Source organism: Streptomyces sp. NPDC019531 (assembly GCF_044903305.1).
Classification (GTDB): domain Bacteria; phylum Actinomycetota; class Actinomycetes; order Streptomycetales; family Streptomycetaceae; genus Streptomyces.
Window position 1 is genome coordinate 1 of record NZ_JBJDQL010000024.1, and the last position, 56,357, is coordinate 56,357.

Annotated in this window: 53 protein-coding genes and 4 pseudogenes; 19 read left to right on the forward strand and 38 right to left on the reverse strand. The window is 68.0% G+C overall.

Going from position 1 to position 56,357, the window contains the following annotated elements:
* Positions 1–168: 168 nt before the first annotated feature.
* The 5 genes and pseudogenes from ACI2L1_RS25565 to ACI2L1_RS25585 form a co-directional block, all read right to left on the reverse strand.
* Positions 169–1,854, reverse strand: a complete 1,686-nt coding sequence (locus tag ACI2L1_RS25565) for a ribonuclease J (RefSeq protein ID WP_404741687.1) — start codon at positions 1,852–1,854, stop codon at positions 169–171.
* A 152-nt stretch (positions 1,855–2,006) separates the two neighbouring features.
* Positions 2,007–2,906 (reverse strand): 4-hydroxy-tetrahydrodipicolinate synthase, encoded by a 900-nt coding sequence (dapA, locus tag ACI2L1_RS25570; RefSeq protein WP_404741688.1) that lies wholly within the window; start codon positions 2,904–2,906, stop codon positions 2,007–2,009.
* A 211-nt stretch (positions 2,907–3,117) separates the two neighbouring features.
* Positions 3,118–3,567, reverse strand: a pseudogene (gene thyX, locus ACI2L1_RS25575) (FAD-dependent thymidylate synthase); the annotation flags it as partial.
* A gap of 3 nt (positions 3,568–3,570) precedes the next feature.
* A pseudogene (locus tag ACI2L1_RS25580) lies at positions 3,571–4,497 on the reverse strand (HNH endonuclease); the annotation flags it as partial.
* A pseudogene (locus tag ACI2L1_RS25585) lies at positions 4,477–4,767 on the reverse strand (FAD-dependent thymidylate synthase); the annotation flags it as partial. The pseudogenes ACI2L1_RS25580 and ACI2L1_RS25585, both read right to left, overlap by 21 nt.
* 207 nt (positions 4,768–4,974) lie before the next feature.
* On the opposite strand from ACI2L1_RS25585, the gene ACI2L1_RS25590 reads away from it, so the two are divergent.
* Both ACI2L1_RS25590 and ACI2L1_RS25595 read left to right on the forward strand, forming a co-directional pair.
* Positions 4,975–5,214: a hypothetical protein gene (locus tag ACI2L1_RS25590; RefSeq protein ID WP_404741799.1), complete on the forward strand. Its 240-nt coding sequence runs from the start codon at positions 4,975–4,977 to the stop codon at positions 5,212–5,214.
* Positions 5,215–5,303: 89 nt separating this feature from the next.
* Complete coding sequence (locus ACI2L1_RS25595) at positions 5,304–5,858, forward strand: phage holin family protein (RefSeq protein WP_404741689.1); 555 nt, start codon at positions 5,304–5,306, stop codon at positions 5,856–5,858.
* Positions 5,859–5,940: 82 nt separating this feature from the next.
* Here the strand turns inward: ACI2L1_RS25595 and ACI2L1_RS25600 are convergent, their stop codons facing one another.
* The 6 genes from ACI2L1_RS25600 to eccD all read right to left on the reverse strand — a co-directional run bounded on the left by ACI2L1_RS25600 (position 5,941) and on the right by eccD (position 13,138).
* A complete protein-coding gene (locus ACI2L1_RS25600) occupies positions 5,941–6,393 on the reverse strand; it encodes a hypothetical protein (RefSeq protein WP_404741690.1) in 453 nt (150 codons plus the stop codon).
* Positions 6,394–6,400: 7 nt separating this feature from the next.
* Positions 6,401–7,153 carry a 4-hydroxy-tetrahydrodipicolinate reductase gene (dapB, locus tag ACI2L1_RS25605; protein ID WP_404741691.1) on the reverse strand — a complete coding sequence of 251 codons (753 nt, stop codon included), beginning with the start codon at positions 7,151–7,153 and terminating at the stop codon, positions 6,401–6,403.
* A gap of 53 nt (positions 7,154–7,206) precedes the next feature.
* Positions 7,207–8,586, reverse strand: coding sequence for a M16 family metallopeptidase (locus ACI2L1_RS25610; RefSeq protein WP_404741692.1), 1,380 nt, complete (start codon positions 8,584–8,586; stop codon positions 7,207–7,209).
* Positions 8,583–10,829 (reverse strand): polyribonucleotide nucleotidyltransferase, encoded by a 2,247-nt coding sequence (locus ACI2L1_RS25615; RefSeq protein WP_404741693.1) that lies wholly within the window; start codon positions 10,827–10,829, stop codon positions 8,583–8,585. Before ACI2L1_RS25615 ends, ACI2L1_RS25610 begins: the two co-directional genes overlap by 4 nt.
* A 299-nt stretch (positions 10,830–11,128) precedes the next feature.
* Positions 11,129–11,416 (reverse strand): 30S ribosomal protein S15, encoded by a 288-nt coding sequence (gene rpsO / locus ACI2L1_RS25620; protein WP_005479656.1) that lies wholly within the window; start codon positions 11,414–11,416, stop codon positions 11,129–11,131.
* 258 nt (positions 11,417–11,674) lie between these two features.
* On the reverse strand, positions 11,675–13,138 hold the full coding sequence (gene eccD, locus ACI2L1_RS25625; protein ID WP_404741694.1) for a type VII secretion integral membrane protein EccD: 1,464 nt from the start codon (positions 13,136–13,138) through the stop codon (positions 11,675–11,677).
* Between the two features lie 260 nt (positions 13,139–13,398).
* Here eccD and eccCa point away from each other — a divergent pair, with 260 nt between their 5' ends.
* From eccCa to ACI2L1_RS25650, 5 genes are all read left to right on the forward strand, one after another.
* The gene (eccCa, locus tag ACI2L1_RS25630; RefSeq protein ID WP_404741695.1) at positions 13,399–17,337 is read left to right on the forward strand and encodes a type VII secretion protein EccCa; all 3,939 of its coding nucleotides are present in this window, start codon (positions 13,399–13,401) and stop codon (positions 17,335–17,337) included.
* Positions 17,338–17,424: 87 nt separating this feature from the next.
* Complete coding sequence (locus ACI2L1_RS25635) at positions 17,425–17,736, forward strand: hypothetical protein (RefSeq protein ID WP_404741696.1); 312 nt, start codon at positions 17,425–17,427, stop codon at positions 17,734–17,736.
* Positions 17,733–19,031 carry a hypothetical protein gene (locus ACI2L1_RS25640; RefSeq protein ID WP_404741697.1) on the forward strand — a complete coding sequence of 433 codons (1,299 nt, stop codon included), beginning with the start codon at positions 17,733–17,735 and terminating at the stop codon, positions 19,029–19,031. The genes ACI2L1_RS25635 and ACI2L1_RS25640 overlap by 4 nt, the downstream gene beginning before the upstream one ends.
* Positions 19,032–19,044: 13 nt before the next feature.
* On the forward strand, positions 19,045–19,761 hold the full coding sequence (locus tag ACI2L1_RS25645; RefSeq protein ID WP_404741698.1) for a hypothetical protein: 717 nt from the start codon (positions 19,045–19,047) through the stop codon (positions 19,759–19,761).
* A gap of 20 nt (positions 19,762–19,781) precedes the next feature.
* Positions 19,782–20,384: a hypothetical protein gene (locus ACI2L1_RS25650; RefSeq protein WP_404741699.1), complete on the forward strand. Its 603-nt coding sequence runs from the start codon at positions 19,782–19,784 to the stop codon at positions 20,382–20,384.
* Positions 20,385–20,459: 75 nt separating this feature from the next.
* On the opposite strand, the gene ACI2L1_RS25655 is transcribed toward ACI2L1_RS25650, so the two are convergent.
* From ACI2L1_RS25655 to ACI2L1_RS25680, 6 genes are all read right to left on the reverse strand, one after another.
* The gene (locus ACI2L1_RS25655; RefSeq protein WP_404741700.1) at positions 20,460–21,329 is read right to left on the reverse strand and encodes a hypothetical protein; all 870 of its coding nucleotides are present in this window, start codon (positions 21,327–21,329) and stop codon (positions 20,460–20,462) included.
* Positions 21,330–21,356: 27 nt separating this feature from the next.
* The gene (locus ACI2L1_RS25660; protein WP_404741701.1) at positions 21,357–22,478 is read right to left on the reverse strand and encodes a hypothetical protein; all 1,122 of its coding nucleotides are present in this window, start codon (positions 22,476–22,478) and stop codon (positions 21,357–21,359) included.
* 5 nt (positions 22,479–22,483) lie between these two features.
* Positions 22,484–23,737 carry a putative T7SS-secreted protein gene (locus tag ACI2L1_RS25665; RefSeq protein WP_404741702.1) on the reverse strand — a complete coding sequence of 418 codons (1,254 nt, stop codon included), beginning with the start codon at positions 23,735–23,737 and terminating at the stop codon, positions 22,484–22,486.
* 51 nt (positions 23,738–23,788) lie between these two features.
* On the reverse strand, positions 23,789–24,076 hold the full coding sequence (locus ACI2L1_RS25670) for a hypothetical protein (RefSeq protein WP_404741703.1): 288 nt from the start codon (positions 24,074–24,076) through the stop codon (positions 23,789–23,791).
* A 111-nt stretch (positions 24,077–24,187) separates the two neighbouring features.
* Entirely contained in the window at positions 24,188–24,964 is a 777-nt protein-coding gene (locus tag ACI2L1_RS25675) for a hypothetical protein (RefSeq protein ID WP_404741704.1), read from the reverse strand.
* Between the two features lie 232 nt (positions 24,965–25,196).
* The gene (locus ACI2L1_RS25680; protein WP_404741705.1) at positions 25,197–25,919 is read right to left on the reverse strand and encodes a DinB family protein; all 723 of its coding nucleotides are present in this window, start codon (positions 25,917–25,919) and stop codon (positions 25,197–25,199) included.
* A gap of 217 nt (positions 25,920–26,136) precedes the next feature.
* Here ACI2L1_RS25680 and ACI2L1_RS25685 point away from each other — a divergent pair, with 217 nt between their 5' ends.
* The 5 genes from ACI2L1_RS25685 to ACI2L1_RS25705 are packed head-to-tail and all read left to right on the forward strand — an operon-like array spanning position 26,137 to position 31,654.
* Positions 26,137–27,855: a nucleic acid/nucleotide deaminase domain-containing protein gene (locus ACI2L1_RS25685; RefSeq protein WP_404741706.1), complete on the forward strand. Its 1,719-nt coding sequence runs from the start codon at positions 26,137–26,139 to the stop codon at positions 27,853–27,855.
* Positions 27,856–27,864: 9 nt separating this feature from the next.
* Positions 27,865–28,497, forward strand: a complete 633-nt coding sequence (locus tag ACI2L1_RS25690; protein WP_404741707.1) for an SUKH-4 family immunity protein — start codon at positions 27,865–27,867, stop codon at positions 28,495–28,497.
* A 12-nt stretch (positions 28,498–28,509) separates the two neighbouring features.
* Complete coding sequence (locus ACI2L1_RS25695; protein WP_404741708.1) at positions 28,510–29,073, forward strand: SUKH-4 family immunity protein; 564 nt, start codon at positions 28,510–28,512, stop codon at positions 29,071–29,073.
* A 5-nt stretch (positions 29,074–29,078) separates the two neighbouring features.
* The gene (locus tag ACI2L1_RS25700) at positions 29,079–29,855 is read left to right on the forward strand and encodes a nucleic acid/nucleotide deaminase domain-containing protein (protein WP_404741709.1); all 777 of its coding nucleotides are present in this window, start codon (positions 29,079–29,081) and stop codon (positions 29,853–29,855) included.
* Between the two features lie 17 nt (positions 29,856–29,872).
* Positions 29,873–31,654 carry a WD40 repeat domain-containing protein gene (locus tag ACI2L1_RS25705; protein ID WP_404741710.1) on the forward strand — a complete coding sequence of 594 codons (1,782 nt, stop codon included), beginning with the start codon at positions 29,873–29,875 and terminating at the stop codon, positions 31,652–31,654.
* A 13-nt stretch (positions 31,655–31,667) separates the two neighbouring features.
* Here the strand turns inward: ACI2L1_RS25705 and ACI2L1_RS25710 are convergent, their stop codons facing one another.
* The 3 genes from ACI2L1_RS25710 to ACI2L1_RS25720 all read right to left on the reverse strand — a co-directional run bounded on the left by ACI2L1_RS25710 (position 31,668) and on the right by ACI2L1_RS25720 (position 33,460).
* Entirely contained in the window at positions 31,668–32,177 is a 510-nt protein-coding gene (locus ACI2L1_RS25710) for a hypothetical protein (RefSeq protein WP_404741711.1), read from the reverse strand.
* A 190-nt stretch (positions 32,178–32,367) separates the two neighbouring features.
* Positions 32,368–32,724, reverse strand: a complete 357-nt coding sequence (locus tag ACI2L1_RS25715) for a hypothetical protein (protein WP_404741712.1) — start codon at positions 32,722–32,724, stop codon at positions 32,368–32,370.
* 385 nt (positions 32,725–33,109) lie between these two features.
* Positions 33,110–33,460, reverse strand: a complete 351-nt coding sequence (locus ACI2L1_RS25720) for a hypothetical protein (RefSeq protein WP_404741713.1) — start codon at positions 33,458–33,460, stop codon at positions 33,110–33,112.
* Positions 33,461–33,856: 396 nt separating this feature from the next.
* Here ACI2L1_RS25720 and ACI2L1_RS25725 point away from each other — a divergent pair, with 396 nt between their 5' ends.
* Together ACI2L1_RS25725 and ACI2L1_RS25730 are read left to right on the forward strand one after the other, a co-directional pair.
* Positions 33,857–35,449: a hypothetical protein gene (locus tag ACI2L1_RS25725; RefSeq protein ID WP_404741714.1), complete on the forward strand. Its 1,593-nt coding sequence runs from the start codon at positions 33,857–33,859 to the stop codon at positions 35,447–35,449.
* A gap of 407 nt (positions 35,450–35,856) precedes the next feature.
* On the forward strand, positions 35,857–37,161 hold the full coding sequence (locus ACI2L1_RS25730) for a PQQ-binding-like beta-propeller repeat protein (RefSeq protein WP_404741715.1): 1,305 nt from the start codon (positions 35,857–35,859) through the stop codon (positions 37,159–37,161).
* 88 nt (positions 37,162–37,249) lie between these two features.
* Here the strand turns inward: ACI2L1_RS25730 and ACI2L1_RS25735 are convergent, their stop codons facing one another.
* The 4 genes from ACI2L1_RS25735 to ACI2L1_RS25750 all read right to left on the reverse strand — a co-directional run bounded on the left by ACI2L1_RS25735 (position 37,250) and on the right by ACI2L1_RS25750 (position 39,604).
* Entirely contained in the window at positions 37,250–37,612 is a 363-nt protein-coding gene (locus ACI2L1_RS25735) for a hypothetical protein (RefSeq protein ID WP_404741716.1), read from the reverse strand.
* Positions 37,612–38,871: an amidase domain-containing protein gene (locus ACI2L1_RS25740; protein WP_404741717.1), complete on the reverse strand. Its 1,260-nt coding sequence runs from the start codon at positions 38,869–38,871 to the stop codon at positions 37,612–37,614. The genes ACI2L1_RS25735 and ACI2L1_RS25740 overlap by 1 nt, the downstream gene beginning before the upstream one ends.
* Before the next feature lie 2 nt (positions 38,872–38,873).
* Positions 38,874–39,197, reverse strand: coding sequence for a hypothetical protein (locus ACI2L1_RS25745; protein ID WP_404741718.1), 324 nt, complete (start codon positions 39,195–39,197; stop codon positions 38,874–38,876).
* Between the two features lie 101 nt (positions 39,198–39,298).
* Entirely contained in the window at positions 39,299–39,604 is a 306-nt protein-coding gene (locus ACI2L1_RS25750) for a hypothetical protein (protein ID WP_404741719.1), read from the reverse strand.
* A 151-nt stretch (positions 39,605–39,755) separates the two neighbouring features.
* Here ACI2L1_RS25750 and ACI2L1_RS25755 point away from each other — a divergent pair, with 151 nt between their 5' ends.
* Together ACI2L1_RS25755 and ACI2L1_RS25760 are read left to right on the forward strand one after the other, a co-directional pair.
* The gene (locus ACI2L1_RS25755; protein WP_404741720.1) at positions 39,756–40,118 is read left to right on the forward strand and encodes a hypothetical protein; all 363 of its coding nucleotides are present in this window, start codon (positions 39,756–39,758) and stop codon (positions 40,116–40,118) included.
* A 61-nt stretch (positions 40,119–40,179) separates the two neighbouring features.
* Positions 40,180–41,345, forward strand: a pseudogene (locus tag ACI2L1_RS25760) (IS3 family transposase).
* Positions 41,346–41,629: 284 nt separating this feature from the next.
* Here ACI2L1_RS25760 and ACI2L1_RS25765 read toward each other — a convergent pair.
* The 9 genes from ACI2L1_RS25765 to ACI2L1_RS25805 form a co-directional block, all read right to left on the reverse strand.
* Positions 41,630–41,932, reverse strand: coding sequence for a hypothetical protein (locus ACI2L1_RS25765; protein WP_404741721.1), 303 nt, complete (start codon positions 41,930–41,932; stop codon positions 41,630–41,632).
* Between the two features lie 47 nt (positions 41,933–41,979).
* Positions 41,980–42,486, reverse strand: coding sequence for a hypothetical protein (locus tag ACI2L1_RS25770; RefSeq protein ID WP_404741722.1), 507 nt, complete (start codon positions 42,484–42,486; stop codon positions 41,980–41,982).
* Positions 42,487–43,513: 1,027 nt separating this feature from the next.
* Positions 43,514–44,152, reverse strand: coding sequence for a hypothetical protein (locus ACI2L1_RS25775; RefSeq protein WP_404741723.1), 639 nt, complete (start codon positions 44,150–44,152; stop codon positions 43,514–43,516).
* A complete protein-coding gene (locus ACI2L1_RS25780) occupies positions 44,149–44,337 on the reverse strand; it encodes a hypothetical protein (RefSeq protein ID WP_404741724.1) in 189 nt (62 codons plus the stop codon). The genes ACI2L1_RS25775 and ACI2L1_RS25780 overlap by 4 nt, the downstream gene beginning before the upstream one ends.
* Positions 44,338–44,376: 39 nt before the next feature.
* Entirely contained in the window at positions 44,377–44,568 is a 192-nt protein-coding gene (locus ACI2L1_RS25785) for a hypothetical protein (RefSeq protein ID WP_404741725.1), read from the reverse strand.
* Positions 44,569–45,193: 625 nt separating this feature from the next.
* Positions 45,194–45,790 (reverse strand): hypothetical protein, encoded by a 597-nt coding sequence (locus tag ACI2L1_RS25790; protein ID WP_404741726.1) that lies wholly within the window; start codon positions 45,788–45,790, stop codon positions 45,194–45,196.
* Between the two features lie 62 nt (positions 45,791–45,852).
* Positions 45,853–48,048, reverse strand: a complete 2,196-nt coding sequence (locus ACI2L1_RS25795; protein WP_404741727.1) for a DUF6571 family protein — start codon at positions 48,046–48,048, stop codon at positions 45,853–45,855.
* 83 nt (positions 48,049–48,131) lie between these two features.
* Positions 48,132–48,518, reverse strand: a complete 387-nt coding sequence (locus ACI2L1_RS25800; protein WP_404741728.1) for a hypothetical protein — start codon at positions 48,516–48,518, stop codon at positions 48,132–48,134.
* Positions 48,519–48,824: 306 nt separating this feature from the next.
* Positions 48,825–49,589: a hypothetical protein gene (locus tag ACI2L1_RS25805; protein WP_404741729.1), complete on the reverse strand. Its 765-nt coding sequence runs from the start codon at positions 49,587–49,589 to the stop codon at positions 48,825–48,827.
* An 890-nt stretch (positions 49,590–50,479) separates the two neighbouring features.
* Between ACI2L1_RS25805 and ACI2L1_RS25810 the strand changes: the two genes are divergently transcribed.
* Entirely contained in the window at positions 50,480–50,986 is a 507-nt protein-coding gene (locus ACI2L1_RS25810) for a hypothetical protein (protein ID WP_404741730.1), read from the forward strand.
* A gap of 218 nt (positions 50,987–51,204) precedes the next feature.
* Here the strand turns inward: ACI2L1_RS25810 and ACI2L1_RS25815 are convergent, their stop codons facing one another.
* Complete coding sequence (locus ACI2L1_RS25815; protein WP_404741731.1) at positions 51,205–51,612, reverse strand: ATP-binding protein; 408 nt, start codon at positions 51,610–51,612, stop codon at positions 51,205–51,207.
* A 233-nt stretch (positions 51,613–51,845) separates the two neighbouring features.
* Between ACI2L1_RS25815 and ACI2L1_RS25820 the strand changes: the two genes are divergently transcribed.
* Entirely contained in the window at positions 51,846–52,697 is an 852-nt protein-coding gene (locus ACI2L1_RS25820) for a helix-turn-helix domain-containing protein (RefSeq protein WP_404741732.1), read from the forward strand.
* A gap of 8 nt (positions 52,698–52,705) precedes the next feature.
* Positions 52,706–52,915: a DUF397 domain-containing protein gene (locus ACI2L1_RS25825; protein ID WP_404741733.1), complete on the forward strand. Its 210-nt coding sequence runs from the start codon at positions 52,706–52,708 to the stop codon at positions 52,913–52,915.
* 179 nt (positions 52,916–53,094) lie between these two features.
* On the opposite strand, the gene ACI2L1_RS25830 is transcribed toward ACI2L1_RS25825, so the two are convergent.
* The 4 genes from ACI2L1_RS25830 to ACI2L1_RS25845 form a co-directional block, all read right to left on the reverse strand.
* Positions 53,095–53,385 carry a hypothetical protein gene (locus tag ACI2L1_RS25830; protein ID WP_404741734.1) on the reverse strand — a complete coding sequence of 97 codons (291 nt, stop codon included), beginning with the start codon at positions 53,383–53,385 and terminating at the stop codon, positions 53,095–53,097.
* Between the two features lie 215 nt (positions 53,386–53,600).
* On the reverse strand, positions 53,601–55,040 hold the full coding sequence (locus ACI2L1_RS25835) for a putative T7SS-secreted protein (protein WP_404741735.1): 1,440 nt from the start codon (positions 55,038–55,040) through the stop codon (positions 53,601–53,603).
* 24 nt (positions 55,041–55,064) lie between these two features.
* A complete protein-coding gene (locus ACI2L1_RS25840; RefSeq protein ID WP_404741736.1) occupies positions 55,065–55,802 on the reverse strand; it encodes a hypothetical protein in 738 nt (245 codons plus the stop codon).
* Positions 55,799–56,107, reverse strand: coding sequence for a hypothetical protein (locus ACI2L1_RS25845; RefSeq protein WP_404741737.1), 309 nt, complete (start codon positions 56,105–56,107; stop codon positions 55,799–55,801). The genes ACI2L1_RS25840 and ACI2L1_RS25845 overlap by 4 nt, the downstream gene beginning before the upstream one ends.
* Positions 56,108–56,357: the final 250 nt, after the last annotated feature.

Below are 56,357 nucleotides of genomic sequence, written 5' to 3' on the forward strand. Positions count from 1 at the left end.
ATACCCACTTCTCCGGCCCCCCTCCCCCCCCCCCCGCCCCCCCGCCCCGTCCAACACCCCGCCGGGTACCCCCCGCGGGCGCCCCTTAAACTTCCGGGGCGCGGGCCCCCTCTACAAAACGCGCCCCCCCCCGCTCCTGGTTCACTCGGACGCGCGTCCGACGGTCCGTCAGACCTCCACCACCACCGGGAGGATCATCGGCCTGCGGCGATACGTGTCGGAGACCCACTTGCCCAGGGTCCGCCGCACCAGCTGTTGCAGCTGGTGGGGTTCGACCACGCCGTCCTGCGCCGAGCGCTCCAGGACCTCGGTGATCCTGGGGATCACGTCGCCGAACGCCGAGTCCTCGATGCCCGACCCGCGCGCCTGGATGTGCGGACCGCCCGTGATCTTGCCGGTGGACGAGTCGACGACCAGGAAGACCGAGATGATGCCCTCGTCGCCGAGGATCTTGCGGTCCTTGAGCGCCGGCTCGCCCACATCTCCGACCGAGAGGCCGTCGACGTAGACGTACCCTGCCTGGACCTTGCCCGAGATCTTCGCCTTGCCCTCGACGAGGTCGACGACAACGCCGTCCTCCGCGATGACGATCCGGTCGTGCGGGACGCCGGTCAGGGCGCCCAGCTCGGCGTTGGCGCGCAGGTGGCGCCATTCGCCGTGGACCGGCATCAGGTTCTTCGGTCGGCAGATGTTGTAGAAGTACAGGAGCTCGCCGGCGGACGCGTGGCCCGAGACATGCACCTTGGCGTTGCCCTTGTGGACCACGTTGGCGCCCCAGCGGGTCAGGCCGTTGATCACGCGGTAGACCGCGTTCTCGTTCCCCGGGATCAGCGAGGACGCGAGGATGACCGTGTCGCCCTGGACGATCCGGATCTGGTGGTCACGGTTGGCCATGCGGGACAGGGCCGCCATCGGTTCGCCCTGGGAGCCCGTGCAGACCAGGACCACCTCGTGATCCGGGAGGTCGTCGAGCGTCTTGACGTCGACCACCAGGCCCGGGGGGACCTTCAGATAGCCGAGGTCCCTCGCGATGCCCATGTTGCGGACCATGGAGCGGCCGACGAAGGCGACCCGGCGGCCGTACTCGTGGGCCGCGTCCAGGATCTGCTGGATGCGGTGGATGTGGCTGGCGAAGCTCGCCACGATGATCCGCTTGCGGGCGTTGCCGAAGACCTGCCGCAGGACGTTCGAGATGTCCTTCTCGGGCGGGACGAAGCCCGGGACCTCGGCGTTCGTCGAGTCGGAGAGGAGAAGGTCGATGCCCTCCTCGCTCAGCCGCGCGAACGCGTGCAGGTCCGTGAGCCGGCCGTCCAGCGGGAGCTGGTCCATCTTGAAGTCGCCGGTGTGCACCACCATGCCCGCGGGAGTGCGGATGGCCACGGCCAAGGCGTCGGGGATGGAGTGGTTGACCGCGACGAACTCGCAGTCGAAGGGGCCGATGCGCTCGCGGTGTCCCTCCGCCACCTCGAGGGTGTACGGACGGATGCGGTGCTCCTGGAGCTTGGCCTCGATGAGCGCGAGGGTCAGCTTGGAGCCGATCAGCGGGATGTCCGGCTTCTCGCGGAGGAGGAACGGGACGCCGCCGATGTGGTCCTCGTGGCCGTGCGTGAGGACGATGCCCTCGATGTCGTCGAGGCGGTCCCGGACGGACGAGAAGTCCGGCAGGATCAGGTCGATTCCGGGCTGTTCCTCCTCCGGGAAGAGCACGCCGCAGTCGACGATCAGCAGGCGGCCGCCGTACTCGAAGACCGTCATGTTTCGGCCGATCTCGCCGAGACCGCCTAGTGGGGTGACCCGCAGACCGCCTTCGGGAAGCGGCGGGGGCGGGGCCAGTTCAGGATGCGGATGACTCAAAAGACTCTCCTCACCACGCACGCCACGTACCGGTGGGCACGTGGCGTGCGTGACGTTCGTGCGTGTAGCAGTTGTCGTTGTGGTGCGGGCACCGGTGGCCCGCCTATTCAGTTGTTGAGTCTGGTTGCGCGCCGGGCGCGCGAAGTCTGGTGCTAGAGCTGTACCCCGCCGGCGGCAAGATCGATCTTGAGCTGCTCGATCTCCTCGGCGGAAAGCTCGACCATGGGGGCGCGCAGCGGTCCGGAGGGCAGGCCCTGGAGGGTGAGCGCCGCCTTCGTCGTCATCACGCCCTGGGTGCGGAACATGCCCGTGTAGACGGGGAGCAGCTTCTGGTGGATCTCGGTGGCCTTCTGGACGTCGCCGGAGATGAACGCCTCGACCAGGGCGCGCAGGTCCGGGGTGACCACATGGCCGACGACCGAGACGAAGCCGACCGCGCCCACGGAGAGCAGCGGGAGGTTCAGCATGTCGTCGCCGGAGTACCAGGCGAGGCCGGAGCGGGCGATGGCCCAGCTGGCGCGGCCGAGGTCGCCCTTGGCGTCCTTGTTGGCGACGATCCGCGGGTGCTCGGCGAGGCGGACCAGCGTCTCGGTGTTGATCGGGACGCCGCTGCGGCCGGGAATGTCGTAGAGCATGACGGGCAGCTCGGCGGCGTCCGCGACGGCCTTGAAGTGCCGGTACAGGCCCTCCTGCGGGGGCTTGTTGTAGTACGGCGTCACGATCAGCAGGCCGTGCGCCCCGGTCTTCTCGGCGGCGCGGGCCAGTTCGATGCTGTGGTGGGTGTCGTTGGTGCCGACGCCGGCGACGACGTGGGCGCGGTCGCCCACTGCCTCCAGTACGGCTCGTACGAGGTCCGCTTTCTCCGCGTCGCTGGTCGTGGGGGACTCGCCGGTGGTGCCGTTGATGACCAGGCCGTCGTTGCCTGCGTCCACCAGATGGGCGGCGAGCCGCTGTGCGCCGTCGAGGTCAAGTGCGCCGTCCGCCGTGAAGGGCGTGACCATGGCGGTGAGGACCCGCCCGAAGGGGGTCTGCGGAGTGGAGGTCGGAGCCATGGGTAACACGCTACTCGTTGCTCAAGGCGGGGTCTGCCCTAGGGGGGCGGGGAAAGTCAGGACAAATGCGGAGCCCGGCACTGCCTGCTCGGGGGTTCAAGCAGTGCCGGGTCCGTTTGATCAGGCTAGATGAACTTCTCCAAATGCCGCAATACGGACACTTCGCGGGGTGGGCCCGCACATCTGTGCCCTGCGGGGACACAGATGTCCGTTACGGCGCCACACGGCCGTTCGCATTGAATGCCGCGTAGGTGAGCGGCATGAGCTTCGCCCACTCCGCCTCCATCTTCTCGCCGACCATCTCGATCTCCCGCTGCGGGAAGGACGGCACCGTCGCCTGCTCGTGCTGGGTGCGCAGGCCCAGGAAGTGCATGAGCGAGCGGGCGTTGCAGGTGGCGTACATCGAGGAGAACAGGCCGACGGGCAGAACCGAGCGGGCGACCTCGCGGGCGACGCCGGCCGAGAGCATCTCCTGGTAGCGCTCGTACGCCTGGATGTACGACTCCTGCATCGAACGCTCCACGAGCTCTTGCTGGGCTTCGCTGCCCGATACGAACTCGTACCTGCCAGGACGCCCCTGTTGCACGAGCTTGCGGTCCTCTCCGGGCACGTAGAAGACCGGCTGGAGTTCCCGGTAGCGGCCGGATTCCTCGTTGTAGGAGTTGTGGACGACGATGCCGTTCGCCAGGAAGTTGTGCCAGGGGCCTTCCACGGTGAGGTCGTACGTCATCTCCTCACCGTCGTCCTCGATCGAAACGACCGGGTCCGGCACCGCCACGCCGATGTTTCCGCTGCGGCGCGCGAGCTCCTGTTCCGCCGCGCTCTTGGTCGTGTGGCAGGGCTCGCAGGCAGGCGCCAGGTTTCGCTCGTCAAGCGCCCGGGTCAGGTCCTCGGCCACGGGAACGACGTGATCGAGCGCAAGCTGTTCGCGGGGGAAGGACCCTCCGCAGAGGTGGCAGAGGTCGGTCTCGCCGATCAGGCGGTCGCGCTGCATCGAGGTCCAGACCCCCACGCCACGGCCGAGGCTCGGAGGAACGAGCCTCTCCGAGGGCCTGGCCACGGTGTCTGCTGCCATCACCGCATCCCCGACCTCAAGTTCACCGGCCTTCCGCCAGCCGCCCGGGGTGAGCACCGCATGGTCGACGGTGGAGCGCAGGATCTTGCCGCCGGCAGTGGTGATCTTGATCAGCGGCTTGATCCCCGACTGGATGACGTCGAGAATCTGAGCTCGCTGCGCGGTCAGTGTCTCCTCGTCGTAGCAGCGAACGTGGTTGCGTCGCACTGATTCGAGCTTGCGCAGACGTGTCGACGGGTGCTGCTCGCGGAATTCCGCGACGGCGGAGTCGGCCGCCTCGCGGTTGTCGTACAGCCCGAGGTAGTGGCTGGTCTCCCCATGTCGGACCTGCGCCATCCACTTCTGTGCACGGGGATGCCAGGTCACGCCCCCCGCCGAATGCGGCAACCGGTCCTCGACCCCGAGGTGCCAAAGCTTGTAGAGGTCCTCGATCGAGCGGCGCCGGAGGTCGCCTGCCTCGCTCACCAGCGTGATCTCCGTGTCGCCCGCGACGCACCATCCCACACGGTGCCTCATGAACTCACGGAAGACGAAGATCGGGGCGCTGATGAAGAACGTCATCGAGTTGTGTTCGAACGGGCTGCCGTGCCGGTCCCGCATCAGGTAGTTGATCAGGCCCTTGGAGCGCTCGGGATCCTTGCCCAACTCGTCCAGGGACTGCTCACCGATGGTCGAGACGCGAGCGGCGAAGAGCACATCGGCGTCGGACGCGGTGTGCTTGACCAGCTCGACGGTCACATCGCTACGGAAACTGGGCTTGAGGTCGCCGGCGGGGGTGTCGGTCACGGCTCGGAGGGTCCTTCCATCACGTCTCTCGGGCGGCGCCCACTCTACGGCTCGGCACTGACAACGGGGCTTTCGGTGTCGGGTCGCGACATACGGCGGCGAAATTCTGTGAATTCGGCGAAACCGGGCACCTTTTGGGGCACTCGACCGTCTGTATGTACAGACAGCACCGTTTCGTTCGACCCCGAAGGGAGAAGTGCCCCCATGCTGTTGCGTCGGCGCGAACCCGTTCCGTTCGCCTTTCTCGCCGAAGCCGACAGGTTCCGCAGCAATGTCACTCCCCCACCCCGTCAGCGGGCGTCCGCCAGTGAGATAGCCGGGCGCTGGCTGGTGGGAGTCTCCATCGTCGCCGGACTCGTGGGCTCCCTGGTCCTCGGGATGCCGGCGCTGTCGCAGGATCAGGCGCCTTCTCAGGCACAGCAGTCGCAGGCCTCCCAAGGGCACTGACTGATCCGGGCCCCCTGAGGTGGCTCGCGGGGACACCGGCGGATAGCCTCACCGGCACAGCCCACGCATGGACCGAGTGAGGACCCGCCGTGCCCCTGCCCTTCCTGACGGCCGACCGCGCATTCGAGACGACGTACGACGTCGCGCTGCCGTTCGACGACCGTGACCGCTGGCGGCGCCCCTACCGGCCCGGTCCGTGGCGGGTGGGCGTGGCCGCGATCCTTCTGCTGCTCGCGTCGTACGTGCTGTTCGCCGCGGTGATCATCGCGCTCACCGACTCACCGTCCGAGGCCGGCGTGGTGCTCGGCATCGCGGTGCTCGTCATCGTCGGCGCGCTGCGGCTGCTGCGCGTCGGTGTGTGGGTGAGCGCCCGCGGGGTGCGTCGGGTGGGCTTCCTCTTCACCCGTACGGTGTCCTGGGAGCAGGTTGTCGGTGTGCGGACGGCTCAGCAGCCGGTGCGCTGGCTCGGACTGCCCCGCACGGTCCAGGGGCAGGCCCTGACCCTCGTACGACGGGGCCGCTCGCCGGAGGCCGTGCCGCCACTGCTGACCACGCACAACGCGGACTTCCTGGCGCGCGGCCAGGCGTTCGACCGGGCCGCGGACGCGGTGGAGGCGTGGGCGGCGGAGTACGGGCGGGGCTGACCAGGACAGTTCGCCGCAGGGGCCGGTCCGCGACAGCTGCGGACCGGCCCCTGCGGCGTACGCGAGACTTCGGCGTGCGGAACTAGGCCTCGATCGTCCTGCCGTCGTGCAGGGCGATCGCACGCTGCATCGCCTTGCGGGCGCGTGGGGTGTCGCGGGCGTCGTGGTAGGCGACGGCGAGGCGGAACCAGCTGCGCCAGTCGTCGGGGGCCGCCTCGGTCTCGGCCCTGCGCTTGGCGAAGACCTCGTCGGCCGAGTCACGGTCGATACGGCCGGCGGGTGTGCGCTTCAGTTCGTCGACGGGCAGGCCGCCCTCGGCGTCGAGCTCGGCGGCCAGGGCGTTGGCCCGGTGGACGAACTGGGTGTTCTTCCACAGGAACCACAGGCCGATCACCGGCAGGATCAGCACCGCCACGCCGAAGGTGACCGTCAGGAGCGTGCCGGACTGGATGAGCATGACGCCACGGCTGCCGACGAGCACGAAGTAGACGAGCAGGACGGCGGCCGTGACGGCGTAGGACAGCTTGGCTCGCATGACGGTGTCAGCCCAGGTCCAGGAAGTGTTCCAGGCCGAAGGTCAGGCCCGGGGTGGTCACCACGCGACGCGCGCCGAGCAGGACGCCCGGCATGAAGCTGCTGTGGTGGAGGGAGTCGTGGCGGATGGTCAGCGTCTCTCCCTCGCCGCCCAGCAGGACCTCCTGGTGGGCCAGTAGACCGCGCAGCCGGACGGAGTGCACGGGAACGCCGTCGACGTCCGCGCCGCGCGCGCCGTCCAGCGCTGTCTCCGTGGCGTCCGGTGCCGGGGCCGTGCCCGCCTCGGCGCGGGCCGAGGCGATGAGCTGGGCCGTGCGTGTGGCGGTGCCCGAGGGGGCGTCGACCTTCCTCGGGTGGTGCAGCTCGATGACCTCCACCGACTCGAAGTACGGCGCGGCGATCTGCGCGAACTTCATGTTCAGTACGGCCCCGATGGAGAAGTTGGGCGCGATGAGCACGCCGGTCTCCGGGGACTTGGACAGCCAGCCGTTCAGCTGCGCGAGGCGTTCGTCGGTCCAGCCCGTCGTACCGACGACGGCGTGGATGCCGTGGCGGAGGCAGTACTCCAGGTTGTCCATCACCGAGGCGGGCGTGGTCAGTTCGACGGCGACCTGGGCGCCGGTCTCGGCCAGGGTCTCCAGCTGGTCGCCCCGGCCCAGGGCGGCGACCAGCTCCATGTCCTCGGCGGCCTCGACGGCCTTGACCGCCTCGGCGCCGATGCGGCCCTTGGCTCCGAGGACGGCCACGCGCAGCTTGCTCATCTTCTTGCTTCCTTAACCGACTTGACCGGCTTGACCGGCTTGACCGAGGTGGATTAGGCGACGGCCTCGTGCAGCCGGGCCGCCTGCTTGTCCTTGAGCGGGCCGATGACCGACAAGGACGGGCGATGTCCCAGGATCTCGCGGGCGACCTCGCGGACGTCCTCCGGGGTGACCGACGCAATCCGGGTCAGCATCTCGTCGACGGACATCTGCTCGCCCCAGCACAGCTCGCTCTTGCCTATGCGGTTCATCAGCGCGCCGGTGTCCTCCAGGCCCAGGACCGTGGAGCCCCGGACCTGGCCGATTGCGCGGCCGATCTCGTCGTCCGACAGGCCGTGTTCGGCGACCTGGTCGAGTTCGTCGCGGCAGATCTTCAGCACGTCGTGGACCTGCGAGGGCCGGCAGCCGGCGTACACGCCGAAGAGGCCGCAGTCGGCGAAGCCGGAGGTGTACGAGTAGACGCTGTACGCCAGTCCGCGCTTCTCCCTGACCTCCTGGAAGAGCCGGGAGGACATACCGCCGCCCAGCGCGGTGTTCAGGACGCCCAAAGCCCAGCGGCGCTCGTCCGTGCGGGCGAGGCCCGGCATGCCGAGGACGACGTGGGCCTGTTCGGTCTTGCGGCCGATCAGGTCGACGCGGCCCGCGGTGCGCAGGGCCCGCCTGCCGTCGCGGGGCGCGATGGGGGCGGCGTCGGGGTTCTTGAAGGCGTCGGCCTTCTCGAAGGCGGCGCGGACCTGTCGTACGACCTTGTTGTGGTCGACGTTGCCCGCGGCCGCGACCACCAGGTGCGTGGGGTCGTAGTGCTTCTTGTAGAAGCGGCGGATGCGGTCGGCCGTGAGGGCGTTGACGGTGTCGACGGTGCCGAGGACGGGGCGGCCGAGGGGGTTGTCGCCGAACATGGTGCGCGCGAACAGGTCGTGCACACCGTCGCCCGGGTCGTCCTCGGTCATGGCGATCTCTTCGAGGATGGCACCGCGCTCGACGTTGACGTCCTCTTCGAGGATCAGCGAGCCGGTCAGCATGTCGCAGACGACGTCGATGGCGAGCGGCAGGTCGGTGTCGAGCACGCGTGCGTAGTAGCACGTGTACTCCTTCGCCGTGAACGCGTTCATCTCGCCGCCGACCGCGTCGATGGCGGAGGAGATGTCGAGCGCGCTGCGCTTCGAGGTGCCCTTGAAGAGGAGGTGCTCCAGGTAGTGCGTGGCGCCGTTCAGAGACGGTGTCTCGTCGCGGGAGCCTACGTGCGCCCAGATGCCGAAGGTCGCGGAGCGGACCGAGGGGAGGGTCTCGGTGACGATGCGCAGGCCACCGGGAAGGGTGGTCTTGCGGACCGTGCCGATGCCGTTCTCGCCCTTGATCAGGGTTTGGGTACGGGCGACGGCCCGCGCCTCCGAGGAGGTGCGGGCCGTCGCCGTCGAGCTGCTCGACGTCACTTGTCGGTGTCGTCCTTCTTGCCCGCGGCGGAGCCGCTGTCGGATGCAGCCTCGGAGCCCTCTTCGCCCTCGATGACCGGGATCAGGGAGAGCTTGCCGCGGGAGTCGATCTCGGCGATCTCGACCTGGACCTTGGCGCCCACGCCGAGCACGTCCTCGACGTTCTCGACGCGCTTGCCGCCGGCCAGCTTGCGGATCTGCGAGATGTGCAGCAGGCCGTCCTTGCCCGGGAGCAGCGACACGAACGCACCGAAGGTGGTGGTCTTGACGACCGTACCCAGGTAGCGCTCGCCGACCTCCGGCATGGTCGGGTTGGCGATCGAGTTGATCGTGGTGCGGGCCGCCTCGGCGGAGGGACCGTCGACCGCACCGATGTAGATGGTGCCGTCGTCCTCGATCGTGATGTCGGCGCCGGTGTCCTCCTGGATCTGGTTGATCATCTTGCCCTTCGGGCCGATGACCTCACCGATCTTGTCCACCGGGATCTTCACGGTGATGATCCGCGGGGCGTTCGGGGACATCTCGTCCGGCGTGTCGATCGCTTCCATCATCACGTCGAGGATGTGGAGGCGGGCGTCACGGGCCTGCTTGAGAGCGGCGGCCAGGACGGAGGCGGGGATGCCGTCCAGCTTGGTGTCGAGCTGGAGGGCGGTCACGAACTCCTTGGTGCCGGCGACCTTGAAGTCCATGTCACCGAAGGCGTCCTCCGCACCGAGGATGTCGGTGAGCGTGACGTAGTGCGTCTCGCCCTCGATGTCCTGGGAGATCAGGCCCATGGCGATACCGGCGACGGGGGCCTTCAGCGGCACACCGGCGTTCAGCAGCGACATGGTGGAGGCGCAGACCGAGCCCATGGAAGTCGAGCCGTTGGAGCTCAGCGCCTCGGAGACCTGGCGGATCGCGTAGGGGAACTCCTCGCGGGTCGGCAGGACCGGGACCAGGGCGCGCTCGGCGAGGGCGCCGTGGCCGATCTCGCGGCGCTTCGGGGAGCCGACGCGGCCGGTCTCGCCGGTGGAGTACGGCGGGAAGTTGTAGTTGTGCATGTAGCGCTTGCGGGTCACCGGGGAGAGGGTGTCCAGCTGCTGCTCCATGCGGAGCATGTTGAGGGTGGTGACGCCCAGGATCTGGGTCTCGCCACGCTCGAACACCGCGGAGCCGTGCACGCGCGGGATGGCCTCGACCTCGGCGGCGAGCGTACGGATGTCCGTGACGCCACGGCCGTCGATGCGCTTCTTCTCCTTGATCACGCGCTCGCGGACCAGCTGCTTGGTGAGCGAGCGGTAAGCGGCGGAGATCTCCTTCTCGCGGCCCTCGAACTCCGGGAGCAGCTTCTCGGCGGCCAGACCCTTGACGCGGTCCAGCTCGGCCTCGCGCTCCTGCTTGCCCGCGATGGTCAGCGCGGAGGCGAGCTCCGGGCGGACGGCGGCGGACAGCGCCTCCAGGACGTCGTCCTGGTAGTCGAGGAAGATCGGGAACTCGCCGGTCGGCTTGGCGGCCTTGGAGGCGAGGTCGGCCTGGGCCTTGCAGAGCACCTTGATGAAGGGCTTCGCGGCTTCCAGACCTGCGGCGACGACCTCTTCGGTCGGGGCCTCGGCGCCGCCCTTGACCAGCTGGATGGTCTTCTCGGTGGCCTCGGCCTCGACCATCATGATCGCGACGTCGCCGTCCTCCAGGGTGCGGCCCGCGACGACCATGTCGAAGACGGCGTCCTCGAGCTCGGAGTGCGTCGGGAAGGCCACCCACTGGCCGTTGATCAGCGCGACGCGGACGCCGCCGATCGGGCCGGAGAAGGGCAGACCGGCCAGCTGGGTGGACGCGGAGGCGGCGTTGATCGCCACGACGTCGTACAGGTGGTCGGGGTTGAGCGCCATGATGGTGGCGACGACCTGGATCTCGTTGCGCAGGCCCTTCTTGAAGGACGGGCGCAGCGGGCGGTCGATCAGGCGGCAGGTGAGGATGGCGTCCTCGGAGGGGCGGCCCTCACGGCGGAAGAAGCTGCCGGGGATCTTGCCGGCGGCGTACATCCGCTCCTCGACGTCCACCGTCAGGGGGAAGAAGTCGAGCTGGTCCTTGGGGTTCTTGGAGGCGGTGGTGGCCGACAGCACCATGGTGTCGTCGTCCAGGTACGCCACGGCGGAGCCGGCGGCCTGCTTGGCGAGGCGGCCCGTCTCGAAGCGGATGGTGCGGGTGCCGAAGGAGCCGTTGTCAATGACGGCCTCGGCGTAGTGGGTCTCGTTCTCCACTAGCGTGTTCTCCGTTACTTTTCGTCTGCGTTTCGTCTTTGTCCCGGTCCGCCCGTGTGGCGGGGGGACGTGAGCGGAGAAGCGCTCCATCTGGTGCGGGCCGGTCTTCGATCGAAGCACCCGGGGTCTTTGCCCGGGGGCCACTACCGAGGACCGGCGGCGGCGAGGTGCACTTCTCTCCTCGTGGTACTGCGTTGTGCTACCACACTACAAAGCGGGTGTGACACCGCGCACGTTTCCGTACGTACGGCAAAGGGAGCGGTCCCGATCGTTTCGGGAACCGCTCCCTTCACGGCGTCCTACTTGGCGCCCGCCGCACCGCGGCGGATGCCGAGGCGGTCGACCAGCGCACGGAAGCGCTGGATGTCCTTCTTCGCCAGGTACTGGAGAAGGCGACGGCGCTGACCGACCAGGATCAGCAGACCACGACGGGAGTGGTGGTCGTGCTTGTGGGTCTTGAGGTGCTCGGTCAGGTCCGAGATACGGCGCGAGAGCATCGCGACCTGGACCTCGGGGGAGCCGGTGTCGCCCTCCTTGGTACCGAACTCGGTGATGATCTGCTTCTTCGTAGCGGCGTCGAGCGACACGCGTACTCCTCGTAGTCTCTTTGGGTAGCCACCGAGTGCCCCTGGTCCACTTCTCAGGGGAGCTTCCGTTACTCGGGAGGCGGGGATCCGCTGGGCGCGGCCTCCAGAGCGGTGGGCTCCGGGGGTGCGTACACAAACGGCCGTCAGCCAGGGTATCAGCCCGGCGGCAGTGCCCCGGGCCACGCCGACGTCGTACGGATGACGCAGCGGCTGCCACCCATGTGGGTGACAGCCGCTGTCAACTGCTCGCGACTGGCGTCAGCTGGTCATGCCGCGGGCCGCCGCATACAGGTCGAGCACCGCGAGGCAGAGCGGGACGAGCGAGAGGAGCACCGCGCCCTCGCTCAGGTCGAGCATGCGGCCCCAGAACGGGGTCACGCCCTTGCGCGGCACGATCAGGGCGACGGCCACCAGGAGCATCGCGCCGAACGCGACCGCGGCGGAGAGCCAGACGGTGCGGATGTCCAGCGGGGCGTGGTTGTGGTTGTAGATGAGCTCTTCCATGATGTCGGCCGGCGGGTTCAGGGCGAGGCCGAGGACCAGCAGGCTGACGGTGATGATGCCCGAGATCATCAGGGTCACGACCTGGGAGGTGTACAGGAAGAGACGGGCCCGCATCAGCATGGCGAGGCCGGCCGCCAGCGAGAGCAGCTGGGCCCAGCCGCTGGCCGAGAAGCCGAGCACCACACCGCCGGAGGCGACACCGGTGACCGCGCAGCCGCCGACGAGACCGAGCAGCAGTTCGTGGCCGCGGCGGGCCTGGTCGGTGATGAGCTGGTAGTCGACCGGCTCCTGCTCCTGCTGGTCCTCGGAGCGCCCGCGCTTGGCGATCTGGTCGGGCGAGCGGAAGCCGATGGGCAGCCGGGAGAAGCGGGCGGACCAGCCGGGCAGGAAGCCGATGACGGCGACCATGACCACGGCGGTGACGGCGGCGGTCTCGCGCGGCTCGGCCTCGGAGACGATCGCCGCGAAGGTGGCGAGGACGCCGATGCCGGCGCCGAACGCGGCGGCGATGAAGGCCGCGTCGTTCTGCGGCAGCATCAGGACGAGCAGCACCGCGGCGACGAGGACGGCGGCGAAGCCGACGAGGAGGTTCAGCCGTCCGGGGCCCTCGCCCGCGTCGAGGCCCATGATGCCGGAGCCGCCCACCATCAGGTGCGGCAGCGAGGCGATGCCGAGGGCCACGGCCGCGTGGTGGTCGTCGTAGACCCGGGCCCGTACGGAGGCGAGCGCGACGAGGACGACGCCGCTGACGCCCGCGATGACGCCGGGCAGGCCGTGCATGTCGTGGCGGAGCGGCTCCGAGAACCACAGCGCCAGCGCCATCATGGTCAGCAGCAGTGCGCCGGCGGTCAGGCCGACCACCCGCATCATGCCGTCGTTCCAGCTGCGCCGGTCTGCCTCGACGACGGCGGCCACCGCGTCCACGACGTCGTCGAAGACGGCGGGCGGCAGCGAGTCCGCGAACGGCCGCAGGAGCAGCAATTCGCCATCGCGTATCTGCTGTTCGGCGAGCGAGCGGCCGTCGTCGAGGACGGAGCCGTCCCTGCGCACGAGGTTGTACCCGGTGGGCGCGGCCTCTTCGGGCGTCTGTCCCGACAGCCGCAGAATCTCCGGGTATACGTCAGAGAGCGGCACGTCCTCGGGAAGTGCCACATCGATCCGGCTGTTCGGTGCCGCCACCGTGACCCTGCAGAATCCGGTTGCTGAAACCGTACTCACCTGACGGTTCCCCCTAGTCCAGTACTCGGTGATTCGTCGCGGTTTGCCAGGGCGAAACCCGCTCCGCGCTTTGTTTGGAGCGTCACCCTACCGTCCTCTTGCGGCATCTCCTCATCCCCTCCCGGCCCAACGGGCCCGCAGAACAGTAGGATCAACGCCCGACTCATGCGTTGGCCGAGCCCCATGAGTCGACGAACGTACGGGGGCCGTCACGACGGGGGCGGTTCGACATTGCGATTGCGTGAAGGACTGGTGGATCGGTGAGCGTTGTCATCGTCAAGCGCCCGCCGCGGGTTTACCCGCCGGAGGTGCCGAGTGAGGAGGTCAAGCTCGAGTCCCCTCCCGAACTTCCTCGCACCGAGGACGACAGCCTGCTGATGAACCTGCTGCCCATGCTGGGCATGGGTTCGTCGGCGGCGTTCTTCTTCATGCCCGGGGCTCAGGGCTTCATGAAGATCATGGGCGGGCTCATGATGGTCTCCACGGTCGCGATGCTGGTCGCGCAGATAGTGCGGGCCAGGAAGGGCCCGTCCGGCCAGATGGCCGAGGCCCGGCGCGACTACCTCAAGTACCTGGCGCAGAAGCGGCGCGAGGTGCGGCGCACGGTGCACAAGCAGCGGGACGCGCAGTACTACCTGCACCCCGCGCCGGAGCAGCTGTGGGCGCTGATCGCCGAGGGTTCCCGGCTGTGGGAACGGCGTTCGACGGACCAGGACTTCGTGCAGGTGCGCATCGGCCTCGGCCCGCAGCAGCTGGCGACGCCGCTGGTCGCACCCGACACCGCCCCGGTCGACGAACTGGAGCCGCTGACCGCGCACTCGATGCAGCAGTTCATCGCGAGCTACGGCACGCTCGGTGAGCTCCCGCTGGCCATCGGGATGCGCTCCTTCTACCACGTGACGATCTCCGGCGACCCCGAGACGGTCTACGGCCAGACCCGCGCCGTGGTCGGCCAGTTGGCCTCGCTGCACTCGCCCGACGACGTGGTGATCGCGGTCGTGGCCGCGCCCGGTGCCGCGGTGGACTGGGAGTGGACCAAGTGGCTGCCGCACATGCAGCACAAGGAGTCCGACGGCGCGGGCAGCCGCCGACTGCTCTGCTACGACCTCGGCGAGCTGGAGGAGATGATCGCCCACCAGCTGGAGGGCCGCCCCCGCTGGAGCCGGGACGGTTCGCCGGTGCTCGACCAGCCGCACGTGGTCGTCGTCCTGGACGGCGGCGGAGTGCCGGCGGACTCGGTCCTCGCCTCGGCGGAGGGCCTGCAGGGCGTGACCATCGTCGAGGTGGTGCCCGGCGACCTCGACGAGGCGCGCGGCTCGCTGTCGGTGCGGGTGTGGCCCGACGCCATGGAGCTGGAGGCGGGCACGGGTGTGTTCACCGGTGTCCCGGACGTGCTGTCGCAGGCGCAGGCCGAGTCGCTGGCCCGTCAGCTGGCGCCGCTCCGGCTCGGTGCCGCCGACGCGGACGAACCGCTGCTGGCGAACCTGGACTTCACCGACCTGATGCAGATCGGTGACGCGGCGGGCGTGGACGTCTCGCGCACCTGGCGGCCGCGCACGCTGCACGAGCGGCTGCGGGTGCCGATCGGTCTCGGCGAGAACGGCGAGCCGGTCATGCTGGACCTCAAGGAGGCCTCGCAGGAGGGCATGGGCCCGCACGGCCTGTGCGTCGGCGCCACCGGTTCCGGAAAGTCGGAGCTGCTGCGCACCCTGGTCCTCGGTCTCGCGGTGACGCACTCCTCCGAGACGCTCAACTTCGTCCTCGCGGACTTCAAGGGTGGTGCCACCTTCACCGGCATGGGCTCCATGCCGCACGTCTCCGCGGTCATCACCAACCTGGCCGACGAGCTCACGCTCGTGGACCGCATGCGCGACTCCATCACGGGTGAGCTGACCCGCCGCCAGGAACTCCTGCGGACGGCCGGCAACTACGCCAACATCACCGACTACGAGAAGGCCCGCGCCGCCGGTGCCGCGCTCGACCCGCTGCCCTCGCTCGTCCTGATCATCGACGAGTTCAGCGAACTGCTCGCCGCCAAGCCCGACTTCATCGAGATGTTCATCCAGATCGGCCGTATCGGCCGTTCACTGGGTGTGCACATGCTGCTCGCCTCGCAGCGACTGGAGGAGGGCAAGCTGCGCGGTCTGGACACCTTCCTGTCGTACCGCATCGGTCTGCGGACCTTCTCCGCCGCCGAGTCCCGTACGGCGATCGGTGTGCCCGACGCCTACCACCTGCCGAACGTCCCCGGCGCGGGCATCCTCAAGTACGACACCGAGACGATGGTGCAGTTCAAGGCCGCGTACGTGTCGGGCACCTACCGGGCGAACGGGCCGATGGCCCAGGGCGGCGGCCGTATCGACCGCTCCCCCGTGCTGTTCACCGCCTCGCCGGTGCCGGTGCGGATCCTCGCCGAACCGGAGCCGGAGACCCGCACCAACCAGGTCGACGACGCGCTCGCCGACACCGTCCTCGACGTCATCGTCAGCCGCCTGGACGGTCAGGGTCCGCCCGCCCACCAGGTGTGGCTGCCGCCGCTGGACGAGCCGTTCAGCCTCGACCAGGTGCTGCCGGTGCTCAACATCAGCGCGGAGCGGGGTCTGCACGCCGAGGGCTACCACGCCCAGAGCAAGCTGATCGTCCCGGTCGGCCTGGTCGACAAGCCGTTCGAGCAGCGCCGTGACGTGATGTACGCGGACCTGTCGGGGTCCGCCGGTCACGCGTTGATCGTGGGTGGCCCGCAGTCCGGCAAGTCGACGCTGGTGCGCACGATGATCACGTCGTTCGCGCTCACCCACACCCCGGCCGAAGTGCAGTTCTACGCCCTCGACTTCGGCGGCGGCGGCATGCTCGCGCTGGAGAACCTGGCCCACATGGGCGGCGCGGCCTCCCGTCTGGACCAGGAGAAGGTCCGCCGTACGGTCGCGGAGGTGCACGGGATCCTCAACGCCCGTGAGGAGTTCTTCCGCTCCAAGAGCATCGACTCCATGAACACCTTCCGCTCCCGGCGGGCGCAGGGGCACTACCCCGACCAGCAGTGGGGCGATGTCTTCCTGATCATCGACGGCTGGGCGACGTTCAAGAACGACTACGAGATGCTCGACCCGGTCATCGCGGACATCGCTCAGCGTGGTCTCGGTTTCGGTGTCCACCTGGTCATCACCGCGACCCGGTATACCGAGATGCGGCCCGCGCTGCGCGACCAGATCCTGAGCCGCCTCGAACTGCGGCTCGGTGACGCGATGGAGTCGGAGTTCGACCGCAAGCGGGCCGAGAACGTGCCGATGGGCAAGCCCGGCCGCGGTCTGTCCCCGGACAAGCTGGACTACCTCGCCGCGACGCCCAGGATCGACGGGTCGACGCTGGTGGAGGACCTGGCCGACGGCATGGCGAACCTCGTGCAGAGCGTCAACAACGCCTGGCAGGGTCCCACAGCCCCGAAGGTGCGGATGCTGCCGACCATGCTGCACGCGTCCGAACTGCCCGGCGGCGGCGACTTCGGCAGCCGCGGCATCGCGATCGGCGTCGACGAGCTCACCCTCTCGCCGGTCTTCGTGGACTTCGAGACCGACCCGCTGTTCGTCGTCTACGGCGAGAGCGAGTCCGGCAAGTCCTCGCTGCTGCGGTTCATGGCCAAGCAGATCGCGGAGCGGTACCAGCCGGGCAAGGCGCTGTTCGTGGTCTCGGACTTCCGGCGCGCGCTGCTCGGCCAGGTGCCCGAGAGCCACATGTACAAGTACTGCGCCTCGGGTCCGCAGCTCCAGGAGGTCATGGAGTCGCTGGCCGGTTCGATGAGCCGCCGTATGCCGGGGCCTGACGTGACGCCGGACCAGCTGCGCAACCGGTCCTGGTACAACGAGCCCGACGCGTTCATCTTCATCGACGACTACGACCTCGTCGCCACGTCGATGGGCAACCCGATGTCGGTGCTGATGGAGTACCTGCCGTTCGCGCGTGACCTGGGTCTGCGCATCATCCTGGCCCGCACCACCTCCGGTGCCTCGCGTTCCTCCTTCGAGCCGGTCCTCACCCGGATCAAGGAGCTCGGCGCGCAGGGCATCGTGCTGTCCGGCGACCCGTCGGAGGGCCCGGTGTTCAACAACATCAAGGCCACTCCGCAGCCGCAGGGCCGTGGCCAGTTCATCTCACGCCGGACGAGCGGCCAGCTCGTCCAGACGGGATACCTGCCGGAGAGCTGAGTCCGCTCCGGCGCAGGGGCGGGCCGTGTCTGCGGTCCGCCCCTCTTTGTTCTTGTGAGGGAAAGCTGTGGAACGGGGAGAGAGCCTGTGACGGACTACTTCAAGACCGACACCGCCGAACTGGGGCGCTTCAGAAAGACGTTGGAGGACGCGAAGGCCGAGCTGGACAACGTCCGCAAGTGGATGCAGGACGTGTCCGCGGAGGGCATCGGCACCAAGGAACTGGACGACGCCTGTGCCGAGTTCCACGAGCACTGGAAGTACGGCTCCGAGCAGATCGCCGAGCTGACCGGGAAGTTCGCGGACAGCATCGGGCAGAGCAAGGCCAACTACGACGAGGTCGACCACGCCCTCGAAGAGGGCTTCCGCAAGGCGGCGGCGCAGGGAGGCGGCAAGTGAACTCCTATCCGTCCCTGGGCTTCGACCCCACGCCGGGCAGCGTCTCCGTCGTATCGGAGCTGACGACACGGCTCCAGAAGTCGGCACAGACCATCTCCGACGCCCACAAGATGATCGAGAACCTGCGGTCGGGCGGCGACTGGGAGGGGGACGCGGCGGTCGCCTTCCGTGAGCAACTCGACGGGGCGCTGCCGACGAATCTGAAGAACGCCCACTCCTCCATCACCAAGGCGGCCACCGCGCTGGCCGACTGGCACAAGGCGCTCGACGGCTACCAGCAGCGGGCGCGGGCTCTCGACGGCGACGCGAAGGACGCGAAGGGGAAGATCGAGACCGCGGAGGGCCAGGAGAGGACGGCCTCCACGAACCCCGATCTCAAGCTCGCGGGCAAGACGTTCACGGACGACGCCGAGCTGAAGAACGCGCAGGCGCGGCTGGACCGGGCGACCGAGGAGCTCACCAAGGCGCGCGAGGCGGTGACCAACGCCAGGACCGCCTACAACGACGTCATCAGGAGGGCGCAGGAGCTCCAGGAGGAGCACGGCACCGACGCCCGCGGCAAGGCGCGCGTGCTGCGGGACTCCACGGACAAACTGGCGCCCGAGGAGCCGAACTGGTTCGAGAAGGCCATGGACTGGGTGGGCGACAACCTCACCGACATCCTCGGCACGATCGCGGCCATCGCGGGCCTCGCGGCGCTCTTCTTCGCCGTACCGGTCGGCCCCATCCTCCTGCTGGTCGCGGCGGCGGCGAGCGCGGCGACGCTGATCAGCCGGTTGTCGAACCCGGTGGTGCGGGCCTCGCTCAAGGACGGCTTCACCAAGGGGGAGTTCGACGCGGACTTCTGGAGCAACGCGGTGGGCGTGGTCGGTGACACGCTCGGCATGGTGCCCGGCATCGGTGCCGTCGCACGCGGGGTCAACGGTGCCGCGCGGTCGGCGAGCGCCGGTGCGGAGGCACTCACGCTGGGCGAGAAGCTGAGCAGCGCGGGCGGCAAGACCTGGCTGGCCGCGCAGCGCATCCACGCCGCCGAGAACCCGCTGACCACCTGGCTGGTGAAGGGCGCCACCGACCCGTCCTCGGCGGCCAGGGTCATCGACGTCTCGGTCTCCGGTGCGGGAGCGCTCACCGGGACGTACGGCGTGGCCAAGAACCTGTGGGACGAGATCAAGAACCCCGTCGCGGAGAACGCGGCGACCGGGGCGGACGGAGTCCGGGCCGGCAGCTTCGACGGGGCCGGTCATGGTGCCACCGCCCTGAAGACGCTGAAGATCCTGTTCGGCGCGACGCACTGAAGGAGTGGAACTCATGACCGACGACGCGGACGAGTTCGAGTACGCCATCGACGAGTCGGCCATGGAGCGTGGCTGCGACCTGTGGTTCGCGCTCGCGCCCGGCTATGTGGAGGTGCCCTTCCGCGACCTCTTCGCCGATCCGGAATCCCCTGAGGGCGCAAGGGTGGTCGAGGCGGTCGAGTCGCTCCTCGAACTGGTCCCTCAGGAGCAGCAGGCCGGCTTCCTGGAGCAGCTTGCCCAGGCCAGGTCCCTGACCTCGGAGATGCGGCGGGAGGGCGTGGTGAGCTTCGCCATCGGCGCTCACGAGGGGGACGACGGCGCCATGCTGGAGTCGGTCGTGATGCTCGCCCGGCGTGAGATCCCGTGGACTCCGCCGAAGCTGGCGGCGGCGCAGGCCGCGACCGCGCGCAGGAACGCGCTGCCGGTCGCCGTGACGGACCTGCCCTGCGGGCCCGGCGCGTTCACCGAGTCCCTGGTGGAGCTGCCGACGGAGGCCGACTCCCGGCAGCGTTCCCTGTACGAGGCGACCGCGTACCTGCCCTTCCCGGACGGGCGGAATCTCGCGGTCCTCACGCTGACGACGACGGCCGTCGACGCTCGCGAGAACTACCGTGACATCCACCGCGCCATGGCGGAGATGGTGAGCTTCGACAATCCGCTCCCCGAGGAGTTCAAGACCCAGATTCCCGAGTCCGAGGTCGAGGCGTCCGTACGCGCGGTCTTCGGCTGACCCCGATGGAGTGAAACGCAGTGGACGTTCCCCTGACGAAGACGGCCTACGAGGACCCGGCCACCCGGCGGGCCTGGTGCCGCACGGCCGTGTTCCGGCTCAGTGCCTTCCTGCTCTCCCTCGGTTCCTTCGTGGCCTGGCTGTACGCGGTGCTCCTGACACCGGTGTGGACTCTCTGGGTCCTTTTCCCCGCCCTGTTCGTGCTGACCTACCTGGCCATGCTGAACACGGCGAGGGTCCTGGGCATCCGGTCGCTGCGCCGGATCCTGAAGGTCTACCCCTGGCAGTCCGTGCCGGGAGCCGCCTCCCTCGCGAAGAACGGCACCACCCGGTTCTCCTTCACCGATCCCGAGCGTCCGGACAAGACCGTCTCGCTCGGCTACGGCAGCTTCCTGGGCAGCGGATACACCTTCTGGATCCGGCAGGTGAAGGCCGGCGAGGTCGACCAGGTCTGGTTCGCGGGCGACCCGCGCTTCCTCGGTGTCGTCGCCGTACCGGGCCCGCGCCGGCTGCTCGGGGTCGCTCAGCGTACGGCCGTGGACGACCGGACATCGGCCCGCAGACGCGGCGTCAGCCCCGAGGCGCGGGAGCAGGCCAAGGCGGCGGGGGCGCGGGTCGGTTGAAGGGCTGAGCAGTCATGGATACGGCGGTGGCGGCGCCCACAGAGGGTGCCGCCACCGCCGTATGCGTGCTGCCCGTCAGAGCCGTGTGTCCAGGAGCTTGCGCAGGGGTGGCGAGAGCTCGTACACGGGTGCTCCGGCGGCCTGGGACGTGGTCAGCTCGTCGAGGTAACGGAGGGCCTCGCCGGACAGTTCCCTCTGGCGTCTGCCGAGGCGGTGTCCCGCCAGCCAGGTCCAGATGCCGAGGGCGATGAGCAGGACCGACGCGTACGCCGCGGGCAGGTCCTTGACCACGGCGTAGCCCACGCCGACGGCTCCCGCGACGACGAGGATCCAGCCCGCCTCGTCGTGCCAGCCGCCATGGTCGGCGATCCGCTCGTACTCCTCGACCTCGGCCGGCTTGGGCGGCGGGGCCACCGGGGCGGCTCGTACGCCGGTGGCCGGACCCCCGGCCGGTGTGGCGTACGACGGCAGCGGGGCCACGTCCAGTGCCGCGCCGCCCCGGCCGGTCAGCCAGGCGGGCACGAAGGTCACGGGGGCGCCGTGCGCGAGCGCCGCCGCAAGAACGTGCCGGTATCCCTCCAGGAAGGGGTGCCGGAGCTTACGTCTGCCCTGGAGGTTGACCTGGACGAAGGCGGCGAGCGCCAGGGCCAGGAGAGCTGCCGGGGGTGCTGCCGCTACCGCCATGTTGTCCGGCTTGCCGGCCGCGGCCCATACCAGCCAGACGATGCCGACGGCGGTGGCCAGGGATCCGGCCCAGACGAGTCCTCCGCGTCCGAGCCGTCGTAGGGCGGCCTCATGTTCGGCGAGGGTCTTTCTGACCGCTCCGTCGTCGAAGTAGTCGTAGCCGTACGCGTTGCCGAACTGCCGTACGGCATCGGCGAGTCGCGGGTCCGCGGACAGTGCGTGCGCGCCGACCGGCAGGAGATCACTGGGGTTGTTGTTCATGATGCGGCCGCCTCCTCGGGTCGGCCCCTATCCGAAGGCGGAGTCGACCGGCCCCCGCACGATACGTGTGCAGGGAGCGATCACCTCGATGACGAGCCGTTGGCGGCCGGAGATCAGCGTGACGTTGACACGGTGCCCCGAGTCACCGTCTGCGGCCAGGGACACACTCTGGCCCGATGTCCCCGACACCTTGAGCCAGCCCTGCCCCTGGAAGGTCTCTTGGAGCCGCCCGACGGCCACGGCCAGCTCCGCGTCCTCGACACCGTCGATCTGCCATTGGTGGCGTGCCGTGCACACCGATCTGAGGCCCTTGGACCAGCAGTCGACGCAGGTGACCGCAGACACCGCGTTGCCCTCGTCCATCCGTCCGCGCACGCCGAGGGCGTCCAGGATCCGGCTGGAGTGAGCGTAGAGCTCCTGGACCACGGCCGGGTCGGGCGCCACGTCCGGGACCGGCTGGGCCTGGGAGAGGGCGGCGGCCATCTCGGCCTCCTCCTCGGTGGCCCAGTCCAGCGTCCGGACGATCGTCGCGAACAGTTCGGAGTAGAGGTCCCAGTCCTCCATGGAGGGCGTGGAGAGCTCGAACACCAGCATGTCGGCGTCGTTGGGCAGGGGGACGTAGACCTGGATCTGGCCGCGCGGCACTTCCAGCGGTTCCCCGGTCGGGGACGCCTCGGCGGTGATCGTGAACGGTGCGCCGCCGATCCTCACGACGGCCTGGCTGTCCCCCTTGCCCGAGGGCAGGGTGCTGATCTGGACGTCGTCGTCGGGATAGGCCCGGCGAAGCGCGGAGTAGGCCTCCGACAGCGCCTCGCCGGGCGTGATCTTCTCCAGCGACATGCGGTAGACCGCGACGGTGGCGGTGCTCCGGCGCCCGTCCATGTCCATGAGGCAGAAGCCGGCGTACTCGGCGCCGGCCTCCGCCAGTTGAGCGGTGATCTGGAGGTAGAGGGCGAACATCGTGATCTGGTCGTCCTCGCTGCCCTCCGCGAGGATCGTCCTGACCAGTTCGCCGAGCCGTTCCCCGGCCTCGTCGACGTTCTCCGCGTCCACGGGAAGCTCGTGGAAGAACGGCGGCATGACCCAGCCGACGTGGAGATCGCCTCGTCGGCCCTCGGGGTCTGCCGTGACGGTGGTGACTTCGGTCATCGCGCTCAGGCCGCCAGGGTCTGGAGGAACTTGTCACCCGTGGCGGGGTACGGCATCGTCCGTACCGGCGAGGGCTGGCTCGGGTTCGCCGGGGTCGGGTGAGTCGACACCGCGGGCTGGCTGCCACCGTCGTCGCCGCCGAAGATGAGCTTGCCGGTGCCGAAGAGGGCGCTGCCCGCCTTCGTGGGAAGCGAGATCTTCCAGACCTCCGACTCGGGCAGGGCCTTGCCGAGCGGGCCCAGGATCCGCTTGTTGATCTGGGTCGACATGACACCGTTCTTGATGCCCTGCATCAGGCCCTTGCCGCCCTGGGTGAGTCCGGCGGCGAGCTTGGCGCCCTTCGCTCCCGCCTTGACGCCGGTGAACAGGCCCTTGGCCGCGCCGATGCCGGGAAGCATGCCGAACGCGTCCATGCCGATCTTGAAGGGCGAGGCTCCGCCCATCCAGTGCCCGGCCATGGCGGCGCCGGAGAAGGCGATGGCGCCCGCACCCAGGATCGCGGAGGCGACCTGGCCGCCGACCGGGATGACGTTGACGACGATCGCGGCCGCGGCCAGCGCGCTGGAGATGGTGGAGAACAAATCCGCGTTGTCGATCAGGAAGTTCTTGAAGCCGTCCCAGGCGCCCTTCAGACCGTCCGTGATCTTGTCCCAGACGCTGATGTCCGGCGGCCTGTTGTTCGCGGCATCGCGAATGGCGCCCTCGGCCTTCCCGGCCTGTTCCTCCCAGTACTTGCGCAGCGCCTCGCCGTCCTGGATGAGGAGCTTGAGGTCGGTCGCGGCGTCCTGGGCCGCCCGCGAGGCGGAGTCGGCCTCCTCCGACAGCGCCTTGGCCTGCTGCTCGGTGAGCTGCTGGAACTGCGCGCCCTCGATCTTGACGTTGACCCGGTCGACGTCGGCGTTCTTCTGGTCGAGCCGCTTGCGTGCCTCGACCGCGCGCTCCTCCAGGTTCTTGGCCTGCCGCTGCATGGTCTCCAGCTGGTCGTGCCAGCCGCGAAGCGCCTTGGAGCAGGCGGCCATCGACTCGTGGCCCTGCTGAAGGTACTTGGGCAGCTCGCCGACCTTCTCCTGGAACTTCTTGGCGGCCTCGCCGTCCCACGCCCCGTCGGTCCTGCCGATGCTCACGAGCATCTCGCGCATCTCGTCGAGCTCGTCACCGACCGTCTTGACGTCGTACGCCAGCGACTCGATCGTGTGCAGGTCACCCTTGGCCGGGTTGAACGTCAGCCCGGGCCAGCTTGGATCGTCGAACATCCCCATCGTCGTCTCCCCGTTGTGTGCGAGTGCGAGTTGTCCCAGCGGTGGTGCGGGCTACTTCTGGCTGAAGCCCTTCTGCAAATCCTGGTCGGTCGTCTGGTATGCCTCCAGCGTCTTCTGGAGACCCTCGTGCAGCCGCTTGGCGCCGTCGGCAATCCGCTTGATGCCGTCGCCCCAGTCGTCCTGGAAGTCGTCGCAGGCGTTGTCGAGACCGTCCGTGCCGAGTCCCTTGGGGCCCACCTTGTTGAGCCGCTCCTGGGCACCGCGCATACGGTCGTCCACTTGGTCCAGCCGGTTGATCAGGGTCTTCATCCGATCGACATCGATCTGGAAGTCAGCCATCCCCGTGTCTCCCCGTGGTCGTGATCCAGTCAACGGCGATCAGATTATCGGAGGGGCAACCTCCAGGGCACCTGAGGATGTTCGCGGTCGCCAACATGTGAGGACCGCGACTCAGACGCCGTCCCACACGTGCAGCACCGACTGTGCGTACGCCAGCCGGGGGTCCAGCCGTGACGACGCGATATGGAAGATGCCGCCGCCCCGGTAGTCGACGACGACCTCGGAATCGCCCGAGGCACGCCACAGCGCGCGGCTCGGCAGGCCGAGGTCCCAGGCCGACTCCTTCTTCGCCTCGTCCTTGTCGCCGAACAACAGCGGCACCAGCCCCTGGAGCGCCCCGAGCGCCCAGATGACGAGGTAGACCGGGGAGAAGACGGTGAACAGCACCCACCCGGCCGGGGTTCCGCGCTTCGCGGTGAAAGGCTCGCCGCCGGTCACCGCCTGCACGGTCCAGCGCGGGCGGCGCGGCCATGGCAGCGCCCGTCCGTCCTGACGAGTGATCCGGCCAATCGGTGCGCCGTCCCCGCCGTACACCTCGTACGCACCCGGGCCGCTGGGCCGGACCGAGCAGAGCAGCTCGGCGTTCAGGCCGCTCACGGTGAACGGCGGCCTCGCCTGACGCCCACCGTTCGGCTCATCCTGAGGCACGTGGACGTACGCGAGCGGGTTGCCTTTCGTCTCCTCGCCCGCCGAACGCACGGTGAGAGTCTGCTCCCCCGCCTTGGTCCGGGCATACGCGCGCAGCCGCTTGCTGTCGATCTCGATCCTGGTCTCGGACGCGGGGCGCGGATACGACGCCGAGGCCGGGGCCTGGCCGTACTGTCCCGGCGCCTGCGGTGGCCCCGGCTGCTGCCCCGGCGAGGACCATTCCTGGCTGCTCTGGTTCATGGCCGCCCAACTGTCGATGCCGTTGACGATGACGAGCGCCAGAATCTCAAAGGTCGGTCGGCCGTGTCGCGGGGCGGTCCGCGTCGGCCGGTTCGACGACGATTCGCCCACCGGACATGCACAGGACCTCCCCCGAAAAGTTGCTCCGTGGAGGACGTCGGCCATGCCTCCGCGAGGCGGTGGGTCGGTGGCTCGGGCGAGCGGCCAGGTGTCCGGGGCCAACCCCGGGACGCTACAACGGCGTCGGGGCGGACCGCGCCCGCCACAGATCCCGGAGCAGGGCGATCTCCGCCATGTGGTGGATGAGTTCGAGGTTGGACCCCCACAGCACCGAGATGTACGGCTCTTCGGGGGCGGAGCCGTACGGGTACTGGGAGAAGCCGATGGTGTCGAGTTGTTCTTCGGTGACCTGTCCGACGGCCTCGCGCCAGCGGTCGATGAGGGACCAGAAACGCTCCTGGGCCAGGGCGGCGGAGGGGGTGAAGTCGACCATCTGCTTCGGGTCCTGGCGGCGTTCGCCGAAGGTCCACTCCCATTCGCCGGCGAAGCAGGAGTGCAGGTGTCCCAACCGCCACGCGATGGTCGTGACCGGCGTGATGTCGGGTTCCACCGGGCCGGTGTGGGCGAGGACCTCTTCGACCCGTTCGACGCTCACGCTCCAGTCCTCGGCGATCTTGGCGACGCTCATGCCGTCGGCCGCCTGCCGGGCGACCTCGGCGTATTCACCCGCCGGGATGTCCGGGGCGCCCTGGTCGAGCAGCCACTCGCCGGGCCCGTACGCCCTGGGTGTCACCGCTTCCGCCCGGCGCCGGATCGACCAGCAGCCCGGCACAGGCTCCCACAGGTACTCCTCGTCGCCGAGCCCCTCCAGCCGTACCTGCGCCCGCTCCCTGACACAGTCGAACTGCTCCAGCAGTACACCCAGTCGGTCGGTCCGTACGCGCCCGGTCTCCATGACCCGCTCCCCTCGCGGTAGAGGCACCTCGCCACGCTCACGCGGAGGTTAACGGCCCGCCCGCGGAGAGCGCGACGGATTTCCGTGCCCACAGGTTCCGTTCGGAAAAGTCCGCGCCAACTGGGCCACAGATCAAGTCATGTGATGCAGGGTGAACTTGTTCCCATGAACCGTTCAAAGTTACGTTTCCCCAACTAACTTTCGAACGGGGGTCCTTGTGGGTGTAGTCCTGCCGAGCGAGCTGGATGCGGCCCTGGACCTGATAGGCATCAGCTGGCCCAACGTCGATGAGGACGACTACCGCGACATGGCCCAGGCCATGCGGGAGTTCGCCGACGACATCGACGACGGTGCCGCGGACGCGCACCAGGCGATCACCGATCTCATCGGTGGCAACGAAGGCCTCGCGATCCAGGCGCTCGAGAAGCACTGGGATCTCGTCAAGGGCAAGCATCTGACCAACCTCTCCGAAGCGGGCCGGGTGGCGGCCACCGCGCTGGACGCGGTCGCCGTGCTGATCGAGGGCGCGAAGATCGCGGCGATCGCCCAACTCGGCATCCTCGCCGCGGAGATCGCGGCCGCCCTCGCCGCCGCCCCGCTCACCTTCGGCCTGTCCACCCTGGGTGGTGTCGCGGGTACGCAGGTCACCCGGATCGCTGTGAAGCGCATCTTCGAGGAGGTGTGCGAGGAGATCGCCGGGCGGATCATGGAGGTCGCGATGGGCCCGGTCTTCCAGGCCATCGGCGCGATGGCGGGTGACCTGGTCCTGCAGTTGGGCGGCAACGCCCTGGGCACACAGAAAGGCGTCGACCTCGGCCAGACCGCGAAGGCGGGCCGGGAGGGACTGGACGAGGGCGTCGACAGCCTCAAGTCGGGCGGGGGCATGCAGCTGGCCAGCGCTGGCGGGGGCGCGAGCGGCTCGATGCAACTGGCCAGCGCGGGCGGGGACGGCGGGTCGAGCAGTGGCGGCGGCGGCGGCGGTCAGTTCAGCATGGACCTGGAGTCCTACGACCGGGCGGGCAACGGACTCAAGAGCGCGGGCGGCAAGATCCGCGACGGCGCCGGCAGCAAGCTGACCCGCGCCAAGTCCTCGCACGGCCGCGCCCGGGGCAAGGACGCACTCACCAATCTCCTCGACCCCATGGTGGACGAGGTCATGGAGGGCATCGAAAAGGGCGTCAAGCGCTCCGCGTCCCACCTCGACGAGAGCATGACCAGCGGCCTGAGCAAAATGGCCAAGCGCCACAAGGACAACGACGACGACATCGCGACCCAGCTCCAGGGCATCAGCAAGTCGCCGGGACGCGACATTCCCGTCTACCACCTCGACGACAAGGGCAAGGTCACCCGCATCACCTCGGCGGGGCACCACGATCTCACCGACGACGACCGCACCCGTCTGACCTCGCTGAACCTCCAGGGTGACAGCGTCCCCGAGCGTAGGGCGGGCAACTACCCGCTGCCCGCCAAGGGCAAGCGGGAGAGCAAAGCCTCGCAGCAGGTAGCCTTCGGTAGCACTGATCTCTCGCAGGCCACCAAGACGGCCCGGCAGGCCAACGGTGACTACGGAAGGACGTCGAAGGGGAAGTTCTCCAGCCGGAACTACGCCGCGGGCCGGTACGGAAAGCCGGGCGCCGATGACGAGTTCATCATCGTCGGCCGCAGCAAGTGGCCCGCCTCGCATTCGGAGCGCCAGGTGGGCATACCGTTCCTCAACGCCGGGACCAAGGACGGGCTGACCGAGCTCTACACCGAACGAGAACCGTGCACGACCGGAAAGGGCGCTCAGAACTGCAGCGCCTGGATGTCGGAGTACCTCCCGAAGGACGTACGCGTCTCCCATACCGTCGAATACGGCGACACACCGGATTCGAAGCAGAAGGGCAACGACGCGATGGAGAAGTACCTGAACGGCATGAACCCGAAGAAGAGGTAGTGACAGCACATGCCCCCGCTCGTCGACCACGCGATGATGGAGTCGGTCTTTCCCGCCGAAGAGATCGAGACGTGGGAGGAGGAGAAGCTCCCCGCCGGACTGCGTGCCTCGGCCCGTACGGTCCTGACCGAGGTCGGACTTCCGCACGATCGCAGCTCCTTCTTCCTCCTGGACGGCGCGCTTTTCGAGGGCGAAGACACCCCGGCCGGGTTCCGCCGCTGCGCGGAACTGGACCACTTCTCCGAGTACGAGAACATGCCGAAGGGCTGGGAGAACTGGCTCATCATCGGTGAGATCTTCTACGACGTCGTCGTCCTGGATCCCGAGTCCGGAATGGTGTACTGCCTGCCGGACGGCGAATACCGGGCCCTCCCGCTGAACCGCAGCCTCGATTCCTTCGCCTATTTCACCTATCTGCTCCAGGTCGAGCGCCCGAACTACGACTTCTCGGTGTCCGAGGACGTCGACGATTCGGAGGCCGTGGCGATCTCTTTGCGGGAGCGGATGATTGCGGCCGATCCACTTCCTTTCGAGGGCGTGGAGCCCGCCTGGTCGGAGGAGTTCGACTGGGATGACGAGGACGCTCCCCGTCTGCCCCCGTGGGATGCTGTGCTCTCGAACGTGTACGAGTCCATCGACTAGGCGGAACCATCCATGACAGCCCTCGCAGGTGACGCCCGGCGTTTCGATCCGGAGGAGCTCACCACCTTTTCCGCGGCGGCGGTGGCGAACATCCGGCATGAGCCGAGTGCGGACTTTCTTCGCAATGTCGGCATTCCAGCCCGTCCGAATCCCTGGTTCGACCTCGTGGACGGCTCTCCGGAGCAGGCCAGAACGCTCGGCGACGCCTACGACGACCTGCGCGAGCGGTGGACCGACCTGCCCGAAGGTGCGGAGGGCTGGCTCCTTCTCGGCATGGTGCCCTATGACGACATCGCCCTGGACGGGGGCACCGGAGTCGTGTACTGCCTTCCGGGCGACGAGTCCGAGACCTATCCGCTGAACAAAGATCTCCCCTCCTTCGCCCACTTTCTCTATTTGCTGGAGAAGGAGCGCCCGAACTACGACTTCGAGTCAGAACTCGAAAATATCGATCCGGAGAGTGCGGCGGCCCGTCTCACCGAGCAGATGCGGGAAATCGACCCGGCCGCTCTCGCGGTGAGCAATTCCCGCTGGCACGACATCCTGGAGTATGTCGCCGAACCCGAGGCGAGGTAGTGGCGATGAAAGACAGCGATATTCGGCGCATCGGGGAGATCACCCTCCCCCTGACCGTCGGCCCGTACTTCGCGACGGCCGAGTCCGACCCCGTATCCCTGCAGGAGTTCGCGGAGTCCGTCGGCCGTACGGTCGTGCTGGAGGAGTGCCGGCAGTGGACGCGGTTCGGTTCGGACCGCGGGTTCGAGCTCTGCGCCGACCACGAGGGTGTCGTACGCGCCGTGCTCCTCGACTGGACCGAGGAGTCGCGGTTCGTGAACGCGACTCCGGAGGCCTTCGCCCAGTCGCTCGCCGTGCTCGACCAAGGCCTCGCCGCGATCCTCGGCACCGAGGTGCCGCAGGAGGCCGCCGCCGCGTACGCGGAGCTGGAGCAGCGGCTGCGGGCGCTGGACGCGCGGGCGTTCGAGGGGCGTGAGCACTGGTGGCCCCTCGTCCTCGACGACATCCGGGACACTGCGAGCGCGGAGTGGTTCACCGCCTTCGAGATACTGAACGACCAGGGCGAGAAGCAGATCGTCACGCAGGCCGGTGACATCGGCGTCCACCCGGAGGAGCGGCTGTGGGCCCGGCTGCGGGCCGCGGGTGTGGAGCCGGAGCAAGTGCTGCGGATCCACACCGAGTTGGAGGCCTGCTTCATGCCGGGGCACTACTGCTCGTTGTGGCTCGGGCAGGTCTTCCCCGAGGCGCAGCTGACGCACAACTTCCCCTACGGGGAGACGGCCGAGTCCCGCGCCGAGGGCATCAGGTTGCTGCGTGAGGCAGCGGCCGAGCAGCCGCAGTAGAGGGGATTCAGCACATCATGACCGTCGGTACCACCGTCACGCCGGACATCGCCTCCTGGCCGCCGCTGGACGAGGACAAGCAGGCCCTCGGGCAGCGGTTGCTCGACTGGGCGGCCGACGGCGACGGGCCTCGACTGTGTCTGGTGCGAGGCGCCGAGGGCAGCGGCAAGAGCGGTCTGCTCGCCTGGCTCCTGGCCGGGACGGTCGGTCGGCCGGGACTCACCGTCCATGCCACCGTGCCGTCCGAGGGGCTGACAACCGAGAGCTTCGCCTGGGAGTTGGGGCGCCAGCTCGGCTACGGCCCGCTCTCCCCCGCCCGTCTGCTCGACCAAGTGGGCGCGGACGAGCGGCCGTTGCTGCTGCTCGTCCCCGATCTGCACCGAGCCGGGGCGGGCCCGTCCGATCTGCCGGCGGCGGCACCGGAGACGCTGGTCGCCGAGCTGCTGGAGCCGTTGCTGGCAATTCCCCATCTGCGCACGGCCGTTGAGGTCGGGAGGTCGGGGCTGCTGACCGCAGACGACGCCGAGGTCATCGACCTGGTTGAAGGCGGAGGAAGCGGCGGCGGAGAAGGCAACCGGCAGGTCTCGTACGCCGATCTCGTCGCCGAGGTCCCGCGCACGGCCGACGGCCGACACGACTGGTCCCAGGCGTCCGACGCGGTCCGCCGCCGCATCCTCGACGTGGCGCTGCGCACCGACGACGGGGCCGCCGTACGCGGCCTGTTGGCGGACCCCGGGTTCCTGGTGCACGGCTCGGCCGCCGCGCTCACCGCCGTGCTCGCCGACGAGCGCATCCCCGTACCCGGGCGACTCCGCGAGGTGTGGAGGCGTGCCGCACCGGAACTGACGGCGTATCACCCCGACAGTGCCGAGCGGGCCGCCCTGCTGCACTCCGCCGCGGTCGACACGGACCCCGAGCTGACCGAGTACCTGCGCCCGCTCGCCCAGCGGCACTGGTGGTCAGCGGTGTGGGCCCGGACCGACCTCTCGGTGACCGCGCTGGCTCCGGTGCCGGGCGGGGAGCGACGGCTGCTGGTGTCGGACCCGACGGGGCGGTTGCGGACGTACGACGTGGAGAGCGGTGCGTCCGTCGGCGCGTCCAACGGGGCCGCATCGTCGTTCGTCCACCCCACCTCCGTACGACCGCGCTCCGTCGCTCCTCGTGACGCCCGCTCGGCGCTGCTGTTCGACCGGTCCGACGCGCTGCTGCCGCTGGTGACCGAGGACGACCCGACCACCGCGTTCGCGCTCGGGCGTATCGCCGAGCACCACGGTTCGGCAGCGCTCGCCGCGGAGGAGTCGCAGGTCACCGCGCTCGGCAGCGGCGGCGCCCGGAACCCGTACGCGGTCGTCGGCGACCGGGGCGGCACGGTGCATGTGTGGTCCTTGGGCGAGTACCAGGACGTCCCGCGCTCCTCCCGTGTGCACGAGCAGCCGGTCACGGCCGTCACCTGCGTCGACACCGCCGACGGGCTGACGCTCACCTTCAGTGCCGGTGCGGACGGCTCGGTGCGGCTGTGGGAGATCTCGGCCGAGCCGATGCCGGTGCCGGTGCAGCAGCGCCGGTCCCGGGCCACCGCGCTCGCGGCGGCGGACACTCCCGCCGGTCCGGTGCTCGCCGTGGCCTGGAGCGACGGCGAGCTGCATCTGTGGCACGTGTTCTCCGGCAGGATGCGGGTGCTGCCCTGGCCGCACGGCTGCGACGCCCTCGCGCTGACCCCTGAGGGCCTGCTGGTCGTCGGGGACGCGGGCGGGCTGTACGGCGTACGGCTGCGGCTGGACGTGCTCTGGGAGGAGTGAGGTTCCGTGCCGGCTAGCCGAAGGGGCTGTTCGTCACGGTGACGGCCGTCTTCGGTTCGCGGGCCGGCGTCGGGGCCGTGAAGGAGATCCCGGCGGCCACCAGCGTGGCCAGTTCCAAGAACTCCTCCTCCGCGTCGAAGACCTCGGTGGACAGGGAGACCACCACCGCCTGCGGGATCCGCGGGAAGGCGAGGTGGAACGTGGCGGTGCGGACCGCCGAGGTGCTCTCCCCCTCGACGCCGAACAGTGCTCCGGGGACCGTGACGGGCTGGTCCGCCACCACGACCGCGGCGAGCCCGGCCGGCAGCGGGACGACGGCCTTGTGCGTGTCCGGCTCGTCCGGGTGGGCGCGCAGTGCGCTGTGCGGGTAGAGGTGGGGATCTCCGGCCGGGCGGTCGGTCGCGGAGATCTGGCAGATGCCCGTGAGGAGGAGGTCGTCGTCCGTGCGCAGCGCGAAGGAGCTGAAGTGGACCAGCCGCGGACTTGCGGATCGCGTCGGCGTACTCCTGGGCCCGGTCCCCATGCTGGTTCTCCAGCCTCTTGGCGTCGTCGATCAGGCCCTGGAGCCGGCCGCGGGCGTCCTCCAGGGTCTTGCCCGCGCTCTCCAGCCGGGCGCTCGCACTGTCCAACCGGGCCTGGGCGTCGTCCAGTCGGGCCTTGTCGGTGAACAGCTGCCCGGCCAGTCGCAGGTCCGGGTCGGAGCGGGCCGTCTCCTAGCCCCGCTCGGCCTGGTCGGCCCTTCGCCGCGCCTCCTCGGCGTCCGCCTCGTAGTGGCCGGCCCTGACCTTCACGTCGTGCAGGGTGTCACTCCACTTGGCGATCTCGCCGCCCGCTGCCTTGAGGGAGGCGTGGGCGCGCCGGAGATAGCCGGGGAGGTCCGTCACCTTCTCGGTGAACGCCTTGGCCGCCTCCCCCGACCACCAGGCGCTCTCCTTGGACAGGGAGTCCAGCAACTCGTAGATGGTCTGCAGGGTTTCGGCGGTGTGCAGCAGGTTGTTCGAGAGGTTGCTCGCCGGCTGGGGGTGCCCGGTAGTCGGATCCCAGCCGAGGGCGCTCCAGTCGTCGCTCACTTCGCCGCACCTCCGGTGGGACGCCGGCATGGGCTGAGGTGTGGGCTCCGGTCTGCGCTCGGGTGTGCCGGAACGCGCCCTGGATCTCCTGCTCGGTCTGCTCGTACGCCTTGATGATGGCGGGCAGGGCGTCGTTGAGCACCTTGATGCGTTCCGGCGTCTTGCCGAGTCCGAACTCCCAGCCGTCCTCGAAGCCCTCGAAGTCCTCGCAGGCCTTGTCGAGCACGCGCTTGCCCAGGCCCATCGGCCCGGTGTCCTTCATCCGGCGCATCGCCTCGTCGAGTTGGGACCGACTGTCCTCAAGCTTCTGCTTCAGCTTGCGCAGTTCGTCGAGACTGACCTCGAAGCCGGCCTTGTTCCTTCCCCCGTATTCCGGTCCTGCGCGTCAGTCGGAGACCCGGCGCAGGAAAAGCCACATTCCCTTGGTGCCGTGGGTCTGCCGCGCGAATCCCTCTTCCCCGGCGATGGCCTCGGCCTCCCCGGCGGAAATCCCGGGGTACCGGGCGGGATTGACCCGGATGTGCCCGTGCACGTTCGGAGCGCCGTCGCGGATCTCCCCACGCAGTTCCTCGCGCAGCTGCCCTGGCTGGACCTGCCTGCGCCGACGCCGCGAGCCGAACGCGATGAGGAGGTTCACGAGCACCAGCGCGGCGACGCCGGCCCCGATGCACCCGAGGGCGGCCGGGCTGACGACACCACCGGGCGGGGCCGCGAGCGGAACACCGACCATGTGCATCGAGGGAGAACCTCCAGGTGAGGACGGCAGAGGGCCCGTACCCTAGCGAGTCCCGGTAAGGATCCGGCCGGGCTGACGATCGCCGTATCGCGGCGTCCACACGTCCGTTCTGGTGCCGTACCGGCGCTGTTGCACCCCCGGACGCCACGGTTCCCTCACGGGGATTCACACCATCGCCCCACTCGGACCACACCACCCCCATCGGTCTTTTCCGTATGGATCACCATCTTTTTCCGCCCGGATGAGGAAGGCGGCGATCACCGGCACCGGCCGCAAACCGACAAGCTTGTAGGGTGTCATGAGCATTTCGGGGGAGCTTTCTGATCACTTGAGCGCCATGCTCCATTTCGCTGTGGGCTCCCACGCATCATCGAGACTCATGGGGAGAGGGAGTTCATGTCGTACCCTCCGCCGCCCGGAGGGCCGGGCGGCGCGTATCCACAGGGGCAGGGAGGGTGGGCACCACCTCCGCAGCCGCAGCCGGGTGGGGTGCCCTATCCGCAGCCGCCGCAGGCCGCGCCGGGGCACCACGGCCATCCACCGCAACCGCCCATCACGGCGCCGGGTTGGCCCACGGCACCCCACCCGCCGTATCCGCACCAGCAGCCTCCCGGTGGAGGTGGCGGCAACCAGGGCGGTGGCGGGAGCGGCCTGAAGAAGGTCGTCATCGGTGTCGTGGTCCTCGCCGTGCTCGCCGTGCTCGGCATAGGTGGCCTCGCCGCCTACCAGGCTCTCGGTGGCGACGCGTTGCCGACCGCGTCGGGCGATGCGCAGGGCGAGCAGCTGCTCAGCGCGGACGACATCGAGGAGCTGCTCGACGGCCGTAGCCAGGCGTTGAAGAGCGGTGATGAGGACACGTACCTGGCGCCCTTCTCCGGTGAGGCCAAGGACACGCAGAAGAGCCTCTTCGAGAACCTGCGCAAGATCCCCTTCACCCAGGCCGAGTACTCCGTCCTCAAGACGACCGGTTCGAGCACGGACGAGTACGGCGACGGGGCCACGATCGCCCTCGACGTCGCCTTCGTCCACAAGATCCAGGACGTGGACGTCCGGCCGGTGTCCGAGTGGTACCGGTGGATCATCAAGCGGGAGTCGAAGGACGCCGAGCCGCAGATCACCAAGGTGGGCCCCTCACCCGGCGCCTACGGCTCCAAGGGCTATGTGTTCTACCCGGCCCCCTGGGACCTCTACGAGGACATGCACGTCGTCAAGAAGGCCCACACACTCACGATCTCGGACAAGAAGTACGCCACCGACACGGACCGCTATGCGCCGTACATCGAGAAGGCGGCGGCCGACGACATCGAGCTGTGGAAGGCGAACGGTCCCGAGGACACCGAGACGCCCACAGGCTTCGTGACGGTCCTCGAACCGGACCGCAAGACCTACTCCTCCCTGTACGGCTCGCCGTACGTCGACTGGGAGGCCGGCCAGAGCGTGGCGATGCCCACCTTCGACGCCGGTTACGGCGGGGACCAGAAGGACCTGGAGTACGGCGGTGCCCGGGTCAAGATGGACACGTCCGGGAGCCGCTTCACCAACGCGACGTACTGGCCGAAGCTCGTGCAGGAGATCTCCCACCACGAGTTCGCGCACGCCATCGTGCAGCCGCTGGAGGCCACCGGCACCTTCGTCACCGAGACCAACGCCCGCTGGTGGGTGGTGGAGGGCTTCGCCGACTTCGTGGCGTTCCGCTTCGATACCGAGCTCGGCGCGTGGAGCGTCCGCAACGACGTCACCGGCAAGGAGTTCAGCGGCACGCTGCCCACGTCGGCCGGGAGCGGGGACGAGGTGAGCACGGACTACACGGTCAGTTATCTGGCCATCCGGTTCATCGCCGAGAAGAGCGGCACCGCCGCCGCGCTTCGGTTCGTCGCCGACCACTATCGCGCCCCCAAGCAGCTCGACCAGCAGCTGCGCGACGCCACGGGCATGGGGGAGAGCCAGTTCCAGGCCGCCTGGGCGAGTTACGTGAGGAGCCACAGCTGATGAGCACAGACGGCACGCAGGGAGCCGGTGGGGCGTACGGCGGGCCGCCTCCTCCGCCGGTGCCCCCACCGGGGTACGGCTATCCGCAGCAGCCTGCGGCGCCACCGCAAGGTCCCCCGCCGCAGCAGTACGGCTACGGATACGGGGCTCCGCAGCAGGCCCCTCAGCCGCCCGCGCCCGGCTGCCCTCAGGCTCCCGCGCCGGGGTACGGGGCCCCGCAGGCACCCACGCCCGGGTACGGAAGCGCTCAAGCGCCTCCCCCCGGGTACGGGGCTCCGCAGCAACCGCAGCAGGGATACGGCTTCCCGCAACAGCCACAGCCACAGCCACAGCCGTACGGTCATCCCGGCCCCGCAGGTCCTGCCGGCGCCGCTCAGCCGGGCGGCGCGCGCAAGAAGCCGGTCGGGATGATCGTGCTGCTCGTCATGGCCGTACTCGTCCTGAGCGGGGCCGGGTTCGGGGCCTGGTACATGTTCATCGGCTCGCCGAGCAACAACGTGCTGTGGAGCGTGGAGGGCACCACGAAGAGCGGTGACGAGGCCGGCGCGGCGCTCAAGGCGAACACCCGGGGCACCTGGTTCACCGACAAGGCGGTGGTGCAGACCCTGTCCAGCGGTGTGAAGGCGTACGACCTCGGAACCGGCAAGCAACTGTGGGCCACGCCGCTGCCCGGCGACAGCAACGAGTCGTGCGTCGCGCCCGAGAACTCCTCCGGTGACATCGGGATCGTCGCCTACGGCGACGGCAACGCCTGCGACCACGTCGTGGCGTACGACCTCGACAGCGGCAAGCAGCTCTGGGACAAGGACCTCAAGCCCGGTGACACCACGTCGAAGGACGACGTGTCGATCGCGCGGGCAGGCGATGTCGTGGTCGTCAACGCCGCGAAGGTGACGCTGGCCCTGAAGGCGGCCGACGGTACGACGGCCTGGGACCCGAAGAAGTTCGCGACCGAGGACTGCGGAAGCGGCGAGTTCACCGGCGGCAAGGCGCTGATCCGGGTCCGCGGCTGTTCGGTCAGCGACTTCGACGACCCAGACTGGGGACAGCACTGGGACGAGGTCTCGCTGATCGACCCGGCCACCGGGCAGGCGCGCTGGACCTACCACCACAAGGTCCCCGAGGACAGCCTCGGCGAGATCGACGGCGGCGACGTCATCTCGACCTCCCCCATCGTCCTGATCAGGCACGGTGACGACGGGGAGGCCCTGTTCTCCCTCGACGAGGAGACGGGGAAGGTGCGCAGCCAGTTCTCCCCCGCCACCCCGGCCGAGTACGTCACGACCGACGACTCGCGGGGCGGCCCCTGGTCGGAGGCGGGTGCCTTCGGTGACACGTTCGTCATCGGTGTGACCGGTGAGAAGAGCAAGGCGCTGCTGGCCGCCTACGACCTCGACAGCGGCAAGCAGCTGTGGAAGACCGAGGCGGTCGAGTTCCGGGACTTCTATCCGCTGCCGGCGGCCGGAGGCGACCGGATCCTGGCCTACCGGAACACCAACGACAGCGACGAGGGCTCCGAGCTGGTGGAGCTCGGCGCGAAGGACGGTGCCGTCAAGACGGTCGTCGAGTACCCGGCGGACGTCCACAAGGGCATGTCGGTGTTCGCCAGGCCCTACTGGCACGACAACCGGCTCTACGTGTCCGAGCCGAACCCGTCCGTCATCTACGGGGCGACGCCTTACACCCTGGTGGCCCTCCCCACCACCGACTGACGGCCGGGCCGTCGTACCCGAAAAGCTCCCGTCGCCTGCTTCCTGGCGACGGGAGCTTTCTTCGTACGTCGGTGGCACGCGGCATACGTCAGTGACGCGCGGCGATTCTCGTCAGCCCGGAGCAGTCCTGCCCGCCGGCCGGGTCCGGCTCGTACACCCAGTACAGGGCTGCGAGTTGGGCCAGCAGGAGGACGGGGACGACGCATGCGGCGGCCATGGCCAGGCCCCCCGGCCGCTGCCCCCCGCGCCGCAGGAACACCAGGAGGAACAGGGCTGCCAGTGCGCATGCGGGGGCGGCCCACGCGGTGACGTACATCCGGGTGGAGGGGCCCAGGTAGCGGCAGTTCTGGAATGTGTCGCCGTCGAAGGAGAAGTGGGCCGCGAGGAGGCCCGCCGAGGCGACGACCAGGACCGGGACCGCCCAGGACCATCGTCGGGTGGGTGCGCTCATCAGTACCAGTCCGGGTTGGGTCGTACGATGCGGATGTTCTGCTGCCCTTCGTGCTGCTCGGTGGCGTGGAGCCGCCCCTCCAGGCTGACGTTCTGGTACGAGTCGCTGTGCTGGGTGTACTTGATCTCGCCGTCCGGCATCACCGCGGTGACGATCGCCGCGTGGTGGGTGTTGCCCTTCTCGATGGAGTCGTTGGGCCCGGACTGCTCGTAGTAGATGATGTCGCCCGGCTTCACGTCGGAGCGCGGGACCTCGCTGCCGCCGTGCTCCAGCATGAAGTTCTGGTTGTTCTCGGCGGCGGCCCAACTGTCGGAGTAGGCAAGCCGCTTGTCGATGCCGTCGGCGCCGGTGCGGTTGCCGATCATCCACGAGTCGTCGTCGGACGTCCCCCAGATGCTGGTCTTCTCCTTCATCCCCGCGTGCAGCAGGGCGTTGGAAACGAAGTTGGTGCAGTTGTTGCCGAAGTCGGTGGGGTCGTCCTGGTCCCAGTTGGCGAGGGCGTACTCCACGAGCTTCACCCGGTCGTACTTGCCGTTGCCGCGCAACTCCTGCCGTACGTCGGCCGGGATGCCGTCGAGGCCCGCGAGGGCGACCGGCTGGGCCAGCATGAAGTCCTTGCGCTGCCGGTCGCTGAGGCCGTTCCACCACTGCCGTACGGTGGTCGGGTCCTTGTCGACCGGAATGTCGTTCGCCAGCATCTGCATCTGGACGTGCGAGGCGTGTGTCTGGAGATCGTTGAGCGCCTTGCCCGGGTCGGTGAGCCCGGTCTGGCCGCCGAGCTTCGCGAACTCCTCGGCCGCCAACTTGTCGGCTGCGGTGACCTGTTCGACGGCCTGGTCGACGAGGTCCTGAACCTGGGCCTTGTACGGCCCCATCTCCTCGGCCTCGGTACGGCTGCGCGGCGGCGGACCGGTGACCGTCCCGTCGACGCCGATCTCGAGACCGTACCGGGCGGCGAGATCCACGGCGGCCCGCATGGTGCTGTGCGCGGTCTCGATGGTCGTCGTCATCCCGTCGGCGACCATGTTGACGGACAAGAGGATGTCGTAGGCCGCCTCCAACTGGTTGGCCAGCAGCTCGAATTCGGCGGCCGCGGTGGCGCCGACCTCGTCGGTCCAGTTGTCCTTCAGCGGCTTGGCGCCGTACTCCCGCAGGTCCTTCGCCGCGTCCAGGGAGTACTTGGCGAGAGCGTGCCACTCGTCGGCGGCGGTCGACCAGGTCTTGGGGCGGGCGTTGTTGATTCCCTCGTACGACACCATGGTCAGGCCCTCCCGAGGTCGTTCAGCCCGGCGCGCAGCCGTGACTCGGCCTCGGCGTCCGCGCTGTCGTAGCCCTCGGCCGACTCCCTGAGTTTCCGGCTGAGTTCGCCCATCCGCCGGGCGAGGGAGACCATGTGCTCCTCCCACTTCTCGGCGCACACCTTGAGCCGCACGGGGCTCTCCCAGCCGTTGCCGTAGTGGGCCCCGTACACCTCGTCGCTGGTGTCGAGCGAGTGGCTGAGACGCTTCATCGTCTGCTGGGACAAGGACTCGGTGTCATCGACCGCGGCGCGTACGCGCGCAGCGTTGATCTCGATGTCGGCCATGGACAACTCCCCCGATGTGAACTGGCTGTCGGCAATAACCTGGCTGTCGATAGTCACTGGGCGGGAAGCTGCCGCCGAACCTTCACACCCGCTGTGGCGGATCAGGCCGCGACGCGGAGCACCACCAACGCGACGGCGCTGCCCAGGGCGCAGGCCAGCGCGAGGGCGAGCAGCTTGGCGTTACGGCCGCGCGAGCTGCGCAGGGCGATCCAGACTCCGGCGGCGGCGACGACGCCGAGGGCCGCGTTCATCGCGCTCATGGCCGCGTCACTGCCCGGCATTGTGGCCACCGCGGCGGCGGCCAGGGCCACGAGGGCGCAGAGTACGGCGGTGAGCGTCGCCGGGGTCCAACGGGTGTGGGGGGTCACCGGCTCCTGGACGCCGGCCCCCGTATCGTTCGTCAGCATGCGCGACAGACTACAAGATCGTTTGCGTTGGCATGCTCGCGGCGGAAGGCGGTGCGGTTCTCCTTCACACCGCCCGCTCCGGCCCCGCCGCACCCCTCCGGATCACGCTGATACCTTGCTGCACCTGTCAGTTCGCACCTCGGGGGATTCCATGAGCCAGCCGCCGTTCCAACCGCCACCGCAGCCGGCGCAGCCGTCTCAGCCGCCGTATTCGACACAGGCCCCCTACAACCCGTACACCCAGCCCGCCCAGCCACCGCAGCAGGTACCGGGGTTCGGGCAGCCCCCGATGTACTCCGCGTACTCCGCTCCGCAGCCCGGGCCGCCGTTCCAAGCGCCGCCCCTCGGGCAGCGGCCGAACACCGGCGGCAATCCGGTCGGCGCGATCTTCCTCGGGCTCTTCGCATCGGTGGTCGTATCACTGCTCTACAGCGGTCTCATCATGGCCACGTACAAGGAGCAGTCGACCACGACGGGCAACGTCCTCTACTTCGCCCACGCGCTGCGGGTCTGATGCACGATCGGGTGACATCTGAACTGGCTTGCCCTGTAGGGCGGGTGGGAAGGATGTCGCTGTGCCCAAGCCTTATCCGGAGGAGTTCCGCCAGGACGTCGTGCGGGTTGCGAGGAACCGAGGCCCGGGTGTGACGGTCGAGCAGGTGGCCACCGACTTCGGAGTCCATCCAATGACGTTGTGGAAGTGGATGCGCCGGGCGGACATCGACGACGGAGCCAAGTCCGGAACGACCAGCCAGGAGAGTGCCGAGCTTCGGGAAGCGCGTCGCCGGATCTAGCTGCTGGAGCAGGAGAACGAGGTCCTGCGGCGGGCCGCGGCCTATCTGTCACAGGCGCATCTGCCGGGAAAAGGATCTACCCGCTCGTGAAGGAGCTGGCCGGGGACGGGGTGCCCGTCACGGTTGCGTGCCGGGTGCTGAAGCTCGCCAGACAGCCCTACTACCGCTGGCTGGACCAACCGATGCCCGATGCCATGCTGGAGGAGGCGTATCGCGCAAACGCGCTGTTCGACGCGCACCGTGACGACCCGGAGTTCGGCTACCGCTTCCTGGCCGACGAAGCGCGCGGCGCCGGGGCCGTGATGGCGGACCGGACCGCATGGCGAATCTGCCGGGACAACCGCTGGTGGAGCGTGTTCGGCAAGAAGCGCGGCAAGGGCAAGAAGCCCGGGCCGCCGGTGCACGACGACCTGGTCCGCCGTGACTTCACCGCGACCTGCGCGAACCAACTGTGGCTCGCCGACATCACCGAGCACGCCACCGGCGAAGGCAAGCTCTACCTCTGCGCGATCAAGGACGCCTTCAGCAACAGGATCGTGGGCTACTCCATCGACGAGCAGATGAAGTCCCGCCTGGCCGTGACAGCCCTGGAAAACGCCGTGGCCAGGCGTGGAAACGTCGACGGCTGCATTCTGCACAGCGATCGCGGATCGCAATTCCGCTCCCGGAAATTCGTCCGGGCGCTCGGCCGCCACCGGATGGCCGGATCGATAGGGAGAGTCGGAGCTGCCGGCGACAACGCGGCCATGGAGTCCTTCTTCAGTCTGCTGCAGAAGAACGTCCTCGACCGCCGTGTCTGGTGGGCCACCCGCGAAGAACTCAGGATCGCGATCGTGACCTGGATCGAGCGGACCTACCACCGACGCCGCAGACAAGCCTCACTCGGCCGGCTGACCCCCATCGAATTCGAGACCGTCATGACCACACCGGCCCTCCAGGCCGCGTGACCGAACCTGTCACCCGAACCTGCATCAGACCCCTTCGCCCAGGAGGGACAGCAGGCCCTGTACACGGTCACCGAGAACGACGGCAGCCGCTACGTCCCCGCCTTCACCCACTCCACCCACGCCCCGACTCCTGGCACCAGTGGCACCACACCCCGGGCCACCAACTCGCAGCCGCCGGCGCCCCGGTGCGGCTCAATCCCGGACACCGCATCAGCCTGACGAACCCGGTCGAGGCACTACGGCAGTCGAGCAACCGGTGACCCGGACTGACTGAGCGCTCGTGGTCAGGACCCGGCCGGTGCGGAGCAGCCGCGGGCCTTCGCCGAATGCTCTGCGAGCGAGCGGCTCTCCTCGCCGGGCTCCAGCACCGTGCCGTACTGGCTCGCCTCGCCTCCGATTTCGTCGGGAACGAGGCTCCGCAGTTCGTCGTACGGCAACAGTCCACCGCAGGCGCTCTTCACCTGCGCCCGATTCGCCGCCGTATACCCGCTGCTGAGCCCCTCGGCGAGGAACAGACCGGCCATCCCGCCGACGAGCAACACGAGCGGCAGCCCTATGAGCAACGGCTTGCCCGGCGCCAAGACCATTGGACCACTGGAATCCCCCGTAGTGCGAGTGATGCAACGTTCGTGGTTCAAGAGGGCAGAGCAGCCGGTGCGCCGCAACCGTGGCGGGCCGCCGACCGCTCCGCGAAGTGCTCCAGATCCGCTCGCTCCTCCTGGGTGAGCGGGTCCGAGGTCACCTTGCGGTCACTGCCCTCAACAGGCGAGGCGTGATAGTAGCCGACGCCCAGGGCGCCCTCGCAGGTCGCCGACGTCCAGGCCATGTAGGTGTCGGTGCCCGAAGGGGTGTCATGGCCGCCGTACTTGCCGTCGAAGACCGCGTCGGACGCGTCACTGAAGGGGCCGTATGCGGCGGTGAGTTGCAGACCGCCCACGAGCAGGCACTCTTCCACCTGTGACTTCCCTACGTCGGTCTCGCGCACCGTCGATGCGGAGGTCATCCCTTCGCAGGTCCCCGTGGCATCGCCGGCCGACACGGTCCTGGCGCCGGCAGCCGGGGCGGTGAGCCCATTCGCGTCCCCGGGTTCCGTTTCGCAGCCGGTCTTCTCCGCCGTGCGCTGCGCTGTTCCGGTGGCCACGCGGGGAGCTTGAGGCGCGTGGCTTCCGTGACCTCACTGCCGTAGGGCGACCCGGCCGTCACGAGTATTCCGCTGCCCTCCATCGGCGACCAGTTCTTGCAGCTGAGGAGCACCGATGCGGTCGTCTGCTCGTTTTCGGTAACCATGAGCCCCTGCCACCCACCGTTAAGGGGTACGGGCAAGGTCTTCTCATCGCCCTGGTAGTCGCCGTACGCGTTATGGGCGCCGGCCGAGGTCTCGATGGCGATCTCGATGTCGTTGACATCGCATCGCGTCGCCAGACCGGCCGGCTCCGTCACATCGTCCGACACGTCGAACTGCCAACCGGAGACGTGGAATCCCGCACCGAACAGGGAGAGCCTCGACTTCCCCGCGAGGTCCAGTACCGAGTCGACCTGGAGCATCCCGCTGCACGCCCGTGCGGTCCTAGCGGCAGGGTACTGGAGCTGAAATCCGTAGTACGCGGCTCCCAGGACGGCCAGCGTCAGGGCGTAACCGATCAGCCGACGCCGCGCTCTCTCACCGAGCAGGGTCGACATCCCCGTTTTCATTCGTTGTGTTCCTGTTCGTGTCTCATGAGGCGGGCGGGGTCACCTTCAGGCGACGAACTGCCCGAAGGGCTTGGAGAGCTCGGAGAGCTCGGAGAGCTCAACCCGGAGCTCTCCGTGGAGTGAATCGCAGCGCACTTGAAAACCTCGCCGCCGAATACCGCGCGGCGTTGGTCGCGGCGGTAGCGAACGTCTCTCGCTGCTCGCTGTCGAGGGTCCGGGTCGGCGGCATGTTCGCCACCTCGACTTCGAGCAGCTCGTGCTCACTCACGGCCCGCCCCTCCCATGCGCAGGGTATGGCGACGAACGCACGATTCTTCTCCACATACCCGACCGCCGAGTCGACCTTGAATGACTTGACGGTGGAGGGACCAGGCGACCCGTAGCTGCCCGGCGGCCGGATACTGCAGCTGAAGACCGTAGTCCCCGGCTCCCAGGACGGCCAACGTCACTCGCATCAGTTCCGCGTCGATGCGTGGTCACGAGCCGAAGGAAGGTGACTGGTCAGCCGTGGTGAGAGGCTTCAGGCATCCGGCGTCGAGGACGGAGTGGTTGGCGAGGCGAGAAGCGATGCCCGCAACGGTGAGGCGTTGGCTGTCCGTGTTGCCGTCTGAAGCGCCAGGAGACTTGACTGAAACGCTGAGGTACGCGGTCGCACCGCCGTCCAACTTGCAGGGAATGTAGAGGGCCGCACTCGAGTCACCGGACAGCGACCTGGCTTCTTGCCCGCCGGCGGCCGCAATGCTCAGAGGCTTCGTCTTACCAAGCAGACGGCCTCGCTCTTTGAGGTCGTCCTCCCAGGCTCCGGCGTCGTCGGTGGTGAAGCGGACCCGTGCGTCGAGCTGCGTCTTGTCGTCGCTGTCGATCGTGCAGTCCAACCGGTACGCGTCGCCCGCACCGGACTCGGTGAACTCCGTAGAGGTGATCCGACGGCCGGTGAAGGTGGTCTGTGGGATGAAACCCATGTCGACGGTGGAGAGAATGCCACCGCAGTCAGCGGATACACCCGTACCGCGGAACGGGAGGAAGCGGTCGCCGATGACTGTTCCTGCGACCATGCCGAGCGCAGCCAGCAAGCCTACGGCCAGGCGTTTCCGAACAGCGGAACTCGTGCTCACAGCGACCTCGGGTGTGGGGTGAGTAGGGCGAGGGGAAGCACACTCTTCACCTGCGCCCGATTCGCCGCCGTATACCCGCTGCTGAGCCCCTCGGCGAGGAGCAGACCGGCCATCCCGCCGACGAGCGACACGAGCGGCAGCCCTATGAGCAACGGCTTGCCCGGCCGCCAAGACCTTTGGACCACTGAAATCCTCCGTAGTTCCTGTGATGCAACGTTCGTGATTCAAGAGGGCAGAGCAGCCGGTGCGCCGCACCCGTGGCGGGCCGCCGGCTGCTCCGCGAAGTGCGCCAGATCCGCTCGCTCCTCCTGGGTGAGCGGGTCCGATGTGAGCTTGCGGTCACTGTCCTCGACGGGCGAGGCGTGGTAGTAACCGAGGCCCAGGGCGCCCTGGCAGGTAGCTGACGTCCAGGCCACGTACGCGTGGTACCCCAAGGGGGGTCGTGGCCGCCGTACTTGCCGTTCTCTACGGAGCTGGACCAGTCACTGAAGGGACCGTATTCGGCGCGCAGTTGCAGGCCGCCGACGAGCACACACTCTTCGATTGGAGAAACCGAAACATCCGTTTCTCCAACCTCGGCCGTTGAGGGCAATCTCTCGCATGTCCCGGACCCCTCACCGTCAGGCTTGGTCTCAGCTGCCGCAGCAGGGCTTTTCAGCCCACCGTCACTGCCAAATTTCGTCTTGCAGCCCGCTTTTTTTGCAGCAATCCTGGCAACCTTGGTGACAGCACGTGCCAACTCAAGACGCGTGTAAGCGGTGTTGTCGAATTCCCGCAAGCTCACTGCAGCAAGAATTCCACTGCCGTCCCCAGTGGCCCAGTTCGAGCAGTTCAATAGCACGGCCGGACAAGTTGAGGATCTCACCTACGGGAAGCCTGCCCGAACAGGCCTTGCCCACCTTCCCCGCAGGATACTGCAGCTGAAATCCTTGGGACGCGGACCCCAGCGCGGCGAGCGCCACCACAGAACCGATCAGGCGACGCCCGCCTGCCCCACTCCGGAAACGCCGGAATGTCTCGTAGTTCAAGCCCATGTCGTTGTCAGTCACCCGAAGCGCTCGGGGAGGCCGACCCGGACGCCGCTGCTGAGGGGGACGCCGAGCACTTGAACACGTCGTCATCAAGGTAGTTCGTGGCGATGGTCAGTGCGGAGACGAATGCCTTGGTCAACGCGTCGTCGAGGTCGCGTGCCGGGGGCGGCTCCTTCACCTCGATCTCCAGCAGGGCGTGATCGCTCGTCGCCTCACCCGGAATGGCGCATGGGAGAGCCAGCCACGCCCGGTTCTGGTTCACGTTTCCCTTGGCCACCCGCACCTTGGTCGTCTCCAGGTATCCGGTGGTCGAACCGACCTTGAATGTCTTGACGGTGGAGGGGCCCGGGGACCTGTACCGGTCGAGATTGTCGATGCTGTCCGAGTGGAAGAGGTAGTCGATCTGTACGGCGTATTCCTTTCCGTACAGATAGCAGGACCCGGCGGCCGTCCACGCAGTAGGCGAGAATTTGCTGACGTCCTCCTCGACGACACCACCGTCGCCGGCGAGCGTCTGGAAGGCGTCCCCGTCGAGCTTCCCGCCGCACACCGGCTTGCTCTCATCGTGGGTCTGTTTGTCCGAGCCGGTACAACCTGCCGCAGCCACCAATGTGACGGCAAGCGCGATCAGCTGTTTACTTCTCCGGGGAGCGCGTGACAACACAACGATCATCGTCCATTCACTGAGGAGTTCCAGGCGGCGCCCGCCGTGTGCCCCGACTTCGCGGTCTGCTCCATGGAGCCGGCCAGCTGATTGAGGTCATCGTCCGACATCTGCCGACCCGAGTGCTCGATGGCGTCCCTTACCGATTCGGCACTGGACCTGCCGACCGCATTCCAGCCTTCGGCATACTTGGTCGCCGCTTCCCGCTTCGCCTCGTCCGTGGTGTCCTGCTGAACCTGTTCCACCACCATCGCTTGGATATCCTCGACGGCCCAGCCGGCGATGGTTCCCACGATCGGTGCAGCCGTGCCCGTCGCCGCGCCGACCGCCATGCCAAGGCCACGTCCAGCCCATTTGTCACTGGTGGCCACGGCGTCGTTGAAGTCCTTGTCAGAAGCGGAGTGTTCTTCGAAGATCGCCTGGTCACGAGAGTCGCTGAGAATTCCCGCCACGACGCCCCCGGGATAGGTGACGTTCTCCATTGCGGCGGTCAGGTTGGACGAGCTGCCCTTAGCCACCTCCTGCATCCAGACTGCCGTGTTGGCCTGTGACGCCTCGGTGATCGCGACATAGGCATCGGGATCCCGCCCGACCGTCGAAATGAACGGCTCCAGCGTGCCCATGTCCAGGTGGGCATCCGCCCCGAAGGGTTTGATCGTGCCTTGTTCGTTGGCGATGGAAGCCTGCACATCCGCCATGTACTCGGCCGTCATGTTCCCCAGACTGTCGCGCAGCGCGTCCCGGGGAGAGTCGCTGGCCAGGCTGGGGTCGCCCCCGATGGTGTCGACGACTTCCTTCATCAGAGCCGCACGCTCAGGGGTGTGCTTCACCGGAGCACCATCGTCGTCGAAGGAGCGGCCCGAAGTGGCGGATTCCATGGCGTGGCCGAGGTTGTTGTAGCCGCTGGGGTTGGCCGGGTCGCCCGTGTAGCCCGGCCCTTCGGGCCAGTGCCGGTCCTTGAGCAGGTAATCGAGGTGGTCCACCTTCTCACCGTCGATCGTGGCCTCGGAGGTGAGGAACTCGGTGGAGGCATCCGGGTTGTGCCCCAGTGCGTCCATGAAGCCCGTCATCGGGTCGAGCGCCCCGATGTTGGTCGTGCCCAACGTCCGCGGGTAGCCCCAGTAGGCGTCCGGGTTCTGCCCGGCATTGGCGCCGTTCTTCTCTGCGGTGATCAGCGCGTCGCCGTAGTCCTGGAGGAAGTCCTTGTCCCACTTGCCCTCGCTCATCAGGCTGCTGGTGAGCTGGTAGCCGCTCAGACCGTACGGCGACTCGGTGGGGTTGGCGTTGAAGTCGCGCTGGCCGGCCTTGAGGAGGTCGTTCTGGAACTTGGTGATCTCCGGGTCGGGTCCGCCCTTGCGGTGGTCGTCCGACGTGGTCGCCGTGCCGATGGTGGTGCCCAAGTTCGCCTTGAGCTCTTTGAGTTGGGCCAGCTGAGCTTTGGAGAGCGTGGTGCCGGCCGGCGGACTCATGAGCTCGTTGTATTTGCTCAGCATGTTCTCGCCGCCGGTCTTGACCGCGAAGTCCCTTGAGAACTCGGGGTCGTTCTTGTTGGCGGAGAGGAGCAGGTTGAGTTTGGTGATCTCGGCGTCGCTGAGCCGGCCCTTCTTGTTCATCAGGGCGGCCGCTTGGTCGGCCTCGACGGAGTCGAGGGTCGTGTAGACGCTGGTGTTGAAACCCTGACCGTCGCCGTTGCCGTCGCGCTCCAGGGCCGAACTTGCGGCCTCGTCGGCGGCGGTGGCCACTTCGAGGACCCGTGTCAGCCGGGAGACGAGCGAGTCCAGCTTCTTCTTGCGTTCCTCGGCGAGGCCCGGCGAGGCGGAGGCGGTCGGGCTGTCCTGCCTCGGGTCGACGTCCTCGACACGGCCGTCGTCGTAGACCTTGTAGTGGTCGTTGCGGGCCTCGTCGAGCAGGGCGTGCAACTGCTTCTGGGAGGCGGCGAATTCGCCGTGCGCGTCCAGCAGCAGCTTGGCGATGCGCTCCGCCTCGGTGGCGGCGTTCTCGTACTCCGTGCGGGCCTTGCCCATGGTGGTGAAGGCGGCCTCGGCCGCGTCACCTTCCCAGTGGCCCTTGAGGTGGTTGATGACTCGCTGTTCGAACTCCCGCTGCAACGCCTCGTACTTGGCCGGCAGCGTCTTCCAGGACGCGGCGGCGTCGGCCAGCGGGGCGAGGTCGGCCTTGTCGAGGTAGGGGATGGACACCATGTGCGACTGCTCCTGTCCGTCCTGCTGGACGGGTGAAAGGGTTCCGACGTCTGGTCTGCGCCGGGCGTGAGCCCGGGTCCCGCTTATCCGAACGGAGTGCTGATGGAGGCCTGGCGGGCCTTCTCCTCCTGCTCGGTGCGGGTGTAGTGACCGGTGGTGGTGTGGAGCTTGTCGCTGATGTCCTGGAGCATGCGCTTGAGGTTGAGGACCTGGGAGCCCCAGCGGACGTCCATGGTCACCAGGGAGCCGGCGGTGGCCCAGGACCCGCCCTCGGCCATACCCCCGGCGCTGTGCTTGTTCAGTCCCCTGGAGGCGCTCAGGCAGTCGTCGTCGGCACCGTTGTCGACATTCTCGGTGTCACCCCGCAGCTCGACGAGCGCGTTGGCGGCCTCGTCGAGCCGCTGGGTGTCGACATTGGTCCCGCCACCGCCCCCTCCGCCGCCGTCCGCGGCCGCGGAGTTCAGCCGCATCTGAGTGGATCCGCTGTGCTGTGGCGCATCGAAGGGAGTACTCATCCCTTGTCCCATCCCCGTGGTGAAAGTTGTGGACATGCCCGGTCCGCTCACTCGCCTACGGCTTCCATCGCAGCCGTACGACGTGAGGTGCCCGCCCCGCCGAGCCGCGCGCTCGGCACCGCAGGCAAGGACATGCCAATCAAGCAGGCCGAAGATACCGGATCTTCCTCTGCGTGGACCACCGTTCACCGGACTGTGAGACTCGAACACGAACGGCCCGGCAGGCATTCGCCCGCCGGGCCGTCATTCGCTCACCACAGATCAGACCTTCGGCGCCGCCACGACCGCCCCGGACGGCGCCTTCGCGCCCACGGACGTGCCGAAGTCGGAGTCCGCGAGGTCCTGCATGTCGTCACGGGTGCTGACCTGCTTGATGAAGTACGGCTTGCCGGTGGTCGCCACGTACCACGTGACGGACTCCCCCTTGTCCGCCAGTACGACAGCCACAGCCTGCTGACCGTCCACCGTGGTGACCTTGCCCTTGGTCGCCTTGCTGTCGGCATCGAGCGTGTCGGGGGCGGTGAACTGCTCCTGGTGACACCAGCTCGTGAGCTTCGCCATCAGCGCGTTGCTCGGTGTCCCGTGGATCCACTTCTCGGTGGACAACGCGCTCTCGCCGAGCGCCGAGTTCATGCCCTTGGCGAATGTCGCATCGGGCTTGGCCCAGATGTCGTTCCCCTTGCGGATGAGCTCGAAGGAGCCGTTGTCCGAGAGCTCGACAGTCCCGACACATTCCGTGGCGGAGAGCCGCAGATCGCTCTTGTTGCCGTCACGCTCCATCTTCTCGTGGAAGGATCCCGCCTCACCGTTGGTCTTCATGCCCGTGTTGTAGATCTCCTTCGCGGAGAGCTTCTCTATTCCGTTCGGCTCGGCAGCAGGACTGGCCTCTGCGCTCGGCGAGGCCGTGGAGTCACCTGCGGACTCGACGGCGCCGGTATCGCTGTTGCAGGCCGTGAGCGACACCAATGCGGCGGTGCAGGCGAGCGCGGCGGCGGCGCGGCGGATGGACTGGACATGCGTGTGCATGAGTTCCCCGTGGGTATTCGAATGCGGGCCAAGATTCATGATCATTCAAGCATGATCGCCCGGGGACCATATCTGACCTTCACATCAACGAACTGACCGGCCAGGCCCTTCCGGTCCACCGCGCCCGCGACCGATCAACCGTCAACCAAGGCCTGACGCCGGATCCGATAACCGCTTCGGCCCGCTCAACACAGCACTGATCCCTACAGTGCCGTCAGTTACAAAAGGCGGACGTAAACACGGGGCCGCACATCACGGTGAGAGCCCTTACTCATTCACCATGAGTGCTTCACGCTATCCACCGAAAAAATCCGCTCCAGACAGAGCGGAACCACTCTTGGGTGATGCGTCATGTCGGGCGGGACGGGACGTCCAGGATCCGGCGGCCCTGAACCGTGCGGGCGCTGACGCGCAGGCTCAAGGGCTGACGGCACGGTCCGGCCGGAAGCGGCCCAGGTCTCCATCGGCCGTTCCACCGTGCTGCACCGCGAGTCCCGCACGGACCGCCCGCGCGGGACGTCGTGCCGACGAAGGACCGCGCCGCCCCGCGATCGCTGGGTGTCCGGGAAACGCGCGCCGGTCATCGCCTCCTTGCGCACAGTCCGCCCTGATGCCGACGCAACGTCGTAGGACGTCCCGCAGATGCGGCGGCTCCGGCACTCACGGTCACACTCGCAGCAGCCGTCTTCCACGCTGTGGATTCCGCGATCTGCTGAGATCAGGTCAAGCTGCCCGGGGCGTTCCGGACAGTTCACGGAACCCGGGGTGAGGGTTCTACGCCAGCCGGTTGCGGCATCGTTGGGACTGAGCGGACGGCATCCGCCTGGCACTGACATCCACCACGACCCAAAGCCTCATCCTCCTAGCAAACTTCGAGATAGATTGACGTAATGGGTCTCTTCGACAAGCTGACCGGAACCAAACGCCCAGCCAAGGGCATCGCCCCGTTGTCCGACCATGAAGTGCGCACGGCCCTGCTCAATCTCAACAGTCCTGACGTTCCGTACGTCATCCGGGACGGCAGCGAGGAAGGTGCGGACCTGGTGGCCGAGTGGCGCCTTCTGGAGCCTGCCTGGCGAACCTTCTTCCTTCGCACTCAGCTAAGCCGGGTGTTCAAGATTCATATGCGTCTGGTCCCGGAGAAGCACGAAGTCCGTGCCCTCGACAAGCAATTCGAGGTCGACTGGGTCGGTGACACCCCCAAGATCGCCTTGTCGTCCGAGGTCCAGCGAGGTCAGGTGAAAACCGTCTCGAAGCGCCGGTCTCTGGGCAGAGACGAGGACGGCAACCGAGAAGAGACGTTCAGCTTCGAAAGCGACGACCTGAAAGATCCTCTGCAGAGCGTCGTCCTGAAGGGCGGCTGGACTTGGCGCGGAGTCATCTCCGGCAAGCTGTGAGGTTGGCCGGACCACACGCGCCTGCCAGCCAGACCATCCGGTCCTTCCATTTCCTTCACTCATGACCGGGCCCCGCTTCCCCTGAGGGGGATGGTCCGCCGAGCCCGCCTGCCGTGACGTGCGGCCGCTCACCGCAAGCAGCCGAGAAGGAGCTCCGCGTTACGAGGGGAAGCACAGTCGGCCCCAAATGATCGCCCCCGTTGACCTGATCGCGCGACCTACGCGGCAACGAGCTCGCACCAAACATACTTGCCTCTGTCGCCGTTCCTGGACAGCGGTTGCCAGCCCCATACGTCAGCGCAGGCTCGGACCAGTGCGAGACCGCGGCCTTCCTCAGCGTCGGTCAAGTCGTCCAGCTTCGACGGCGGTTCGGGCGGCTGGGGGTCAGCATCCCAGGCACCGATACGCAGTACACCGCCGCGCCACCGCAGCCGCAGGGCGGCGGGTCCTTTGGTGTGGCGTACGGCGTTGGAGAGCAACTCCGTGGCGAGGAGCTCGGCAGTGTCGACGAGGCGGATCAACCCGTGCATCGTGAGGATCAGACGGACGGTACGGCGACAGACGGTGACGGCTCGGGGGTCGTTCGGGATGTAGAGGGAGTACTCCCAGGGTTCGATTTCAGGCATGAAGGAACTCCTGTCGAGAGAAGGGGAGTTGGCGCTCCGCGGGAGGGCTGAGTGGTGGCAGTGCCGCAGCCGTCATGGCAGGACGGAGCGGTGCGCTTCCGAGGTCCCGAAGTCCGCAGCGTGCACCTCGCATCACTGACAGTAAGTCTGAAACTTAGTACCATGCAAGTCGTTCGCGTAATCTGACGCCAAACGGGGCGCTCCGACCAGTGAGTTGAACCAGGGAGCTCTACATGGCGACACGGCGACATCCCACGGCACGACAGGCGCGTCTGGGCGCCGAGCTGCGCAAGCTCCGCGATGCCGCAGGGCTCAAGGCCACCGAGGCGGCGACGCTACTGGGGGTGAGCTCGGTCCAGATGAGTCAGATCGAGTCCGGCGTCGCGGGCGTCAGCGAGGAGCGTGTACGTCGCCTCGCAGCCAACTATGCCTGTCCGAACAGCGAGTTGATCGACGCCCTGGTAGCCATGGCCACTGATCGGAGCCATGGCTGGTGGGAGGAGTACCGAGGCATTCTACCCGCTGCCTACCTGGACCTTTCCGAACTGGATCACCACGCGACGTTCCGCCACGACGTGGCGATCATCCATGTACCCGGACTCTTCCAGACGGACGCCTACGCACGCGCTCTCTTCTCCTACATGAACCCGGAGTTTCCAGAGAGCGAGGTAGAGCATCGGGTGAACCACAGGATGAAGCGGAAGGTCATCATCGAGGGCGCCGACCCGATCCCGTACGAGACCGTGATCCACGAAGCTGCGCTCCGCATCCAGGTGGCCGGCCGAGCCGCGTCCAGGGCTCAACTGACCCGCATCCTGGAGGTGTCCGATGCGCATCACGTGACCGTGCGCGTCATCCCATTCAGTCTGGACGACTTCGCGGGTGCCGGAAGCGCGATGGTGTACGTCGGCGGAGTAGTGCCCCGCCTGGACACCGTAGTGCGCGACGCCCCGCATGGCACGGGCTTCATCGACTCCGAAGCCCAGCTGGAGCACTTTCGAGGGCTCTTCCGTAGGGTGAAGGATGCGTCGCTCACCCCCGAGCAGTCACGCGAGCTCATCAACCAGATGGCCAAGGAACTATGACAACAGCCATGACTGCCCTCGCTCAGTGGAAGAAGTCGTCCTTCTCCGGTGGCGGTGAGGGCAACGATTGTGTAGAGATAGCAGACCTGCACACCCGAGTCGCGATACGCGACTCGAAGGCCCCGACCCAGGGCACGCTCTCCTTCCCGGCCGGAACCTTCACGGCGTTCATCAGCAACCTCAAGGCCAACATCGGTCGTGGCATCGAAGGCCCGTAACGGGTGCTGGCGAGGTTCCCCAGCGTCGCCATGTTCGCCGGCCCGAGGCGGGCGCGGACTTCGACGCGTCCTCGACGTACGCCCGCAACCCGCACACACGGTGCACGGATACGGACTCGATACTCAATATCGCATGACGGCCTTCGAGGGAGGAGGGGCCCACTCCGGATCCGTCCAGTTCACGGGCATCGCAGTTGCAGCCACCCCGGCGCCTTCTTCTCAGCGCCGTCGACCAGCACCCACCCGAACTCGTTGTGAGCGATGTCCAGGGCACGCCTCGCGCCCAGCAGACGGAAGTAGCAGTCGTCGATGCCCAACCGGTGCTTGCCTCCCGAGCAGGGAAGCGGTGCAGGCGCGCCGGACCGCGGCGGGACGCAGTTCAGGCGATGGTCTGCGAGGAGCTGCCGCAACTCACGCTCCTGCTCCTGCGGGTCACGGATCCGGTCGAGACGCAGTCGCTCACGGTCCACCCAGATCCGGCGCCGCCAACGCGGTTTCCGAGACCGTCCTGTTCCCGATCCCTGAACCTCGACCTCGAGAACGGTCAGCAGCAACAGCGGAATCCGAGCGAGAAACCAGATCACCGGACCCCAGACCCACTGCACGCAATACCGCGCCCAGATACGCGGCGCCGACTTTGGCGGCCTCGGATCCCACTCCCGGCCGAATCCATTCGTCATCATGCTCATCCAAATGCTCCGAGCCCGCCACGGGCCAGATCCTTGTACTTCTCGTACTTCCCTTGCACGTCGTCGGACAGCGCCGTTTCCGCCGACTCCACGAACTTGTATCCGCGGTACGCGGCCTCGGAACCGCGCGAGACCCACGAGGTCGGGTCGATGAACGTCTTGCCGTTCTCGCCCAGTTTCACAGCCTCGGCCAGAGCCGGGATCTTACCCAGTGGCGTGTGATCGATGATCTTCGGAAAGAGGTGCTCGTCAGCCCACTTGACCGGACTTGTCAGCGGCCTCTCGTACCGCGTGGCATCGTTGAAAACGCGTTCAGTGGCCATCGCAAGCCGGTCCTTCACCGAATCGGCCGTGACCCGGTAGACCGCCTTGCCTTCGCCGAACACGCCCAAGAGCTTCTTCGACTCCAGGAACACCTCAGCGTCCTTTGCCTTCCCGGCGATCTCAGCTATTCGATCGGTCGCCTTGAACGAGTCCGCCGCGATTTCGACACCCTTCCAGGCACCCATAGCGACCTTGCCGCCCTTCAGCAGATCACCGAACGGTACGAAGCCGGCGATGTCGAGGCCGATGTCCAGCCATGAGCCCTTCTTGGCGCCGGCTGCCCAACCCGCCGCATGGAAACCGAGAGCTCCGGCGTTGAGGATCCTGCCCGCGATCTCGAACACAGCGGCACCGATGACCGTCTCGGAGAAGACGATGGCGAGCACGTCGCACGCGGCGGCCGCCATGCCCAGCCAGTCGCCGATCTTGTAGATCGTGTCAGCGTGCTTCTGTATCCACTCCCAGATATCCCCGGCCAGATCCTGGATTTTGTCGCCAAGGCCTGCGAGCGCATCCATGAAACGGTCGAAGAGCCCGGGTTCGTCCGGGGCACCTTCGGCGGCTCTGCGGATGGCCTCGGCAGCGGCCTTCGCAGCTTCCTCGTGGTCACCGAGCAGTTCTTGGGCCTTCTTGATGACGGCGTTCAGGTCGCCGTTGGCCTCGTTGACGCGCTTGGCGGCGTAGTCGAGACGTCTCTGGGCGTCGTCCAGAGCAGCCTCGGTGTCGAAGGTCTTTCCCGCAAGCTGAAGGTCAGGACTGGCCTGCGCCTCCTTGAGTACACGGCGGGCCTCCTCCGCTTCTCGCTCGTAGCGAGCGGCGAGTGCCTGGAAGTCGGTCAGCCGGGAATGCCATTGGTTCAGGGCCTGCGCCGCATCGGCCAGGGAGCTGTGGCCGTCGGCGAGGTACTTCGGTAGCTCTCCGACCTTCTTGGCGAAACCGGAAGCGGCATCGCCTTCCCATACTCCGTCAGCCTTACCGATCTTGGTGAGCGTGCCATGGGCGTCCCTCAGCTGGTTGCCCACCTTGCTCAGACTGGTCACGAGCTGCTGCACCGATGCCGGCACACCCGGTGCAGGGTCGAAGCCCAGCGCGTCGTGGGTCTGCGTGCTCATGCGTCTACGTCCTCCTCGACGCGGTCATCCGAACGGGTTGGGAGTGGGCGTCGAGGGAACGAGGAGCACCTCTTCCTTGCGGGCTTCCTCGACCTCGCCAAAGGCGACGGTGTCGGCGATGTCCGCCAGGATCGCCTGATACATGTACAGGTCCTGGACGTCGGCGGTGCTGAGTGACATGAGGAGGACTCGGTTCTCGTCGGGGAAGGGCAGCCAGACCTCTATGCGGATGGCGAACCGTTCCTGCCCGCCGTCCGGGAGCTCCCAGACCATACGAGTGCCTGAAAGATGCACGACAGCGGGCCCGGCCGGGAGGCGGACCGGGAGTACGTCTCCACTGTCCTTGCCGCGAGCCAGGGTCTCGGCGATACCGGCTGCGGCAAGCACGGGATCCGGGTTGTCGAGGTCCTGGACGCTGACAAGCAGGGTGCAGCGACTGACCCGCGCCGGAGGCTCCGTCCCGTCCGCGCCGCCTCCGACCGGAAAGACGCCCATCGCACTGTAGACGGCACCTTCGGAAGCCAAGTGCTGCGAATTCGTCCCGTACAGAGCTGCGGTGAGTGCACGAAGCGGCTCCCGCTCCTCCTGGCCACCCCAGTAGTCACGCGCGAATGCAGCCATCTGCGCGTCGAAAGCGGCCTCGTCGGTACCCACGCCCAGAGGGATGCCATGAAACTCCGGCTGAACTTGAAAGCGGAAAGCCGGAGGGGCAGTTTCGACCTCAGCCTGAGCTTCGGGTATGGGACCCGGTGTCGACGTCACTTGCCGTCAGCCTTCCCCGGCGTCTTGAATGCCTCGGCGATCTGGTCCTCCAGCGTCTCGTAGACCTTTCGTGACTCCGAGAGCCCTTTTGTGACACTGCTCGTGGCATCGGCGATCAGACCGATGCCATAGCCCCATTTGTCCTGGAACTCATCACAGGCCGCTTCCAACTCTGCGTAGCCCGAGCCCTTTGGACCGATGTCCTTCAGTTGCTTCATAGCGGATCGCATGTCGTCCGCGCAGTCGCCGAGCTGCGTGATCAGCTGAGCGAGCGCGTCAAGTTCAACCTTGTAGTAGCCAGCCACCGTCGCTGTACTCCCCCGATGATGTTGCACGTCGGCCCCAGACCGACAAACGGCACGTCATGCTAGTGCTTGCGCTGCCCCAAGATCGCACCTGACCCCGGTATTCTCACAGGCCCTTCACCCGAGCATCGATCCTGACAAGTGGGCGCGGCCGATTGGAGGACTCAAGGGTCACGCGCCCTCCATTGTCCAGGGCAACCACCCGACGCAGCCGAGGCCCGAGGAGGCGGTAGCCACGCCTCCCTGAAGT

Coding starts and splice junctions, on each gene's coding strand:
- ACI2L1_RS25765 (WP_404741721.1), bottom strand. CDS start 41,932: ATGGTCTTGGCGCCGGGCAAGCCGTTGCTCATAGGGCTGCCGCTCGTG.
- ACI2L1_RS25645 (WP_404741698.1), top strand. CDS start 19,045: ATGACCGACGACGCGGACGAGTTCGAGTACGCCATCGACGAGTCGGCC.
- ACI2L1_RS25655 (WP_404741700.1), bottom strand. CDS start 21,329: ATGAACAACAACCCCAGTGATCTCCTGCCGGTCGGCGCGCACGCACTG.
- ACI2L1_RS25660 (WP_404741701.1), bottom strand. CDS start 22,478: ATGACCGAAGTCACCACCGTCACGGCAGACCCCGAGGGCCGACGAGGC.
- ACI2L1_RS25705 (WP_404741710.1), top strand. CDS start 29,873: ATGACCGTCGGTACCACCGTCACGCCGGACATCGCCTCCTGGCCGCCG.
- ACI2L1_RS25805 (WP_404741729.1), bottom strand. CDS start 49,589: ATGCACACGCATGTCCAGTCCATCCGCCGCGCCGCCGCCGCGCTCGCC.
- ACI2L1_RS25730 (WP_404741715.1), top strand. CDS start 35,857: ATGATCGTGCTGCTCGTCATGGCCGTACTCGTCCTGAGCGGGGCCGGG.
- ACI2L1_RS25680 (WP_404741705.1), bottom strand. CDS start 25,919: ATGGAGACCGGGCGCGTACGGACCGACCGACTGGGTGTACTGCTGGAG.
- ACI2L1_RS25735 (WP_404741716.1), bottom strand. CDS start 37,612: ATGAGCGCACCCACCCGACGATGGTCCTGGGCGGTCCCGGTCCTGGTC.
- ACI2L1_RS25800 (WP_404741728.1), bottom strand. CDS start 48,518: ATGCGGCTGAACTCCGCGGCCGCGGACGGCGGCGGAGGGGGCGGTGGC.
- dapA (WP_404741688.1), bottom strand. CDS start 2,906: ATGGCTCCGACCTCCACTCCGCAGACCCCCTTCGGGCGGGTCCTCACC.
- ACI2L1_RS25750 (WP_404741719.1), bottom strand. CDS start 39,604: ATGCTGACGAACGATACGGGGGCCGGCGTCCAGGAGCCGGTGACCCCC.
- ACI2L1_RS25690 (WP_404741707.1), top strand. CDS start 27,865: ATGCCCCCGCTCGTCGACCACGCGATGATGGAGTCGGTCTTTCCCGCC.
- dapB (WP_404741691.1), bottom strand. CDS start 7,153: ATGAGCAAGCTGCGCGTGGCCGTCCTCGGAGCCAAGGGCCGCATCGGC.
- ACI2L1_RS25675 (WP_404741704.1), bottom strand. CDS start 24,964: ATGAACCAGAGCAGCCAGGAATGGTCCTCGCCGGGGCAGCAGCCGGGG.
- ACI2L1_RS25695 (WP_404741708.1), top strand. CDS start 28,510: ATGACAGCCCTCGCAGGTGACGCCCGGCGTTTCGATCCGGAGGAGCTC.
- ACI2L1_RS25710 (WP_404741711.1), bottom strand. CDS start 32,177: ATGGGGACCGGGCCCAGGAGTACGCCGACGCGATCCGCAAGTCCGCGG.
- ACI2L1_RS25815 (WP_404741731.1), bottom strand. CDS start 51,612: ATGCCTGAAATCGAACCCTGGGAGTACTCCCTCTACATCCCGAACGAC.
- ACI2L1_RS25600 (WP_404741690.1), bottom strand. CDS start 6,393: ATGCGAGCCAAGCTGTCCTACGCCGTCACGGCCGCCGTCCTGCTCGTC.
- ACI2L1_RS25755 (WP_404741720.1), top strand. CDS start 39,756: ATGAGCCAGCCGCCGTTCCAACCGCCACCGCAGCCGGCGCAGCCGTCT.
- ACI2L1_RS25820 (WP_404741732.1), top strand. CDS start 51,846: ATGGCGACACGGCGACATCCCACGGCACGACAGGCGCGTCTGGGCGCC.
- ACI2L1_RS25700 (WP_404741709.1), top strand. CDS start 29,079: ATGAAAGACAGCGATATTCGGCGCATCGGGGAGATCACCCTCCCCCTG.
- ACI2L1_RS25665 (WP_404741702.1), bottom strand. CDS start 23,737: ATGGGGATGTTCGACGATCCAAGCTGGCCCGGGCTGACGTTCAACCCG.
- ACI2L1_RS25745 (WP_404741718.1), bottom strand. CDS start 39,197: ATGGCCGACATCGAGATCAACGCTGCGCGCGTACGCGCCGCGGTCGAT.
- ACI2L1_RS25810 (WP_404741730.1), top strand. CDS start 50,480: ATGGGTCTCTTCGACAAGCTGACCGGAACCAAACGCCCAGCCAAGGGC.
- ACI2L1_RS25725 (WP_404741714.1), top strand. CDS start 33,857: ATGTCGTACCCTCCGCCGCCCGGAGGGCCGGGCGGCGCGTATCCACAG.
- ACI2L1_RS25835 (WP_404741735.1), bottom strand. CDS start 55,040: ATGAGCACGCAGACCCACGACGCGCTGGGCTTCGACCCTGCACCGGGT.
- ACI2L1_RS25795 (WP_404741727.1), bottom strand. CDS start 48,048: ATGGTGTCCATCCCCTACCTCGACAAGGCCGACCTCGCCCCGCTGGCC.
- ACI2L1_RS25740 (WP_404741717.1), bottom strand. CDS start 38,871: ATGGTGTCGTACGAGGGAATCAACAACGCCCGCCCCAAGACCTGGTCG.
- ACI2L1_RS25825 (WP_404741733.1), top strand. CDS start 52,706: ATGACTGCCCTCGCTCAGTGGAAGAAGTCGTCCTTCTCCGGTGGCGGT.
- ACI2L1_RS25720 (WP_404741713.1), bottom strand. CDS start 33,460: ATGCACATGGTCGGTGTTCCGCTCGCGGCCCCGCCCGGTGGTGTCGTC.
- ACI2L1_RS25670 (WP_404741703.1), bottom strand. CDS start 24,076: ATGGCTGACTTCCAGATCGATGTCGATCGGATGAAGACCCTGATCAAC.